The organism is Microcoleus sp. M2_D5, from assembly GCF_036701935.1.
In the GTDB taxonomy this organism is placed as follows: domain Bacteria; phylum Cyanobacteriota; class Cyanobacteriia; order Cyanobacteriales; family Microcoleaceae; genus Microcoleus.
This window is the reverse complement of record NZ_JAUBRP010000011.1, coordinates 57,672-112,620: the sequence shown is the minus strand read 5'-3', so window position 1 is coordinate 112,620 and position 54,949 is coordinate 57,672. Positions and strand designations below refer to the sequence as shown.

55 protein-coding genes and 1 pseudogene (1 of these 56 running past the window's edge) are annotated in these 54,949 nt (G+C 45.3%); 33 read left to right on the top strand and 23 right to left on the bottom strand.

Translation table 11 applies throughout. From position 1 onward, the window contains the following. Positions 1 to 178: 178 nt before the first annotated feature. Entirely contained in the window at positions 179 to 877 is a 699-nt protein-coding gene (locus tag QUA50_RS07370; protein ID WP_333261807.1) for a pirin family protein, read from the bottom strand. 116 nt (positions 878 to 993) lie between these two features. On the opposite strand from QUA50_RS07370, the gene QUA50_RS07365 reads away from it, so the two are divergent. Together QUA50_RS07365 and QUA50_RS07360 are read left to right on the top strand one after the other, a co-directional pair. Further along, positions 994 to 1,332: a helix-turn-helix domain-containing protein gene (locus QUA50_RS07365; protein WP_333261810.1), complete on the top strand. Its 339-nt coding sequence runs from the start codon at positions 994 to 996 to the stop codon at positions 1,330 to 1,332. A 70-nt stretch (positions 1,333 to 1,402) separates the two neighbouring features. Continuing rightward, on the top strand, positions 1,403 to 1,801 hold the full coding sequence (locus tag QUA50_RS07360) for a DUF4112 domain-containing protein (protein ID WP_333261813.1): 399 nt from the start codon (positions 1,403 to 1,405) through the stop codon (positions 1,799 to 1,801). A gap of 432 nt (positions 1,802 to 2,233) precedes the next feature. On the opposite strand, the gene QUA50_RS07355 is transcribed toward QUA50_RS07360, so the two are convergent. Continuing rightward, complete coding sequence (locus QUA50_RS07355) at positions 2,234 to 3,265, bottom strand: low specificity L-threonine aldolase (protein ID WP_333261816.1); 1,032 nt, start codon at positions 3,263 to 3,265, stop codon at positions 2,234 to 2,236. An 82-nt stretch (positions 3,266 to 3,347) separates the two neighbouring features. Between QUA50_RS07355 and QUA50_RS07350 the strand changes: the two genes are divergently transcribed. The 5 genes from QUA50_RS07350 to QUA50_RS07330 all read left to right on the top strand — a co-directional run bounded on the left by QUA50_RS07350 (position 3,348) and on the right by QUA50_RS07330 (position 7,808). Continuing rightward, positions 3,348 to 3,560, top strand: coding sequence for a DUF2997 domain-containing protein (locus QUA50_RS07350; protein WP_333129970.1), 213 nt, complete (start codon positions 3,348 to 3,350; stop codon positions 3,558 to 3,560). An 11-nt stretch (positions 3,561 to 3,571) separates the two neighbouring features. Beyond that, positions 3,572 to 4,354: a helix-turn-helix transcriptional regulator gene (locus tag QUA50_RS07345; RefSeq protein ID WP_333261819.1), complete on the top strand. Its 783-nt coding sequence runs from the start codon at positions 3,572 to 3,574 to the stop codon at positions 4,352 to 4,354. Positions 4,355 to 4,489: 135 nt separating this feature from the next. Further along, positions 4,490 to 6,088, top strand: coding sequence for an Hsp70 family protein (locus tag QUA50_RS07340; RefSeq protein ID WP_333261822.1), 1,599 nt, complete (start codon positions 4,490 to 4,492; stop codon positions 6,086 to 6,088). Positions 6,089 to 6,193: 105 nt separating this feature from the next. Further along, positions 6,194 to 7,051 (top strand): bifunctional class I SAM-dependent methyltransferase/HIT family protein, encoded by an 858-nt coding sequence (locus tag QUA50_RS07335; protein WP_333261825.1) that lies wholly within the window; start codon positions 6,194 to 6,196, stop codon positions 7,049 to 7,051. A 187-nt stretch (positions 7,052 to 7,238) separates the two neighbouring features. Further along, the gene (locus QUA50_RS07330) at positions 7,239 to 7,808 is read left to right on the top strand and encodes a hypothetical protein (RefSeq protein WP_333261827.1); all 570 of its coding nucleotides are present in this window, start codon (positions 7,239 to 7,241) and stop codon (positions 7,806 to 7,808) included. Positions 7,809 to 8,001: 193 nt separating this feature from the next. On the opposite strand, the gene QUA50_RS07325 is transcribed toward QUA50_RS07330, so the two are convergent. Next, on the bottom strand, positions 8,002 to 8,556 hold the full coding sequence (locus tag QUA50_RS07325) for a GNAT family N-acetyltransferase (RefSeq protein WP_333261830.1): 555 nt from the start codon (positions 8,554 to 8,556) through the stop codon (positions 8,002 to 8,004). Positions 8,557 to 8,761: 205 nt separating this feature from the next. On the opposite strand from QUA50_RS07325, the gene ilvA reads away from it, so the two are divergent. Both ilvA and QUA50_RS07315 read left to right on the top strand, forming a co-directional pair. After that, the gene (gene ilvA, locus QUA50_RS07320) at positions 8,762 to 10,294 is read left to right on the top strand and encodes a threonine ammonia-lyase, biosynthetic (protein ID WP_333262069.1); all 1,533 of its coding nucleotides are present in this window, start codon (positions 8,762 to 8,764) and stop codon (positions 10,292 to 10,294) included. 47 nt (positions 10,295 to 10,341) lie between these two features. Further along, positions 10,342 to 10,950: a Uma2 family endonuclease gene (locus tag QUA50_RS07315; protein WP_333261833.1), complete on the top strand. Its 609-nt coding sequence runs from the start codon at positions 10,342 to 10,344 to the stop codon at positions 10,948 to 10,950. 7 nt (positions 10,951 to 10,957) lie between these two features. On the opposite strand, the pseudogene QUA50_RS29225 reads toward QUA50_RS07315, so the two are convergent. After that, positions 10,958 to 11,062 (bottom strand): annotated as a pseudogene (locus tag QUA50_RS29225) (Rpn family recombination-promoting nuclease/putative transposase); the annotation flags it as partial. 109 nt (positions 11,063 to 11,171) lie between these two features. Continuing rightward, positions 11,172 to 11,492 carry a hypothetical protein gene (locus QUA50_RS07305; RefSeq protein WP_333261838.1) on the bottom strand — a complete coding sequence of 107 codons (321 nt, stop codon included), beginning with the start codon at positions 11,490 to 11,492 and terminating at the stop codon, positions 11,172 to 11,174. A gap of 277 nt (positions 11,493 to 11,769) precedes the next feature. On the opposite strand from QUA50_RS07305, the gene QUA50_RS07300 reads away from it, so the two are divergent. Continuing rightward, positions 11,770 to 12,285: a hypothetical protein gene (locus tag QUA50_RS07300; protein ID WP_333261841.1), complete on the top strand. Its 516-nt coding sequence runs from the start codon at positions 11,770 to 11,772 to the stop codon at positions 12,283 to 12,285. A 7-nt stretch (positions 12,286 to 12,292) separates the two neighbouring features. Here QUA50_RS07300 and QUA50_RS07295 read toward each other — a convergent pair whose 3' ends face one another. The 5 genes from QUA50_RS07295 to QUA50_RS07275 all read right to left on the bottom strand — a co-directional run bounded on the left by QUA50_RS07295 (position 12,293) and on the right by QUA50_RS07275 (position 14,366). Then, positions 12,293 to 12,553, bottom strand: coding sequence for a ParE family toxin-like protein (locus tag QUA50_RS07295; protein ID WP_333261843.1), 261 nt, complete (start codon positions 12,551 to 12,553; stop codon positions 12,293 to 12,295). After that, a complete protein-coding gene (locus QUA50_RS07290) occupies positions 12,550 to 12,747 on the bottom strand; it encodes a hypothetical protein (protein ID WP_333261844.1) in 198 nt (65 codons plus the stop codon). The genes QUA50_RS07295 and QUA50_RS07290 overlap by 4 nt, the downstream gene beginning before the upstream one ends. Before the next feature lie 95 nt (positions 12,748 to 12,842). Beyond that, on the bottom strand, positions 12,843 to 13,082 hold the full coding sequence (locus QUA50_RS07285) for a hypothetical protein (protein WP_333261847.1): 240 nt from the start codon (positions 13,080 to 13,082) through the stop codon (positions 12,843 to 12,845). A gap of 120 nt (positions 13,083 to 13,202) precedes the next feature. Next, positions 13,203 to 13,889, bottom strand: a complete 687-nt coding sequence (locus QUA50_RS07280) for a class I SAM-dependent methyltransferase (RefSeq protein WP_333261849.1) — start codon at positions 13,887 to 13,889, stop codon at positions 13,203 to 13,205. A 102-nt stretch (positions 13,890 to 13,991) separates the two neighbouring features. Further along, the gene (locus QUA50_RS07275) at positions 13,992 to 14,366 is read right to left on the bottom strand and encodes a DUF1257 domain-containing protein (protein ID WP_106148246.1); all 375 of its coding nucleotides are present in this window, start codon (positions 14,364 to 14,366) and stop codon (positions 13,992 to 13,994) included. Between the two features lie 258 nt (positions 14,367 to 14,624). Here QUA50_RS07275 and QUA50_RS07270 point away from each other — a divergent pair, with 258 nt between their 5' ends. The 3 genes from QUA50_RS07270 (at position 14,625) to QUA50_RS07260 (ending at position 20,386) form a co-directional block, all read left to right on the top strand. Beyond that, the gene (locus tag QUA50_RS07270; protein WP_333261855.1) at positions 14,625 to 15,815 is read left to right on the top strand and encodes a WD40 repeat domain-containing protein; all 1,191 of its coding nucleotides are present in this window, start codon (positions 14,625 to 14,627) and stop codon (positions 15,813 to 15,815) included. Positions 15,816 to 16,325: 510 nt separating this feature from the next. Continuing rightward, positions 16,326 to 18,701: a PAS domain S-box protein gene (locus tag QUA50_RS07265; RefSeq protein WP_333261858.1), complete on the top strand. Its 2,376-nt coding sequence runs from the start codon at positions 16,326 to 16,328 to the stop codon at positions 18,699 to 18,701. Next, entirely contained in the window at positions 18,701 to 20,386 is a 1,686-nt protein-coding gene (locus QUA50_RS07260) for an EAL domain-containing protein (protein ID WP_333261861.1), read from the top strand. Before QUA50_RS07265 ends, QUA50_RS07260 begins: the two co-directional genes overlap by 1 nt. A 54-nt stretch (positions 20,387 to 20,440) precedes the next feature. Here the strand turns inward: QUA50_RS07260 and QUA50_RS07255 are convergent, their stop codons facing one another. Beyond that, positions 20,441 to 21,763 (bottom strand): J domain-containing protein, encoded by a 1,323-nt coding sequence (locus tag QUA50_RS07255; protein ID WP_333261864.1) that lies wholly within the window; start codon positions 21,761 to 21,763, stop codon positions 20,441 to 20,443. Between the two features lie 344 nt (positions 21,764 to 22,107). On the opposite strand from QUA50_RS07255, the gene polA reads away from it, so the two are divergent. From polA to QUA50_RS07225, 6 genes are all read left to right on the top strand, one after another. After that, a complete protein-coding gene (gene polA / locus QUA50_RS07250) occupies positions 22,108 to 25,314 on the top strand; it encodes a DNA polymerase I (RefSeq protein WP_333261867.1) in 3,207 nt (1,068 codons plus the stop codon). Positions 25,315 to 25,325: 11 nt separating this feature from the next. Then, complete coding sequence (locus tag QUA50_RS07245; RefSeq protein WP_333261869.1) at positions 25,326 to 25,898, top strand: thermonuclease family protein; 573 nt, start codon at positions 25,326 to 25,328, stop codon at positions 25,896 to 25,898. Between the two features lie 661 nt (positions 25,899 to 26,559). Further along, complete coding sequence (locus QUA50_RS07240) at positions 26,560 to 27,081, top strand: hypothetical protein (protein WP_333261872.1); 522 nt, start codon at positions 26,560 to 26,562, stop codon at positions 27,079 to 27,081. A gap of 326 nt (positions 27,082 to 27,407) precedes the next feature. Further along, positions 27,408 to 29,123: an ATP-binding protein gene (locus QUA50_RS07235; RefSeq protein ID WP_333261874.1), complete on the top strand. Its 1,716-nt coding sequence runs from the start codon at positions 27,408 to 27,410 to the stop codon at positions 29,121 to 29,123. 95 nt (positions 29,124 to 29,218) lie between these two features. Further along, a complete protein-coding gene (locus QUA50_RS07230) occupies positions 29,219 to 29,425 on the top strand; it encodes a hypothetical protein (protein ID WP_333261877.1) in 207 nt (68 codons plus the stop codon). Positions 29,426 to 29,428: 3 nt separating this feature from the next. Next, a complete protein-coding gene (locus tag QUA50_RS07225) occupies positions 29,429 to 29,812 on the top strand; it encodes a hypothetical protein (RefSeq protein ID WP_333261880.1) in 384 nt (127 codons plus the stop codon). Between the two features lie 72 nt (positions 29,813 to 29,884). Here QUA50_RS07225 and QUA50_RS07220 read toward each other — a convergent pair whose 3' ends face one another. Continuing rightward, complete coding sequence (locus tag QUA50_RS07220) at positions 29,885 to 30,124, bottom strand: type II toxin-antitoxin system prevent-host-death family antitoxin (protein WP_333261883.1); 240 nt, start codon at positions 30,122 to 30,124, stop codon at positions 29,885 to 29,887. Further along, positions 30,111 to 30,359, bottom strand: a complete 249-nt coding sequence (locus tag QUA50_RS07215; RefSeq protein ID WP_333298705.1) for a type II toxin-antitoxin system RelE/ParE family toxin — start codon at positions 30,357 to 30,359, stop codon at positions 30,111 to 30,113. Before QUA50_RS07215 ends, QUA50_RS07220 begins: the two co-directional genes overlap by 14 nt. 196 nt (positions 30,360 to 30,555) lie before the next feature. Here QUA50_RS07215 and clpB point away from each other — a divergent pair, with 196 nt between their 5' ends. Beyond that, the gene (gene clpB, locus QUA50_RS07210) at positions 30,556 to 33,171 is read left to right on the top strand and encodes an ATP-dependent chaperone ClpB (protein ID WP_333261888.1); all 2,616 of its coding nucleotides are present in this window, start codon (positions 30,556 to 30,558) and stop codon (positions 33,169 to 33,171) included. A 114-nt stretch (positions 33,172 to 33,285) separates the two neighbouring features. Here the strand turns inward: clpB and QUA50_RS07205 are convergent, their stop codons facing one another. After that, positions 33,286 to 33,462: a ribbon-helix-helix domain-containing protein gene (locus QUA50_RS07205; protein WP_333029546.1), complete on the bottom strand. Its 177-nt coding sequence runs from the start codon at positions 33,460 to 33,462 to the stop codon at positions 33,286 to 33,288. A gap of 207 nt (positions 33,463 to 33,669) precedes the next feature. Between QUA50_RS07205 and QUA50_RS07200 the strand changes: the two genes are divergently transcribed. The 3 genes from QUA50_RS07200 to QUA50_RS07190 all read left to right on the top strand — a co-directional run bounded on the left by QUA50_RS07200 (position 33,670) and on the right by QUA50_RS07190 (position 35,467). Then, positions 33,670 to 33,906 carry a hypothetical protein gene (locus tag QUA50_RS07200; RefSeq protein ID WP_333261892.1) on the top strand — a complete coding sequence of 79 codons (237 nt, stop codon included), beginning with the start codon at positions 33,670 to 33,672 and terminating at the stop codon, positions 33,904 to 33,906. Positions 33,907 to 34,128: 222 nt separating this feature from the next. Further along, positions 34,129 to 34,662 carry a DUF262 domain-containing protein gene (locus QUA50_RS07195; protein WP_333261895.1) on the top strand — a complete coding sequence of 178 codons (534 nt, stop codon included), beginning with the start codon at positions 34,129 to 34,131 and terminating at the stop codon, positions 34,660 to 34,662. Between the two features lie 112 nt (positions 34,663 to 34,774). Then, the gene (locus QUA50_RS07190) at positions 34,775 to 35,467 is read left to right on the top strand and encodes an MAE_28990/MAE_18760 family HEPN-like nuclease (protein WP_333261898.1); all 693 of its coding nucleotides are present in this window, start codon (positions 34,775 to 34,777) and stop codon (positions 35,465 to 35,467) included. A gap of 91 nt (positions 35,468 to 35,558) precedes the next feature. On the opposite strand, the gene QUA50_RS07185 is transcribed toward QUA50_RS07190, so the two are convergent. After that, on the bottom strand, positions 35,559 to 36,221 hold the full coding sequence (locus tag QUA50_RS07185) for a hypothetical protein (protein WP_333298707.1): 663 nt from the start codon (positions 36,219 to 36,221) through the stop codon (positions 35,559 to 35,561). 224 nt (positions 36,222 to 36,445) lie between these two features. Continuing rightward, the gene (locus QUA50_RS07180; protein WP_333261902.1) at positions 36,446 to 37,471 is read right to left on the bottom strand and encodes a YihY/virulence factor BrkB family protein; all 1,026 of its coding nucleotides are present in this window, start codon (positions 37,469 to 37,471) and stop codon (positions 36,446 to 36,448) included. Positions 37,472 to 37,614: 143 nt separating this feature from the next. On the opposite strand from QUA50_RS07180, the gene QUA50_RS07175 reads away from it, so the two are divergent. Further along, positions 37,615 to 38,250 (top strand): hypothetical protein, encoded by a 636-nt coding sequence (locus QUA50_RS07175; protein WP_333261905.1) that lies wholly within the window; start codon positions 37,615 to 37,617, stop codon positions 38,248 to 38,250. A gap of 84 nt (positions 38,251 to 38,334) precedes the next feature. Here QUA50_RS07175 and purU read toward each other — a convergent pair whose 3' ends face one another. Next, the gene (gene purU, locus QUA50_RS07170; protein WP_333261907.1) at positions 38,335 to 39,189 is read right to left on the bottom strand and encodes a formyltetrahydrofolate deformylase; all 855 of its coding nucleotides are present in this window, start codon (positions 39,187 to 39,189) and stop codon (positions 38,335 to 38,337) included. A 43-nt stretch (positions 39,190 to 39,232) separates the two neighbouring features. Between purU and QUA50_RS07165 the strand changes: the two genes are divergently transcribed. Further along, the gene (locus tag QUA50_RS07165; RefSeq protein ID WP_333298709.1) at positions 39,233 to 39,466 is read left to right on the top strand and encodes a hypothetical protein; all 234 of its coding nucleotides are present in this window, start codon (positions 39,233 to 39,235) and stop codon (positions 39,464 to 39,466) included. A 216-nt stretch (positions 39,467 to 39,682) separates the two neighbouring features. On the opposite strand, the gene thrC is transcribed toward QUA50_RS07165, so the two are convergent. After that, positions 39,683 to 40,807, bottom strand: a complete 1,125-nt coding sequence (gene thrC / locus QUA50_RS07160) for a threonine synthase (protein WP_445243149.1) — start codon at positions 40,805 to 40,807, stop codon at positions 39,683 to 39,685. Positions 40,808 to 40,939: 132 nt separating this feature from the next. On the opposite strand from thrC, the gene QUA50_RS07155 reads away from it, so the two are divergent. From QUA50_RS07155 to QUA50_RS07135, 5 genes are all read left to right on the top strand, one after another. Beyond that, a complete protein-coding gene (locus QUA50_RS07155) occupies positions 40,940 to 41,221 on the top strand; it encodes a hypothetical protein (protein WP_333298710.1) in 282 nt (93 codons plus the stop codon). A gap of 257 nt (positions 41,222 to 41,478) precedes the next feature. After that, positions 41,479 to 42,531 carry a fatty acid desaturase gene (locus QUA50_RS07150; RefSeq protein ID WP_333261913.1) on the top strand — a complete coding sequence of 351 codons (1,053 nt, stop codon included), beginning with the start codon at positions 41,479 to 41,481 and terminating at the stop codon, positions 42,529 to 42,531. Positions 42,532 to 42,815: 284 nt separating this feature from the next. Further along, entirely contained in the window at positions 42,816 to 44,318 is a 1,503-nt protein-coding gene (locus QUA50_RS07145; RefSeq protein WP_333261915.1) for an AAA family ATPase, read from the top strand. After that, entirely contained in the window at positions 44,318 to 45,247 is a 930-nt protein-coding gene (locus tag QUA50_RS07140) for a ParB N-terminal domain-containing protein (RefSeq protein ID WP_333261918.1), read from the top strand. The genes QUA50_RS07145 and QUA50_RS07140 overlap by 1 nt, the downstream gene beginning before the upstream one ends. 267 nt (positions 45,248 to 45,514) lie before the next feature. After that, entirely contained in the window at positions 45,515 to 46,606 is a 1,092-nt protein-coding gene (locus QUA50_RS07135) for a Rho termination factor (modular protein) (protein ID WP_333261921.1), read from the top strand. Positions 46,607 to 46,804: 198 nt separating this feature from the next. On the opposite strand, the gene QUA50_RS07130 is transcribed toward QUA50_RS07135, so the two are convergent. The 4 genes from QUA50_RS07130 to QUA50_RS07115 all read right to left on the bottom strand — a co-directional run bounded on the left by QUA50_RS07130 (position 46,805) and on the right by QUA50_RS07115 (position 50,511). Next, positions 46,805 to 47,140, bottom strand: a complete 336-nt coding sequence (locus tag QUA50_RS07130; RefSeq protein ID WP_333261924.1) for a XisI protein — start codon at positions 47,138 to 47,140, stop codon at positions 46,805 to 46,807. Further along, a complete protein-coding gene (locus tag QUA50_RS07125) occupies positions 47,128 to 47,544 on the bottom strand; it encodes a XisH family protein (RefSeq protein WP_333261928.1) in 417 nt (138 codons plus the stop codon). Before QUA50_RS07125 ends, QUA50_RS07130 begins: the two co-directional genes overlap by 13 nt. An 85-nt stretch (positions 47,545 to 47,629) precedes the next feature. Continuing rightward, positions 47,630 to 49,180, bottom strand: a complete 1,551-nt coding sequence (locus QUA50_RS07120; protein ID WP_333261931.1) for a phenylacetate--CoA ligase family protein — start codon at positions 49,178 to 49,180, stop codon at positions 47,630 to 47,632. Positions 49,181 to 49,281: 101 nt separating this feature from the next. Further along, the gene (locus QUA50_RS07115; RefSeq protein ID WP_333261934.1) at positions 49,282 to 50,511 is read right to left on the bottom strand and encodes a transposase; all 1,230 of its coding nucleotides are present in this window, start codon (positions 50,509 to 50,511) and stop codon (positions 49,282 to 49,284) included. A 529-nt stretch (positions 50,512 to 51,040) separates the two neighbouring features. On the opposite strand from QUA50_RS07115, the gene QUA50_RS07110 reads away from it, so the two are divergent. Then, positions 51,041 to 52,945, top strand: coding sequence for a serine/threonine-protein kinase (locus QUA50_RS07110; protein WP_333261936.1), 1,905 nt, complete (start codon positions 51,041 to 51,043; stop codon positions 52,943 to 52,945). 222 nt (positions 52,946 to 53,167) lie between these two features. After that, positions 53,168 to 53,431: a hypothetical protein gene (locus tag QUA50_RS07105; RefSeq protein ID WP_333261938.1), complete on the top strand. Its 264-nt coding sequence runs from the start codon at positions 53,168 to 53,170 to the stop codon at positions 53,429 to 53,431. Between the two features lie 380 nt (positions 53,432 to 53,811). Here QUA50_RS07105 and QUA50_RS07100 read toward each other — a convergent pair whose 3' ends face one another. Beyond that, on the bottom strand, positions 53,812 to 54,033 hold the full coding sequence (locus QUA50_RS07100) for a hypothetical protein (RefSeq protein ID WP_333298712.1): 222 nt from the start codon (positions 54,031 to 54,033) through the stop codon (positions 53,812 to 53,814). 107 nt (positions 54,034 to 54,140) lie between these two features. Here QUA50_RS07100 and QUA50_RS07095 point away from each other — a divergent pair, with 107 nt between their 5' ends. After that, on the top strand, positions 54,141 to 54,949 hold the 5' portion of the coding sequence (locus QUA50_RS07095) for an EAL domain-containing response regulator (protein ID WP_333261941.1). 535 nt of this gene lie beyond the right edge of the window; only the first 809 of its 1,344 coding nucleotides appear in the window; the start codon lies at positions 54,141 to 54,143; the stop codon falls past the right edge of the window.

Genomic DNA, 54,949 nt, shown 5'->3' with positions numbered 1-54,949 from the left:
CGTCTTTTAAGGACGGGCGGGACGCCCATCCCACAATAACAATTAAAATTGTAAGTTATTTAATTCGCGATCCTTAGTCTCGCGTTGCGCGGACTTCATTTTTGTAGTAGCGGTTTCAACCGCCGAGTAATTTCAAATCCCCGATTTTTTCAATAAATCGGGGATTTTTTGTGCAATTCTATGCTAAATCAAACAGCAAAAATTCAGCATCTGCAGTAGCTTCAATCGCCAATTCAGACTCGCCACTAACCGCCGCAGCGTCGCCATTTTCCAAAGGCAAACCGTTCAGCAAAACCGAGCCGCGAGCCACTTGCACCCAAGCATGGCGATTCGGCTGCAAATCATGAGAAACCCGCGAGTTTTTATCCAAAACAGCCGCATACAAATCCACATCTTGATGCACTTTCACCGCACCATCTCTGGCATCTCGCGCCGCCACTAAGCGCAGTTTTCCGCGCCTTTCTGCTAGGGGAAACTCCCGCTGTTCGTAACTCGGCTGCAAGCCTTTTGTATCGGGTAACAGCCAGATTTGCAGTAAATGAACCGGGTCTGTTTGCGAGTTATTGAACTCGCTGTGCTGGATACCCGTACCCGCAGTCATCCGCTGCACTTCACCGGGTTTAATCACTGCACCGGTACCCAAACTATCCTTGTGTTCTAATGCTCCTTCTAATACATAAGTAATGATTTCCATGTCGCTGTGTCCGTGAGTGCCGAAACCTCTGCCGGGGCTAACGACATCTTCATTGATTACCCGTAAAGAGCGAAAATTCATATAATTTGGATCGTAATAGCCGGCAAAAGAAAATGTGTGGTAACTGTCCAGCCAACCGTGATTAGCGTGTCCTCTTGCTTCACTTTTTCTAACGGTAATCATTTTCTCAATCCTCAGTGAAATTTATCGGGTATTTCTTTGATGTTTTTATTTTAAACCCAGTCAAGCTATTATGGATAGTACGCACTTAAAAGTGCGGTACTTACTAAAAAGATACTATGCAAGTCCAAGAAGTAAAGGTCGATCGAGCAAATTGCCCTGTAGAACGCACTCTAGAGGTGATTGGCGGGCGCTGGAAAGTCTTAATTCTGCGGGAGTTGTTTCCAGGAGTGAAGCGCTTTAACGAGCTGCAACGAGCTGTCAGCGGCATTACTCAGAAGATGCTGACGCAGCAACTGCGGGAAATGGAATCAGACGCAATTGTCCATCGGGAAATTTACCTGCAAGTGCCGCCGAAAGTTGAATATTCGCTAACGCCTTTGGGCGAAAGTCTCAAACCGATTATTAATGCCATGCACGAATGGGGAATTCAGCATATTAGCGAAGATGGAAAATGAGCGGTTTCTAGATGTTTTTTTCCGTCTTCCGGCAGATTTCAAATTTTCAACCTAGTTCAACAATAATAATATGAACAACATAGAGCGTCTCGCCACCCTCAACCGCATCCGCAAACTCAGCCGCCTGATGGATACCGCCATTGGCATCCCCGGCACTAAATTTCGCATTGGTTTAGACCCCATTATCGGTTTAGTTCCGGGTGCTGGGGATATCGTAGATACCGCGTTTTCCGCCTACCTAATTTATTTAGCAACTCGATTCAACATTCCCCAAAAAACTCTAGGCAAAATGGTTTACAATATCGGTCTAGAAGCCGTGGTTGGTTCAGTACCTTTAGTCGGAGATATCTTCGATGCTTTTTATAAATCAAACATGAGAAATCTGGCGCTTTTAGAAGCACATCTCGCAGAAGTTGAACCCGAACTAGCCGCAGTTGCAGAACCTATTCCTGAACCTATTAAATTGTAGGCGCGGGTTTCACAAACAATAATTGTAAATAACACACATCTTGCACCATTCTCACTTAACAGGCAAGATGCCTGTTCCACAAAGAGTGAATTTTCTTGTGGAACAGGCATCTTGCCTGTTCCTAAACAAATAATTGAGAATAGTGCAACATCTCAGAAATAACCAACAATCTCTCAAACCCGCCCCCATCAAACGATAAATTCCCGCGCCTATTTTTTGCATTTAAACTGTAGGGGCGGGTTTCACCAACAATAATTGTAAATAACCAACAATCTCTCAAACCCGCCCCCACCAAACGATAAATTCCCGCGCCTATTTTTTGCATTTAATATAAATCAAGGTTGATGTAGATTATTTGTTAGGTGGGGGCGGGTTTCTTAGATTGTTCATAGCTGGCAGGTATTATTGGTAAAACCCGCCCCTACGAAATAATTACTGATGTCTTTTAACCGCTTCCACGAAAGCAATAACATCCGCTTCCAGAGTATTAAAAGCCGTTACCAGTCTAACAGTACATCCAGCTTCACTGCCCCACCGATAAAACTGAAAACCCTCAGCTAAAACCGCTGCAATTATCGATTCGGGAATCTGCATGAAAATCTCGTTAGCTTCAAGTGGATGGCAAAACTTTACTCCCTCAACACCTGCCAAACCTTGGGCTAATTTTGCTGCCATATTATTTGCATGAGCCGCATTTTTCAGCCACAAATCATCCGTTATATACGCTTCCAACTGCGCCGACAAAAACCGCATTTTCGAGAAAAGATGGCCGCTGCGCTTGCGGTAAAAAGGAAAAGTCTTTGCCAATTCTGGATTAAAAAAAACCACAGCTTCCGCAGCCATCGCGCCGTTTTTTGTCGCTCCAAAGGAGAGAATATCGACACCGGCGCGCCAGGTAACATCAGCAGGAGAACAGCCAAGACTGGCGACAGCATTGGCAAAGCGAGCTCCATCCATGTGCAGGTGCAAATTGTGGCTGCGAACTACTTCCGAAATATGGGAAATTTCCGCTGGGTTGTAGACTGTGCCGGCTTCCGTTGCTTGAGTGATGCTGACGGCTGCGGGCTGTACGTGGTGGACGACACCTGCACCAGCTTTCTCGATAATTTTTCCTAAATTCTCTGCGTCTATTTTACCGTGATTTCCTGTTAATGTCACTAACTTTGCACCGCCTGTAAAAAACTCCGGCGCGCCGCATTCATCTAGATTAATATGAGAGTCGGCGTGACAGTAAACAGCCCCGTAAGGAGGAGTGACAACCGCAAGGGCTAGCGCATTAGCAGCAGAACCAGTTGCAACAGGAAAAACAGTCACAGATTTCTCGAACAAATCAGAAAATTTAACTTGCAAACGCTGTGTATATTCATCATCTCCGTAAGACATCACAGCACCGCAATTAGCCGCTGCAATCGCCGCCATAATTTCCGGCGAAACCCCGGTTGCATTGTCGCTACAAAAATTCATTAGAATAATTGGTAAATAGAATCTATAATATAACTCAACACTCAACAGTCAACACTCAAGCATTAAACCAAGAGGCAGAATTATGGCAGAATACCGCCAAATAGAATACCGCATCGGCAAAGACGGCAAAATAACCGAAACCGTCCTCAACGCCACTGGTTCGAGTTGCACCGAAACCACCGCCGGAATTGAAAAAGCTCTCGGAAAAGTAGAATCTCAAGACTTGCTGCCAGAATACTACGAAGGCGAAGAAAATTTGGTCGTTGAACAAACGCAGACTTTAAAACAAGTTTAGAAGAGTTAAAGATGTTTGAGATCCTGGGTGCAACAGTTGATGTAACAACAGTGCCTGCCTTCAGCTTCGCGCTGGCTGTCGGGGGCATTTTTCTAATTTTAATCTACCTTTATGCTGCATCTGAGGCGGGAGATGCGATCGAGTTTAAGTACGATAGAATTCTGCGGGAACGCATGAATCAGCTAGACATTCTCGATTGGCAAGATTTAGGCGAAAAAGCAGGCTTAAGTCGCTACGCGGTGCGTTTAGTGCGGCAGGGAGACGTGGGAAATCTCAAGCTAGACCAACTGAGGCGGCTGGCAACAGTGCTGAATTTGAATTTCCAAGAGTTCGATCGCACTTTGAGCGCGCTGCCAATGTCGGCTACAATCACAAATAATCCCAGCGAAATAGAAGAATTGAGGCAGCAGTGTTTCCGGCTGCGAGAAGAATTGCAGCAGCAAAAAACTCAACTAACTGCCGATTTTCGCCGCGCTACCTTTGAACAGTTGCAAACTTTGTTAACAAACTATCCTGCAGCCCGCAAAATGGCAGAAGCCAAGCCGGATATGCCAGCCAAAAATCTCTCAGCTTTGTTTACTCCCTTAGAAAACCTGTTATCAAGCTGGGATTTTGAAACAATCGGTTCTGCGTGGGAACAAACTGCTTACAATCCGCAGTTGCACCAGCCGGATGTTGAGGATATAACAGAAGGAGAATTAGTTTATATTCGGTTTGTCGGCTATCGGGAAGGAGAGCGAATTCTTGCTCCTGCTAAAGTTAGCCGCACCCTGCCAGCGGGAATGAAAAATTAAGTAAGGGGCGCAATGCGACCCTACAAATAGAGTAAATTCATAAGTCCTATAAAGTAAAGTTAGCTGCACCACTCAGGGCCGCAGGAAAAATAAAATCTAAAATCTAAAATCTAAAATCTAAAATCTAAAATCACCATGACTACAGTTGCCATTGACTTCGGCACCAGCAACACGGTTGTCTGCATTCTCAACCCGGATACGCAAACACCAGAAACTTTGAGATTGGGGGAGATATCCCGCATTTTCAAAACGCATAAATCGAGTGAAGATGTCCGAGAAATACCTGTAGTACCGACTTTGGTATTTGTGAAAAGTGCGGGGGAGTTAGTGTTGGGAGAAAAAGTGCGATCGCAGCGTTTGGGACAGTCACAGCCAGACCGTTTTTTCAAAGCTTTCAAACGCGATTTAGCAGCCGACTTTCAGCCGCCGCCCCGCAATATCGACGGCGGCACCTACACAGCCGAATTAGTAGCAGAACAGTTTATCAAAACTATTTGGAAACAATTATATTTACAAAATATACAGCCAGAAAAAGTAATTTTCACAGTACCCGTCGGAGCATTTGAGCGATATCTAGACTGGTTTCGCGACTTAGGAGAAAATTTGGGAGTTGCGGAAGTTCAGGTAATAGATGAATCCACAGCCGCCGCCCTGGGATATGCAGTAAAACGCCCCGGTTCTCTAGTTTTAGTAGTTGATTTTGGCGGGGGAACTTTAGATTTAAGTTTAGTCCGTACTGCTGTAAGCTCCTCCTTACCCCCCCTTAGCAAGGAGGGGCTGGGGGGGGTGCGTGCCGAAGTATTGGCAAAATCCGATGCTTATGTCGGCGGCGAAGATATTGACATCTGGATTGTCGAAGATTATTTGCGGCAAATTGGTTCGTCGCGTGCAGAAGTCGGCCCAATTGGCTGGCAAAATTTATTAGAAATAGCGGAAAAATTAAAAATTCAACTTTCTCAAGTTAATGAGGCGAAGGAAAGCTGGTTGGACGATGAAAATTTTATGTCTTATGACTTGCAGCTAAACCGAGACAAGCTTGAGGAAATTCTGGAATCTAGGCAGTTGTTAGAACAGTTGCGGGAAGCTTTAGATGAAGTGCTGAGCATTGCACAGGGAAAAGGTATCGGGAAAGCAGATATAGAACAGGTTTTGCTGGTAGGAGGAACTTCTCTAATTCCGGCTGTATCTAATTTAGTAGTTTCGTATTTTGGGCGGCAAAAAGTCAAAGCTGACAAGCCGTTTGAAGCAGTGGCGCACGGTGCTTTAGCGTTGACACAATTAGCGAGTGTTGACGATTATTTGCGGCACAGCTATGCAATTCGCCTCTGGGAACCTTATGCTAAAGCTTATGATTATTCGCCGATATTTAGCAAGGAAATGAAGTATCCCTGTCAAAGTTATGAAGAGTTGACGCTGCAAGTGGCTATTGAAGGACAAAGGGAAATTCGGTTAGATATTGGGGAAGTTGCGGAGGTATCGCAAGCGGAGGTTATTTTTAACGAAAAAGGGCAAATGACGAGCAGTTTGCTCAACAAAAAAACGGATTTTCGGTCTCTGGAAAGCCACCACCAGGAGGTTTGCGTCGCGCATTTGGACCCGCCCGGAGTATTGGGAATTGACAGGGTTTCGGTGCGTTTTGAGGTGGATGAGAGGCGGGTTTTGTTGGCGACGGTGCGGGATTTGGTGACTGGTAAGGTGTTGGTGGACAAAGGGGCGATCGCCAAACTGCAATAATGGTAAAATTTTTAGATAACATTCGGATCTTGAAATCGGTACTACACAAACTCTCGCCCGGATGGTGCGCGGACTGAAGAATATTTAAATCAAATTTATGCCGCCATGAAAAAGCAACAAAATAAATTCAGCCACCTGACGGCAATCGAACGAATTTACCTGTCATTTCCAGCCAGATTTTTATTAGATAAAAATTTGCTGCAAGGCAAAATTTTAGATTTTGGGTGCGGATTGGGCAGCGATGTGAGATTGTTGCAGCAAAAAGGCTTCGATATTGCGGGTTATGACCCTTATTATTTCCCGGAATTCCCCGAAGATAAATTCGACACCATCATTTGCTTTTATGTTTTGAATGTTTTGTTTCCCGAAGAACAAGCTAATGTTTTGATGGAAGTGTCGCACCTCTTGAAACCTGGAGGGAATGCGTATTTTGCGGTGAGAAGGGATATCAAAAAAGAAGGCTTTCGAGAACATTATGTCCACAAAAAACCTACATATCAGTGCATTGTCAAACTTCCATTTAAGCCAGTTCACCTAGATGAGTCTTGCGAAATTTACAAATACGTGCATTACAACCATCAAAGGAATTCTACTAATAACTGCATATTCTGCAATCCGTATAAAAACCTAATTTTGCTAACTGAATCAGCAACAGCTTATGCGATGTTTGACGGTTATCCCGCCAGCAAAGGTCATGTTTTAATTATCCCCAAGCGTCACGTTGCCAATTATTTTGAACTGCCGTTTCGAGAGCAATCGGCTTGCTGGTTTATGGCTAACAAGGTGCAAGAAATGTTAAGTAAAACTTTTCAGCCAGACGGGTTTAATGTGGGTATCAATATTAATAAACAGGCCGGTCAAAGTCGCAGTCACGCGGCTATTCATGTTATCCCCCGTTATAAGGGCGATGCGCCGGGGAATAAAGGCGGAATTAGGTATGTGATTCCCAAGAGTGAAAAATAAAAGTTAGCAAATTGTGAAAGGAATTCTTTTTTACCGCAGAGGCGCAGAGAACACAGAGGAATAGAGTAGAGAGGAATTCATAATTTTTGTAAGGATTGTTATATTTGAGCAAACGGCGAGCAAAATAGAGTAAAATGTGTTTGCAAGGTCTAAAACTACACATTAGCAGCAATTTGGTGTTCTGTTTATGTCTAAGCGCAAAAAGCAAGAATGGCTCAAGGAAACTCTAGAGCTTAAAGAAAACCACAATTGGAAGTCAAAGCCTGGAACTCGGATTTTTGTGGCAGGAAGAGGTGCTGTCCGCTTTGATGTCCCGGAAGATTGGCATTTTGAACCGGATACTAATTCGTTCCGATTTACGGATAAAAAGCCGCCGGATGATGATTGTCGTTTGGAGGTTTCGTTTAATTTGCTACCACCTAATAACTGGGCAAATTTTCCGCTGGTGCCGCTATTACAGAAGGTGGTTGAAGATGATACCAGAAATCCGATCGCTCCTGGGGACATTATCCAACTCAAGCGGCAAACTGCCCGCATTGTTTGGACTGAATTTAAGTTTATCGACCCTCCAGAACAGCGGGAAGCTTATTCGCGAATTTGTATCGGATTGGGTTCTAATGTTCAGTGTTTGATTACTTTTGATTACTGGGTTGATGATGCTGAACGTTTGACTCCTGTCTGGGATACGGTGATGGATTCGTTAGTTCTGGGTTTGTTTATTAGCGACCCTCGAACGGGGTTCGCACGTCCAGACTAGACGGATTTTCTGGGAAACTTTCAACAACTAATTTTGCTAAGTGTTGGATTGGCAAGCTACCTGTCAGTAAATTTAGAACCAACATTAAGCTGTCACGCATTTAAAGTTCATATTCAGGGCGGGCGAGACGCCCACCCCACAAGACACCGAATTGTTTGTTGACATTCTATTTAAATGCTCAACAGCTTAAACTTTACAACCGCTTTGCCATGAAAATATCTGGCTTGCCAATTCCGTTGGCGTCGGGCATCACTCCGACGATCGCAAAACCCATTTTTTGATAAAATTCGTAGGGATGACCGCGCAAATTTTTAATTTTGGCGACGTGTTCCCAAACGTTAGGATAAAGATCGATGCCTGAAAGAGTTGTTTGATTGTCTTCGTCGTCGGTACCCACCCACAGCACGAGCCCTCCCCGGTTTTTAGCTTCTGCTGCCAGATCGGCTACTAGCGATCGACCAATTCCTTGTCCGCGAAATTCGGTTCTCACTACCAGCGGGTGCAGTTCCCAAACATTACCGTCATACTGTCTAATCCCGCCAATCCATCCCAAAACTTGATTGCTGTCGGCGACAGCAATTCGACTGATGCGATCGCCTCCCAAAGATTCTTGCACTTCTTGCAAAGCAGATTTTAGATCGGGCCAAGCATCGGGCCAATGCTCTTTAAAACCTTCAACTATTAATTTAGCTACCTGTTGAATTTTTGGCTGGTCAACCGCACGCAAATCTGTAATTTGTACGTTCATGATTTTACATACTAAATCAAGGATTACGGACTAATACGCTCATAAACCGGATTTTATAACCGGGGAAACGGCAAAAACAAAATATTATTCATAGTCTTCAGGCTCCTTATGTTCCAAAAGCGAAAAGTTATTATTGAAAACTGGCGATCGCCAATTCCCCGCAAAATACTAACACAAGTGCCGTACAATTATCCCACCATCCGGCATCAACCAACCTGCTAACCCCATGCTTTGCGATTACCTAGTACAAATCCTCACCGCCCGCGTCTACGATGTTGCTCAAGAAACAGCCCTAGAATCCGCCCCGAATCTATCAGCACGGCTCAACAATAAACTTTTGCTGAAGCGAGAGGATATGCAGTCGGTGTTTTCCTTCAAACTGCGGGGTGCGTACAACAAAATGGCGCAACTGTCGCCGGATTTGCTAGCACAAGGTGTCATTGCAGCTTCCGCCGGCAACCACGCCCAAGGAGTCGCCCTCGCCGCCCGCCACCTGGGAACTCGCGCGATCATAGTCATGCCCGTAACGACGCCGCAGGTGAAGGTAAATGCGGTGATAGCCCGTGGTGGAGAGGTGGTCTTGCATGGGGATACCTACGACGATGCCTACGCCTTTGCGCGTCAATTAGAGGCCCAAAAAGGTATGACTTTTATTCACCCTTTTGATGATCCCTACGTGATTGCCGGACAGGGTACGATCGGCATGGAAATTCTGCGGCAACATCAAAAACCAATTCACGCGATTTTTGTGGCAATTGGCGGCGGCGGATTGATTTCGGGAATTGCAGCTTATGTCAAGCGGTTGCGGCCGGAAATTAAGATTATTGGCGTCGAACCGGTGGATTCCGATGCCATGAATCAATCGCTGAAAGCGGGTAAACGGGTGCGTTTGTCGCAGGTGGGTTTATTTGCTGACGGCGTTGCTGTGCGAGAAGTTGGGGAGGAAACTTTTCGGCTGTGTCAGGAATATGTGGATGAGATTATTTTGGTGGATACGGATGATGTTTGCGCGGCGATTAAGGATGTTTTTGAAGATACGCGATCGATCTTAGAACCTGCTGGTGCTTTGGCGATCGCAGGTGCGAAAGCTTACGTCGAACGGGAACAAATCGCAGGACAAACATTAATTGCTGTTGCTTGCGGCGCGAACATGAATTTCGACCGGCTGCGTTTTGTAGCAGAAAGAGCCGAGTTTGGCGAACGCCGCGAAGCCATTTTTGCAGTCACAATTCCCGAACAACCGGGAAGTCTCCGCAGGTTTTGCGAATGTCTGGGCAAACGCAATTTAACTGAATTTAGCTATCGAATTGCGGATGAGAAAGTAGCGCATATTTTTATCGGCGTACAAATTCAAAACCGTGCCGATGCGGTAAAGATAGCCGCAAGTTTTGAAGATTGCGGCTTCAAAACTTTGGATTTAACTGATGATGAATTAACGAAATTGCACGTGCGGCATATGGTGGGCGGGCGTTCGATGCTGGCAAATCATGAATTGTTTTATCGCTTTGAATTTCCCGAACGTCCCGGTGCGTTGATGCAGTTTGTCGGTTCGATGAGCCCTAACTGGAATATCAGCGTTTTTCACTATCGAAATAACGGCGCAGATTACGGGCGAATTGTGGTGGGAATTCAGGTGCCGCCAGATGAGATGCAGGAGTGGCAGGCTTTTTTGGATACGCTGGGCTATCAGTATGGGGATGAGAGTCAGAATCCGGCTTATAAGTTGTTTTTGAGGTAGGGTTTTTTGGGAAAGGGCGATCGCTCTACAAACACAGAATAGAGTTAATGATAAAATTATGGCAGAGTGGCAATGACACCGAATTCAAAGCGATGACAGCAGCACTTCCCATTTCTCTCTCTCTCGAAGCTTTCCTCAAACTACCGGAAACTCAACCTGCGTGTGAATTTATTAACGGACGCATTCACCAAAAGATCATGCCTCAAGGCAAACATTCTCGTTTGCAACTCAAGTTTTGCAACGCTGTTAATCTAGTTGCGGAAACAGAACGAATTGCTCTTGCTTTTCCCGAATTGCGCTGTACTTTTGGCGGGCGTTCTATTGTACCTGATGCTACAGTATTTGCTTGGGATAGAATCACTTTTGAAGCGGATGGCGAAGTTCCGAATTCCTTTGAAATTCATCCCGACTGGACAGTAGAAATTTTATCCCCAGACCCGAAAGCAACTAAGGTGATTAGTAATATTTTACACTGTTTGAAATACGGGACTGGGCTCGGATGGTTAATCGATCCAGAGGAACGGTTTATTTTAGCATTTATTCCCGGACGAGAACCAGTTGAGTTAACGGGACAAGATCGGTTGCCCGTGCCAAGTTTTTTAACATTAGATTTGACTGTGGAGCAGGTTTTTGGGTGGCTGAAAGCAGGTGGATAACTTGGCTCTAATTTCGAGCAGATCGCAAATTCCGCACATCCTCAATAGTGAGTCCGGTTGTTTGACTGATAGTTGCATCATCCAGGCGATCGAGCAATTGCCGCGCGATCGCATTTTAGTTGCGATCGCGCGGCCGTATGATATTCCTGACATTGAAACGATTTGGTAGTTGCGGGCGATCGCACTGTGGTTTTCTGGTTAGGGCGATCGCTCTTTGAGAATTATTCACACATTCTACAGCTTGAAGCACTTACAACTACACCATCAATGTACCTCCACACCACCGGAATCATGGTTTTATCATCTACCTCTGAGGAGTGAACGAAAGAAGTGACTAACTGCCGCTCCACTTGAATCATATCCTTTGGTAGCTCTACAAATCCGTTGTTATTTGTGTGCATATGTGGCATACATACCCCAAGATTGTATTTTGCCAGTTGTTTGATAATTTCTTGCACTTCTTCAGTATCAATCGCTTTTTGTGCAAGTTGCAGACTTTCTGGCAGATTGTTTAACGTTCCCTCATCAATTTTGCTGTTCACAGTAGTTCTCCTTTAGTTAGTAATGTTCGGACATTTTGTTTGGTTTTTCCACATATTGCCATATCTTTTAAAGGCAGAAGCTACTAATTTCGCAAAGCTACCGAGCAAATATGTGTGGAGCCAAAACTTACCCCATTTTTGGCTTATAGTAAACTAATCGCCCCCAACTTAAAAGCGGAAAAAGACGGATTTTTATTAAGTTATTGTAAACAACGGAAAAAGACGGAGCGAGACGGATCAAGTCGGCTATAATAACTAATGTCCTCCCACATCCCGGATGATGCGCCTCCAAGAAATACTTCAATTTATAGATGATGCTGTCTACGCCAAGACACGCAAACGTTTAAATGACTTGCAGCGCGGAATTATCGAAGGAACGCTGAAGCGTCAAAAGTATGATGACATTGCAGAAAATTGTGGTTGTTCAGCGGGTCATGCTAAGGATGTGGGTTATGAGCTTTTGCAAATGTTATCTGATATCTTTGATGAAGAAGTTGATAAAAAAAACCTTAAATCAGTCGTAGAACGGCAAGGTAATCTAAATATTTATTTGGGCAATCGAAGTTTTAATAGTAATCATATAATCGGTTGTGTAAACATGGGTTCCGAACAAACCACTCCTACCCCAGATAAAAGTCCGCCGGCAATTCCCGACTTGCAGCAGGAAAGCAAAAATCAAACTAAGATTGAAACAATAGAGAAATTACGGCAGTTTGGCTTGAGCGACGAGCAAATTGCCGAAGCGCTAGATATACCTTTAGAGGCGGTTAAGCAGGTGGACTTGGAGGAGTAAATTTGTGCTATTTGCGATAGAGTATCGCATCATAATTACCATGAGAACCTATCCAAAACCATAAAACCCCTTCTGGCTTGTCAAAACCTAACGCCCTGTAGTTTTTTCCTACTCTCACAGACCATAAACTTCCAATTTGCTTGAAGTGCAGCGATGGATGCTTCGGATCTGCCTTCAGCAACTCATAGTTTTTGTCTGCCAATTCTTGAATTTCTCTTGCCAGTTGACGGTAATGTTCCCAAAATTCAGGGGTTGTAAAATGCTTCAAATTTCCCTACACTTTCCTTCGCGGAATGCTTGCTCTGCTTGTCGAATCAATGGGTCGAATTTGCCTGCTTTTAGATCCTCTTCTATTTGCCTATCCCAAAGAGCTTCTTGGAATTCTTCAAACCATTGGACAAACTCTGCGAGTTCATTCTGTGGAAGTTGCTTTACTGCTGTCTTGAGTTCTGTAATGTTCATGGGTAAGTAAATTTTTTTCCTAATATTCGTTTGCCTGTTTGCTCTAATTATATCGCGTCGATCGATCTTTGAAACGGGCGTTCAAAATATGTCTTTCATTGTTGAGTCTCGCGCGCTTGCTGGAAACGATCGCAAATCCCTGCAATAAAGGTTTCGCCATCAATCGGTGGAGTATGTTCGGACATGGCAACAGCAGCATCTATCTTAACTCGTACAGTATCGATCCACTGGCGATCGGCGAGAGTGGCTTGGAACTCATTAAGCCATTCAATAAACTCTGCGAGTTCATTTCCTGGAAGTTCCCTTACTGCTGTCTTTAGCTCTGTAATGTTCATAGTAATTAACTTTTTTTGCTAATATTCGTTTACTTGTTTGTTATAATTATATCGCGTCGATCGCATCATACAAAATTCCCTCTTCAGTCCCCCTGTGATCGGAGTCCGTTTGACAAGATTTCAATCGCCGATTGACTGACAAATCAGCAGCATGGAAAGAGGAATCTTCGTCTGTGGATGTATCGATTCCTCGAATTCACATACCCTCCAACCCGCTTCCGAAACTTGTTGAAACCACGAACTAACTGTGCGAAAATACCACGGCATCGGCTCTCGAAAAGCTCCGCCGAAGTTGTCGAAAGTCTCGGTTTTCCATCCATCAACATAGGGCTGTTCCTGACAGGCTGTGAATGGATGAACTGTCTGGATTAACAGATGTCCGTCTGAGACTGTTGCTTTGCGTAACGATCGCAATAAATCTCCAATTTCCTCACCCAGTAGCGAAAAATTACAGACAATTCCATCGTATGGTTGACCGAGTATCGCTCGATCGGCAACAATCTCATCGTAGCCGATCGCCTGAAAACAACCGCCTCCTTTCTCACAAGCTCGATCGACCAAAGCAGCGCAACCATCAACTCCAACAACCTCAACACCGCGCTTTGCTAGGGCGCGCGTCAGCCAACCTTCACCGCATCCAACATCCAAAACACGCCGAGGCTTATAGCGCAGCACTGCTTGCAGAATAGCCTCATCCGTTGCTGCGCGGCGACTTTCAATCTGATTTTGGTCGATCGCCTGTATCCATGCGCCAGCATTAGCCTCCCAACTTTGTTGAATTTGTTGTTCAGGGCGATCGAATTTCATGGTGATTCTCCTATTGGTACTAGGACTTACGAAAAAATCTGATTTTAACCCGATTCTGCGTAAGTCCTGACTACATAAAAACGAGTTCACAAAGCCCGATTCTTAAACCCATCTACCCACTACAACTCTCACCGTTCCATCTGCCAAAGTTTCTTCTTCTTCAACATGAAAACCCTCTGACTGCACCGCCGCCATCAAACTTTTGCGCGCGTATTTTTGACTGATTGAATTGACAAATTCCTGCTGATTAATTCGAGCGCCCCAAAAATCCGCCACCAATTCGTAATCCTCTCCGCTGCGGCGAAAACCCAAATCGTAACCATTGGATTGCCGAATCACGTACTCCGCATTAGTTTTGTCACCCCGATAACCCCGTACCTGCACATTGCACTCTACTTGATAACCCAATTCTTCCAACACTTGATGGAGCAGTTCGCCGTTCTTGATCTGAACCTTGATAGTTGTGAAGTGTGACATATCACTTTCGGATTTTTGTGTGAAACGCTAATTTGATTATAATACTATAAACAGCAAGAGTCAACAAGTTTGAAGTTGCGAGCTTAAACGAGGTTTGAGCGTCAGCAAAAGCAGCCAGGGTAAAAGCCCCCGGATTCATCTGTGCAGAAATGAACAACACAGTATCCGATAACAATTCCCCCGATTTATCCGTGAGTTCGCTTGATTCAATCCTCCAATTCTTCAATCTAAAATCTAAAATCTAAAATCTAAAATCGTATGATATCCGACAATTCTAACCAACCCAGAGAATATGATGCCGTCCTCGGCGGTCAAAGTCAAATCCCGATCGCCGCCGCTGTTTTGGGAGGCATCGCCGGGGTCAAGCAGCGCTTCAACAGTCCTAGTATCGAGGCTCGGATTGCCGCTGTTAAAGATGCTCCTAAATACGGAGGCGCTGGTTTAAATTTAGCAATTGAGGCGCTGCTTGACCCCGCAGCAGAAGTGCAGCGAATTGCTTATTTAATTTTGCGACAGAGGACAGAACCTGTAGTGCGCCAAGCTTTAAAAGAATTCGTGCCTTACAAGCTTTTTGACTGCATTCGCAGTGTAAAAACTGGGACAAATGTTGCGATTAGTCCCGGAGGCGATCGCACGGCGAGTTTGCACGGGAAAATAATTAGAATTTGCGATGTAGAGACAGGAGAAATACTCTATACTGTTGACAAGTATCCCCGCGCTCAAGAAACTTTTGTCCTTTGCCAAGAAAGCGAAGTTTTTGTGAGGAGCAGAAATACTCCGAAACACCGCGCGATCGAAATTTGGCAGGGTGGAGAATTGCGGCATACTTCCCTCGGACATGAAGGGGAAATTAGCGCAATTGTTATCAGTCCCGACAGTCAAGTTATCGCCACAGGTTCGGCAGATACTACTATCAAAATTTGGAATTTAGAGACGGGAAAGTTAATCTGTACTTTTGGCAGTCTTTTAACTTGGGGAGCTCATAAAGCAGGAATTGTTAGTCTTGCTTTTAGCCCGATCGCACAAACTCTCGCTAGCAGCAGTTCTGACGGTACAATTAAACTGTGGAACCTCCGCAGCAGAGAATGCTTCCAAACAATTAAAGGTTATGCGAATTGTCTGGCTTTCAGTCCAGACGGGCAGACGTTGGCTACCGGCGGCTGGGACAGAAATATTCAACTGCGGCAGCTATCGAATCCAGATAGTTCAATCACTTTGGCAGGGCATTTTAACTCGATAAATGCGATCGCCTTTAGTCCCGACGGACGCACTGTTGTCAGTGCTAGTGCGGATGGTAATATCAAATTTTGGAAGGCCAGTACCGGCGAACTTATTCACACTCTCAACGGACATCAAAACTCTGTTACTTGTCTTACTTTTAGCAGCGATGGCGAAAATATTATTAGCGGCAGTACAGACAAAAATATCAAAATTTGGGGAATTAATTGAAGGAATAAGGAAGTTCGGCAACGGATTATGTAACGGATGTAGCGGATGGAAGAAAGAGGGAAGAGGGAAGAGGGAAAAAGGAAGAAGGAAGAAGGCAGAGGCGATACGCATGGGAAAAGTGCAATTAAGCGCGTCCTAACCGTCCGGCACGCTGCCTATATTTCCAAATTCCCGATTCCCGATTCCTCGGTGCGTGAATATACGCAAAAAATATAATAAATTTACAATTCTAGTTTTTGTGCAAGCCGAATAATTGCGGGAGTTATTTTTGTAAAACTACACATACTTACAGTAGAAGTACCGATTGGCAGGCATTATTCACTTAATTGTCAATTTCTGAACAGTCGCCAGAAACCCTGAGCGAGCTAGAATTCCTGAATCCTTGAAACTAGCTTTAAACTATCGCATATTGCTCGGATGAGTATCGCAGCTAACTGTAATATTTGACTGAAAAAGTTTATGCTTAAAAGATAGGCTGGGGTTAAATATACAGTGCATCCCAGAGTAACCATGTCACACTGCAACCAATCCATCTGTCGTTCTCCCAATATCGCAGAAATGTGCGACACTGCTGCTACTTGGCAGCAAAAAGCCGATCGACTAACGGTAGAATTAAACAGCACGCGCGATCGGCTTCACGCAGAAATCGATCGGCTAAAACTTGCCAACGAAACCCTTCACGCCGCTGTCAGTTGTGCCCCAATTTTCCTGTGGGCAACAGACAGAGAAGGCAAGTTAACTCTGGCAGCGGGGAAAGGATTAGAAAATTTGGGACTCAAACCAGGTGCAACTGTCGGGCGATCGATTTTTGAAGTTTACAGCAGCCAGCCAGATATCTTAGAAAATATTGCCGAGGTACTAGCAGGAAACGATCGCACTTGGAATGCCCGACAGGGGCATTTTATTCACGAAATTCGATCGGCAGCCCTGCGAGATGGAAACGGCGAAGTTGTCGGCACAGTGGGTGTTTCTACTGAAATTACCGAGCGCGAGCAGTCCATTGCCACTCTGGAAACGGCAAATCAAGAATTAGAAGACAGACTTCAGCAGCAAACGGCAGTCTTCAATGCAGCACTTGCCGAAAGCGAAAAAAAGTACCGCAACCTCGTAGAAACCTCCCAAGAATTGATTTGGTCGATCGATATTGAAGGCCTCTTGACTTTTGTCAATTCCGCCGCCAAACGCATCTACGGTTACGAACCGCCAGAAATGATCGGACGGCGCTTCACCGATTTTTTAGTTCCCGATCGAGAAAATAGACCAAGAGAAATATTTGCCCAACTTTTAGCGAGAACCAAAATTCAGCCACAAATCGCTAATTCTCCTTACGAAACAGTGCACCTTCGCAAAGACGGTACTCCCGTCCACCTGCGCGTCAACAGCATCGTCAACCAAGCTGAAAACGGCGCTATTTTAGGCTTGTGCGGAACGGCGACAGATATTAGCGATCGCAAGCGATCGGAAGAAGCACTCAAAGAAGCTACAGACCAACTTCGCGCCGTTTTGGATGCCGTACCCGGACTGATTTCTTGGATCGGTTCCGATTTGCGGTATATTGGAGTCAACCAGCACTTAGCTACCTCATTCAACCTGTCTCCTGAAAGCTTTGTCGGTCAAGAAATCAACTTTCTCGACAAAGGCTCAACTTTCGGAGAACTGATCCGAATTTTTTTTAACAGTTCATCTCAGCAAACCTGCCAAGAAATAGAAATAGAAATTAACGGTTTTGTCCGCAACTATTTGATAGTAGCTCAGAAATATCATCAGGGAACCGCAGCAGTTTCTGTAGGAATAGACATTACCGATCGCAAGCGTGCGGAAGCTCTCAAGAACCAATTGATCTGCTCGTTGCAAGAATCAGAACACAAATTTCGCAGCCTTTATGAAGCCACCAGCGACGCAGTAATGTTGCTTGACGAAGAACATGAGTTTTTTGACTGCAACCCCGCCACCTTAAAAATATTTGGCTGTAGCAACAAACAAGAATTTTACGGCAAGCATCCGAGGGAATTTTCCCCGCCATTTCAGCCTAACGGACAAGATTCAGCCAGTTTAGCTGCACAGAAAATGAACATAGCAATGCTCATAGGTAGCTGTCGATTTGACTGGGTACACCAACGACTCGACGGTTCAGAATTTTCTGCCGAAGTTCTGTTAAACGCAATGGAAATTAACGGACAAAAATTTCTCCAAGCTGTAGTACGCGACATTACAGATCGCAAACGGGATGAGGATCAAATCAAAGCCTCCCTCGCCGAAAAAGAAGTCCTTCTCCAAGAAATTCACCACCGCGTCAAAAATAACCTCCAAGTTATTTCTAGCCTGCTGAAACTTCAGTCTCGCTACATTCAAGACAGCCGCGTTAGTGAAATGTTAAAAGAAAGTCAAAACCGAGTCAGATCGATGGCCCTGGTTCACGAACAATTGTATCAATCCAAAGACTTGTCAAACATTGACTTTGCTGAATACATCCAAAATCTCGCCCACAATTTATTCCAAGCTTATGAAAATCATGCAGAAGGCGTCAATTTGCAAACAAATATTGCGCCGTGTTCTCTCAATATTGATACGGCAGTTCCTTGCGGGTTAATTATCAACGAGCTTGTGACAAACGCCCTCAAATATGCCTTTAAAGGACAAGTTAAAGGTAAAATTAACATAGATTTCACTTTAGATAATAACAGATTTTGCGTGCTAACCGTGAGTGACAACGGAATTGGTTTTCCTCAAGACTTAGATTATCGCAAAGCCCGAACATTGGGTTTGCGATTGGTCGGGTCTTTAGTCAAGCAAATCCGGGGGGGAATAGAACTGTTAGAAACTGCTGGCACGACTTTTAGAATAACCTTTTATCAGCCCAAATTGCACTCTAAGGAGAAAATTTAGTGTCCAACAAAAAAATTCTGATAGTTGAAGACGAGAGCATCATTGCGGAAGACATTTCCGACAGTTTGATATCTCTAGGATATAGAATAACTGGGATGGTCTATTCGGGAGAAGAAGCGATTGAATCTGCCGCCAAGTTCCGCCCGGATTTAGTTTTAATGGATGTTAATCTCCAAGGAGAAATCGACGGCATTACAGCAGCGGAAGAAATTCGCTTGCGATTTCAAATCCCGGTAGTTTATCTGACAGCCTATGCCGATGAAACTACTTTGCGACGAGTCAATAGTACAAAACCGTTTGGCTATATTGTCAAGCCATTTGAAGAAAAAAACTTGCATACAACTATTCAACTGGCACTCTACCGACATCAGTATGACAGCTTGACGAACCTGCCTAATCGTTCATTTTTGCGAGAAAAGTTAAGTCTAGTATTAGAGGATAAAAAAGAATTGTCAGGAGTCGTTCCAGTTGTCACGCTTAGCTTAGATAAAATCAACCGCATTAACAGTACCTGGGGACACGATATAGGCGACTCAGTGCTTTGCACCATCGCCCAGCGGCTAACTAACTGCATGGAAAACATTAATATTGTTGCTCGTTTGGAAGCGGCAGAATTTGCGCTGATTCTTAAACCAGTTGCAGAAAAACAGGATGTGGCTAAGATTGCTCAAAACATTTTAGATATTGTATCCCAATGTATGATTGTCAAAGATTGCGAAGTCTATGTCACGGCTAGTATGGGGATATGCTTGTATCCCGGAGACGGCACCGACGGAGATGAAATGCTGAAAAATGCTTATATAGCAATGTATCAATCTCAGCAGAAAGGCGGGAATACTTATCATTATTATACGCCAAAAAAAGCTAATTATTTCATCAATACACTTCTTCAAGAAACTTCCCTGCGCCATGCTTTAAAAAGCTCAGAATTTGAAATCTACTATCAGCCGCAAATAGCAATTAAAACAGGTAAAATTATTGGTGCTGAAGCTTTAGTGCGCTGGAATCATCCAGAACGGGGGCGAGTTTCTCCGGGGGAATTTATTCCAATGGCTGAAGAGATGGGCTTGATTGCGCCGTTGGGTGAATGGGTATTAGAGACTGCTTGCAGGCAAACTAAAACATGGCAAAGAGCAGGTTTACCGCCCCTGCGAGTCGCAGTTAACGTGTCAGCCCGTCAATTCGAGCGCAAAAATTTCACGGAAAGAGTCAGGGAGATATTAACAGAAACCGCTCTCGATCCCAAGTGTTTGGAATTAGAACTGACGGAAAGTCTGGTTTTGCAAGACGAAATTGCAGCAGCTAAAGCTTTGATGGTGTGGAGAGATATGGGGATTAGGATAGCAATTGATGATTTTGGGACGGGATATTCTTCTTTGAGTTATCCAAAACGCTTTCCGTTTGATGCGATCAAAATTGACAAGAGTTTTATTCGCAACATTGGAGACGATCGCCAAAATGCAGCGATCACAATAGCGATTATTCAAATGGCACACTGCATGAACATGACGGTGGTGGCTGAGGGGGTAGAAAATAAGCAGGAACTTGATTTTTTGTGCGAGTACGAATGCGACGAAATTCAAGGCCATCTTTTCAGTCAGGCTTTGCCAAGGGCTGAGTTTGAAGCGCTGCTCAAAAGCGATAAGTGCTGGGATTTAGATCAATTCCGGTTGCAATGCTCCTGATTGTTGACTGTTGACTCTTGAGTGTTGACAACTGACAACTGACAACTGACTAATTTAAAAGATCCGATCGCCCAACCAACTTCCCAGCCACAGCCCAAAACCGGAAGCAGCCACCAACAGGATAAACGTATAAAGCGCACTGCCAGTGTCGATCGACCTTTCAGCAGCTACCATCCGCGCCACAACTCCAGCAATAATGCCGATCGCAGCCCAAGCCCCATAAACAGTCTTAGACCCGGCGATAGCCAAGGCTTCGACCATCTCCCCCGAACTAGCCCCAGCCAAAACCCCCGCCCACGCCCCAATCAAGAGCCCGATCGCACCTCGGAACCCGACGGGGCCGCCAGAATTGACGCCTACTTCCGCCGCCAGCCCGCACGTCAAACCGACAATCGCCCAACACGCGGCCGTCACCAACGCCTTAACCCAATTCCCAGAACCCGTTCCAGCCATCAATCCCACCACTGTCACCACTCCCCCTACAGCCAAAACAGCAGCCACAGCCCGAGACTGGGCCTCAGAACTGGCGATCGCCCCCAAACCAGCCCCAACTGCGCCCCAAGCAGCCCCTGTGACCATTCCTCCCGCCTGAAAACCAGCGATCGATCCCCCCACCGCCCCAGCCAAAACTAACGCCGCCAGCCACACTCTAGGCGTTGCCGAACCCTCCGCCAGCAAAATCGCGGCCCACAGCCAATCTGCACCGCAGATTAAAGCCCACATCCACAGCGGGGCGGCTGATTTCGTCAAAATCCAACCGGTCAAAGCGTAACTCACCACGGCGATTGCCAGCGGCCACCAAGGGAAGCTTGAATACTGTTGAGATGGCCGCACTTCCCTCGGCGGGATTCGCGGTTTTGAGTATTGAGTTGAAAATTCTGTTTTCCTTCTAGAAGTAAGCTTTCGATAGTTTTGAGATGGCCCTGCTTTCCTCGCAACGCTTCGCCCTGGTTGCTTTGTGCCCCGCCACCCAGGGCGACTGTGAGTGGTAAATCGTTTCTTTCTTGAAGAGGTTTTTTGAGTTAGAAATTTTTTGGAGGCCGCTTTTGGACGGGTTTGACGGCGCTCTTGACCAGGCCTGGCGGCTGATTTTCCAGAACGCCTTCTCAGCGGTTTTTCCGGCGCAGGGGGCGGTGGCTGCTGAAACTGTTGTTCGATCGACCTCGATTCAGGCTGACTCAGAAACAACACCAACTGCTGGTAAGCTTGATTAATTTCTGTTAATCGTTGTTGAGCTTTTTGTTGCAGGCGATCGTTGTTGGCAAACCGATCGGGATGCCACACAAACGCTAAATCCCTGTAAGCGCGCTTAATTTCTTCTAGGGAACTTCCCGGCTCAATTTCGAGGATTTCGTAGCATCGATTAATGTCAGCCATAGGCTTCGGGCAGGTGTTGGTAAATTCGCGTGAAGCGCAGCTATCCCGTAGGGAATCGTACTTAACATCTTGTACTATTCTCAGCCAAGCTGCACATTAAGCCGAGATCCGATCGAGTGTCAATCGATTGCGCGATTTTAGATTTTAGATTTTAGATTGACTTGCGCGAGATAAATGCGGGGGACGCAAGGATTTTCGATTTTCGATTCTGGATTGATTCCACGGATCAATCACGTGGCGGGTACCACCTTTGAAATTCTTGGTCAAGCGTTCTCAAGTCTGTCGGTCATCCCTAGGGTCGATCGATGCAGACTGACAACTGAGTACAATGAGAAAATCCTTTCGTGCGATCGGTATTTGTGTCTGTGTCGGAAAATCAAGCTCCCACCTTCATCTTAGTTGACGGCCACTCCCTGGCCTTTCGCTCCTACTTCGCCTTTGCCAAAAGTCGAGACGGAGGCTTGCGAACGACGACAGGCATTCCCACCAGCGTCTGTTTTGGCTTTCTCAAGTCGCTGCTGGAAGTAATGGCGGCCCACGACCCCCAGTACATGGCGATCGCCTTTGACCTCGCCACACCCACATTTCGCCACGAAGCAGACGACACCTACAAAGCCGGTCGAGCCGAAACACCCGAAGATTTTAAGCCGGATATCAAAAACCTGCAAGAACTCCTCACCTATTTGAATTTACCTGCAATAACTGCTCCAGGCTACGAGGCAGACGATGTTTTGGGAACTTTGGCAAACAAAGCCAGCGCGGCGGGTTATCAGGTCAAAATCCTCACCGGCGATCGAGATTTGTTTCAATTAGTAGAAACCGACAAACAAATCAGCGTATTGTATTTGAGTACGGATGAACTCAGGCGATCGGGAAAAGGCAAATCCCAAGAATACGGCCCGGAAGAAGTCAAAGCCAAACTCGGTATTTTGCCCGAACAAGTAGTAGATTACAAAGCTCTCTGCGGCGACAAATCCGACAACATTCCCGGAGTCAAAGGCATCGGCGACAAAACCGCCCTGCAATTGCTGGAAGCTTACAATTCCCTCGATGGAATTTATGCAGCCATCGACGAGATTAAAGGAGCAACTAAGAAAAAGCTAGAAGAAGGCAAAGAAGCTGCTTATCATTCTCAACGCATGGCGACAATTGTCCAAGACGTGCCATTAGAAATTAACTTAGAAGATTGCCAGCTTATAGGTTTTGACGAATCAGCCTTGATTCCAATGCTGGAAAAGTTGGAATTTAAGACATTTTTAGGGAAAGTTAAACAAATTCAAAAACGGTTTGGCGGCCCTGAACAGCCATTAGAAAAGGGCGGGCAAGATGCCCACCCCACAATCAATTCTATCGAGAGTGGAACAGGCATCTTGCCTGTTGCCGACAGTGGAACAGGCAAGATGCCTGTTGCCGACAGTGGAACAGGCAAGATGCCTGTTGCCGACAGTGGAACAGGCATCTTGCCTGTTGCAAAGGGCGGGCAAGATGCCCAACCCCTACTCCCCACAATAGATAAGTTAACTGCAACTTCTAAAAGTTCAGAAGACGAAGACGACGACTTGTGGTTTTTTAGTCCTGCAGACACCAAAGCCGCCCAGCAAGAGAAAAAACTGCCAATTAAACCCCGAATAATTCAAACAACCCAACAGTTAAACGAATTACTCGAACTGCTGCAAACCTGCACCGACAAAGCCTCACCCGTGGCGTGGGATACCGAAACTACCGCCATCGAACCGCGAGACGCCGAATTAGTCGGAATTGGCTGCTGTTGGGGAACCGGCGAAGAGGATCTGGCTTACATTCCCACGGGACACAAAACGGGCACAAACTTGGACAAAGCCACAGTTTTAAATGCTTTGCGTCCGATTTTGGAAAGCGAGAATTATCCCAAGGCGCTGCAAAATGCTAAGTTCGATCGATCGATCCTGCGCTGTCAAGGAATCAAACTAGCAGGAGTCGTCTTCGACACCATGCTAGCCAGTTACGTACTCAATCCCGAAAACAGCCACAGTCTCAGCGAACTGTCAAGGGAATACTTAGGCATTGTTGCTAAAACTTACAATGAATTAGTGCCGAAAAACAAAACAATTGCTGACATCAGTATTGTAAAAGTCGCAGACTACTGTGGCATGGATGTGTACACCACATTTCAGTTAGTAGGTAAACTTAAAGCCAAATTGAAGGAAGCTGATGAATCTAGCTTTCCCGATAAGTCTTTGCAGAAGTTGCTGCTGGAAGTAGAACAGCCCCTAGAGCCAGTTTTAGCAGAAATGGAATACTGCGGAATTCGCATTAATTCAGCGTATCTGCAAGAACTATCGCAGCAGCTAGAAAAGAGTTTAAAAGAAATAGAAGAAAAAACTTATCAAGCAGCGGGGAGAAAGTTTAATTTAGGTTCCCCGAAACAACTCAGCGAAATATTGTTAGAAAAAATCCCGGATGAGTTTCAGAAAAAGTCTCGCAAAACTAAGACGGGATACTCTACAGACGCCGCTGTATTGGATAAATTGCAAGGAGACCACCCGATTGTAGACGATTTATTAGAACACCGAACATTATCCAAGTTGAAATCAACTTATGTCGATGCTTTGCCGCAGTTAGTGCGTGCGGATACCGGGCGAGTGCATACAGATTTCAACCAAACAGCAACGGGTACGGGAAGGCTTTCTTCTTCCAATCCCAATTTACAAAATATTCCCATCCGCACTGAGTTTTCGCGGCAAATTCGCAAAGCTTTTTTACCGGAATCAGGTTGGCTGATGGTGTCGGCTGACTATTCTCAAATTGAACTCCGAATTTTGGCTCATTTGAGTCAAGAACCTGTGTTAATTGAAGCTTATCAAAATAATCGAGATGTGCATACCGTGACGGCTCAACTTTTGTTTGAAAAGGAAGAAATAACTCCAGACGAGCGCAGGTTTGGCAAAACGATTAATTTTGGGGTAGTTTACGGTATGGGGGCGATCAAGTTTGGGCGATCGATGGGCAAGACTTCCAAAGATGGCAAGGAGTTTATTGCTAAATTTAACGCTCGCTATAGTAAGGTTTTTGAATATTTGGAGAAAGTAAAAAAAGAGGCGATCGCCCTCGGATACGTTACCACAATTTTAGGCCGCCGCCGTTACTTAAACTTCGAGAGCGAAAGCCTCCGCGACTTAAAAGGCCGCAATCCCCAAGACATTCACTCCGATCGACTTAAATCTCTCAGCAGAGATGATGCCCAATCTTTGCGGGCCGCAGCCAACGCTCCCATTCAAGGTTCCAGTGCTGATATCATTAAACTTGCCATGATTGAGGTACACAAAATTTTGCAAAACTATCAGGCGCGGCTGCTGCTGCAAGTTCACGACGAATTAATCTTTGAAGTACCTCCCGATGAATGGGAAGAATTGCAGCCGAAAATTAGAAGTGCGATGGAAAGTGCTCCGACAATTATAAGTGCGATGGAAAATTCTCTGCCGAAAAATACAAGTGCGATGGAAAATACGCCCGGTATGGTACCGCTGATAGTTGATATCCACGCTGGGCAAAATTGGATGGAAACTAAATAAAAGACAGAAATATGAGCCAACTTAAAATCGCCATTTTCCCCAAAATAAAAACCTTAAGTGCAGTTGCTATGCTATTGCTACTATTTGGTTGTCCGCAAAAGTTAGCACCGAATAACTATGCTGTCAAGCGAGTCAGCGACGGCGATACCCTTGTCGCCAGCGATGCCGCCGGGAAAGATATCAAAGTGCGTTTTGCCTGCATAGATGCACCGGAAGTCGCGCACACAAATGCTGAGAAAAATAGCAAAGCAGCAGCAAAGAAAAATCAATTTAAGTGGGGAAATCTAGCGCACCAAAGAATGCAGCAGCTAGTCAAGCAAGGGGGCGGTCGCGTTGTTTTGACCGTCACCGATACTGACCGCTACGGCCGCAAAGTTAGCGAAGTTCGCTTGCCAAACGGCACATTTGCCCAAGAAGTTTTGATCCGCGAAGGATTAGCAATGGTTTACCGTCCTTACTTGAAAAATTGTCCTAGTGCAAGTGTTCTGGAACAAGCAGAAGCCGAAGCTAAGAAAAATCGCCGCGGCGTTTGGGGAGACTCTAAGTTTGTTCCCGCGTGGAAATTTCGGAACAGTGATAAATGATGGGAAGAAAGCCGATCGACTTCGCGATCGGGTAAAAAGAAGGAAAATGGTAGGATTACGAGCTAACTCTTGCCTTCGGAGTTTTGTTAGTCGAGTAGATCCACAAGTTTCAACCGATTTGTATATTGACAGGGACAGGATTATGTTGTTGGCGTGAAATCTGGGAACCGATATCAGACCTTTACAGTCTTGGACTCACTCCGGTTTTGTTAAACCCCGTCTATACTATAAATCTTAGGTTTATCTGCTCCGCATCGGCCCAGATAGCGGGTTTCTAGATACCGATGCCGATCGTCCTAATTTAGGAATGAGAATTAAATAACTTCCACTCTTGAAAGTGGGATGGGCTCTTATAGCCCGTCATGAGTGGACGGGCGGGACGCCCATCCCACAATAACAATTAAAATTGTAAGTTATTTAATTCGCGATCGTTAGTAGAATACAATCAAGACGAGGTTCTGCTCCTACGGTGTGCAATCTGTGGAGTTTCGGCGATAGCTGACACCAGATTCATCTAAAACTAGACATGAGTTCGATCGCACTTTGATCCGATCTGTTTTTTCGGAAAAGTCAACAAATGTGATAGGCTCCAGATAAACTAATAGACTGCTGACAAAAGCGGTCTATTGCAATCACCCAAAATTAACTTTACCGGACATCAATGAATATCAAACATCTGGTTATTTCCGGCATGGCCCTGCTCCTCGGTACTACAATCGTAGGAAATGCTATTGCTCAAGGACTGACGGACAACCAAAAAACGGTTGTTTGTCGCTTGAAAACAGAATTTGACCAGCGGAAAGGCAACGGTCAAAAATTAGTATTTGTGCCGTTGCTGGGTCAAGTTCGCAAGCAAGTTTCATCTCCTTTTAGAGCAACGCTGCATCCTAATGTGGAGTATGTTTTTGTTGCCACTTGCGACGGAAATTGCCAGGATTTAAACTTATCTCTCAAGGATGCAAGCGGTCAGGAAATCGCTGTGAGTCAAAAAACAGGCGAACTGGCGTCAATCTCTTTTACTCCCCCATCTCAAGGCGAATATCAAATCAGTGCTAAGCCTGGGGAATGCACGACGGCAGAGGGTTGCAGTTACGGCCTGGGAATCTTCGTTCCAGCAAGTGCTAGCGTACCTAATGCTTCAAGAATTCCTGCTGAGATAGCACAATTTCGACTTTGCCAGTAGGGGAACAAGGATAGAGTTGTAGGTTGCGAGTAGAGTAGGGTTTTCAATCAGAAATCTAACTCATAACTCGCAACTTATCTCGCAACCACCCCCGACGGTGAGTAGGTTCTTAATGACTCAAACCCTCCCTTTGACTGTTTCTTCTTGCTTCTGCTAGATTTTCTTACGCATAACTGCTCCAAACTGTCAAGCCGATCGAGCTGTGGAACCCTGCACAGGCCCCATAACTGCCGAAACCTGGTTTGAAGCCAGAACTTTATTTACCCTCCGGCAGGCATCAATTAGAATATAGATGGTGCCTCTCAAAGGTGATGAGTACATTGCCCATGTCTTTAACCTTAGCTTTGAAAAATCAACTGCAGAACCGTCCTCAAATAGGGTTGAAAAGTCTGTTGGGCCGCTTGGGTATCAGGCAGAAAATCGGCTGCGGATACGCCTTGGTCATTGGTATTGCCGTTTTGGGTGCTGTGGCGGGACGGGGAGTAGAATCCTATCACAAACAGCAAGTTAGAGAAAAACTAGCGATCGACCGAGACAAAGCGGAAATCCTGACAAACCTCAACAACACGGTGCAGGAAGTCAGAATTCAGCAGCAAGAGCTCGCGAGTCTGACTGCCAAACCGCAAATTTTCGATCGCGAACGATCGGAATTCCTGACTCGCGTGGCTCAGATGAGCGGCATCCTCGAACAACTGCAAACCCTACCGCCGACGAAGCATCCCGATATTGCCAAAGACTACCAACAACTTCAACAGTTCGCTCAAGTCAACGGCAAAACAGTAGAATCATACTTTCAACAAGTACAAAAATTGTTGGCTGCTGCGAAATTATCTGCTTTGAATCCGCAACAGCAGCAGGCTTTCGGGCGGAACTTGAACAATTTTGTGGCGGGCGAAACTGCTTTGAAACTCAAACAGTTTTCCGAGGATTCAGCCCAACTGGCCGTCAACTTTCGCGAGAAAGCAGACGAGGCATTGAGAACCTACGAAAATGCCGAAAAACTCGGAACTCTAATTCTCGTTGGCTCTCTAGCAGTATCCGCTGGTCTTGCAGCCGTACTTGCAGCATACACCAGCCGGGCGATCGCTCGCTCCTTAGAAGCCACCACCCTCATCGCTCAGCGAGTCACAGAAGAATCTAACTTTGATTTGCAAGTACCCGTCACTACTTCCGACGAAGTGGGAATGCTAGCAACTTCCCTCAACGAACTGATCCAAAGAGTAGCGGAATACACAGAAGAATTGCACGAAGCAAAAGTAGCAGCCGAAGCTGCCAACCGCTCGAAAAGTGCATTTCTCGCCAACATGAGCCACGAACTCCGCACCCCCCTCAACGCCATCATTAACTACAGCGAAATGCTGCAAGAAGATGCTCAAGATTCCGGTTCAGAAGACTTTCTCCCGGACTTAGAAAAAATTCAAACAGCAGGCAAACACCTGCTGGATATGATTAGCGACATCCTCGACATTTCCAAAATAGAAGCCGGTCACGTCACCCTTTATTTGGAAAACTTCGACGTGGCAACGATGATTGAAGAAGTGATGACTACTGCTCAACCGCTAGTAGAAAAAAAAGGCAATTCTTTAGCACTGAAAACCAAAGGCGAACTCGGTACAATGTACGCCGACCAACCGAAAGTGCGGCAAATTCTCCTCAATTTACTCAGCAATGCTGCCAAATTTACCGAAAAAGGCGTCATTACTATCGGCGTCGAAAGAATGAAAATTGAAAAATCAAGACCGGCGAAACACAATAAAAATAATGATATTCAATCGGGTTCAAGCTACACTTCTCAAGTTTTAATGTTTCGAGTCAGCGACACCGGCATCGGCATGACAAACGAGCAATTAGAGCAGATATTTAAACCTTTTACCCAAGCTGATGCTTCGACTACCCGCAAATACGGAGGCACGGGTTTGGGATTGACAATTAGCCAGCGTTTGTGTCAAATTCTCGGCGGCGAAATTAGCGTTGAAAGCGAAGACGGTAAAGGTTCAACTTTTATTGTCAGTCTCCCGGAACGGGTGGTGATGCAGGCATGAAGGATATCAGAGTGAAATTCGCTCCTCTTCGAGGGCGCAGCTTACGGGCGATCGTACAATCATAAATCAGTAAAATAGAAAGTGGAAAATGGAAAATGACTAACGGTCGCTCCGAACCCAATCCAGAAGACAACACCTCTAGGCACGCCGTAACTGAGCGCTGGCGGTGTAGGAAGATGCAGGAGAAGTACGGCTGGAAGTTACTAGGAATAGAAAGAACCGGAGACGACACCCTCAAGTACAATTGCGTATTTGAAGGCGAAACTCAGTTTCCCGACTATATGGACGACAAGGAGGAATAAGCAATGGGCAAGTACATCGTTTTTAGAGCTGATTTGACTGAAGAAGAAGGTGCAGAAAACAGACTGCTAGCGCATACGGGAATGCTCACAGACATTCTGGCCGAACACTTCGACTCTTCTAACCGACCAATTCCTCAACCGGGGTATAGATTTCGAGAATTTCACCGGATAGAAAAGTTTGCCGATCCAAAATTTCCCGCTGCGAACACCCACAGCCGAGTAGGAGACTGGGAAGTCGTCAGAGTTCAGACTTACTCGGAAGATTTACCTAGCAGTGATTTTGAGACAATTGTTGTGTGTTATTGCAGGTTCGCACCTGTAAATACTCCCCTCGAACCCATGTCGCCGATTCAAGTAGCCCCGATGTTGCAGGAAACACAGGTTTAAGAGGCATTTTGTCAAAAGGAATAAGAAAGAAGGAAGAAGTAAAGAACGCAAATTTTGACATTGATACACGGATTAATTATTGAGCAATCCTAACATTCTTTTCACCTCTGCTAAGGGCACAGAAGGCTGATTTGCATCTTCCTCTTTGGCAGCCCTCAAATCCATCAAATCTTCCATGTCAGCAATTAATTCTTGCAGTGCTTCAAATTCTTCGTAAGGTATCACTGCAAATTCTTTTTTGCCGTTTTTGGTAATAAACTCGGGATGTAGCTGAATCATCGATATTTCCTCCAGGCGTTTAAGAGTAAGCATCTTTTCGATGTTTGACGCGGTAGATTATCAAAACATCTTCCTCAATTTCAAATAAAACTCGGTAATCTCCTACCCGCAGCCGATATTCTGGCGTATAGTTTGTTAACCGTTTCACATCCCCCGCCAAATTATTTTGCATCAACTCAATTTTAGTCAAAACTCGGCTTTGTACCTCCGCTGGCAAAGATTGTAAATCTTTGAGCGCTTTCGGCTTAAACTCAACTTGGTAATTCATCAAAGTGCAACTTTTAGGCGCGACATTTTGCCTTTTGACTGCGAGAGACTGCGACAAAGGACGGAAATACCTATCTACAGAGAGGGGAACACCGATCCGATCGCCCGCCATTCACTCCCTACAATGACAATTATACGAGGAATCAAGCAATTGCCTCTACAGCAGCCATCATTTTTAATGCAGGGAATTAAAATTTATGCAACCGAATAATCCGAACCAATTTACTGAAAAAGCCTGGGAAGCCCTCGCGCGCACTCCCGAAATCGTCAAAGCAGGTCAGCAGCAGCAGCTAGAAAGCGAACATTTGATGAAAGCTTTGCTGGAACAAGAATCGGGACTCGCTAGCAGCTTGTTTAACAAAGCGGGAGTTTCTGTACCAAAATTGCGCGATCGCACTGATGAGTTTATCAGCCGCCAGCCGAAAATCTCTGGAAGCGGCGGCAACGTTTATCTAGGTCGTTCTCTCGACACCCTGCTAGACCGCGCCGAAACTTATCGCAAAGACTACGGCGATGAATTTATTTCGATCGAGCATTTGATACTAGGTTACGTTAAGGACGATCGCTTCGGCAAAAATCTACTGCAAGAATTTAAACTAGATGAAGCCAAGCTCAAAGATATCATTACCCAAGTTCGGGGGAAGAACAAAGTGACCGATCAAAATCCAGAAGGCAAATACGAAGCGCTGGAAAAATACGGCAGAGATTTGACAGAAGCAGCGCGTCAAGGCAAACTCGATCCGGTAATCGGAAGGGATGACGAGATTCGCCGCACGATTCAAATATTGAGCCGCCGCACCAAAAACAACCCCGTACTGATTGGGGAACCGGGAGTAGGAAAAACTGCGATCGCCGAAGGACTTGCCCAGCGAATTATCACCGGAGATGTGCCGCAATCTCTCAAAGACCGACAATTAATTAGCTTAGATATGGGCGCTTTAATTGCAGGTGCAAAATTCCGGGGAGAATTTGAAGAACGCTTGAAAGCGGTGCTCAAAGAAGTGATGGACAGCAACGGCAAAGTCATCTTATTTATCGATGAAATTCACACCGTTGTCGGTGCGGGTGCGACGCAAGGATCGATGGATGCCGGCAACTTGCTAAAACCGATGTTAGCGAGGGGAGAATTGCGCTGTATCGGCGCTACAACTCTCGACGAATACCGCAAATACCTCGAAAAAGATGCGGCGCTAGAACGCCGTTTTCAACAAGTTTATGTTGACCAACCGACAGTTGAAGATACTGTCTCGATTTTGCGGGGCTTGAAAGAACGGTACGAAGTTCACCACGGGGTAAAAATTTCCGACAGCGCCCTAGTGGCGGCGGCTACTTTGTCTACTCGATATATTAGCGATCGCTTCCTTCCAGACAAAGCCATTGACTTAGTGGACGAAGCAGCAGCTAAACTCAAAATGGAGATTACCTCCAAGCCGGAAGAACTAGACGAAATCGACCGCAGGATTTTGCAGCTAGAAATGGAAAGACTGTCGCTGCAAAAAGAAAGTAACGCTGCTTCGATCGAACGCTTGGAAAGACTGGAAAAAGACTTAGCCAACCTCAAGGAACAGCAAAGCGGTTTGAACGCCCAGTGGCAATCTGAAAAAAATGTCATCGGCAGCATTCAAAAGATTAAAGAACAGATTGACAAGGTGAATATTGAAATTCAGCAAGCTGAATTAAAATATGACCTCAACCGCGCTGCTGAGTTGAAATATAGCAAGTTAACCGAATTGCAAAAACAACTGCAACAAGCTGAATCTCAACTGTCAGCAACTCAAACCACAGGTAAAACTTTGCTGCGGGAAGAAGTTACAGAAGGTGACATTGCCGAGATTATTTCCAAGTGGACGGGAATTCCGATTAGCAAGTTGGTTGAATCGGAAATGCAGAAACTTCTGCACTTGGAAGATGAACTGCACAAGCGGGTAATCGGACAGGATGAAGCGGTGACGGCGGTTGCAGATGCAATTCAGCGATCGCGCGCAGGTTTGGCCGATCCCAATCGTCCGGTTGCGAGTTTTATCTTCCTCGGCCCCACGGGTGTTGGCAAAACTGAGTTGGCGAAAGCATTAGCCGCTTATCTGTTCGATACTGAAGAAGCGATCGTCCGAATTGATATGTCGGAATACATGGAGAAACACGCGGTTTCGCGGTTAATTGGTGCGCCTCCGGGATACGTTGGCTACGACGAAGGCGGACAATTAACTGAGACTGTGCGCCGCCGTCCATACTCCGTGATTCTATTCGATGAAATCGAGAAAGCGCACCCGGATGTATTCAACATCATGCTGCAAATTCTGGATGACGGCCGCGTTACCGATGCTCAAGGTCACACGGTAGACTTTAAGAATTCTGTGATTATTATGACCTCGAATGTGGGCTCTCAATACATCTTAGATGTGGCGGGAGATAACGAACAAATGCGGAGTCGGGTGATGGAAGCGATGCGGGGAACTTTCCGCCCAGAATTCTTGAACCGGATTGATGAGATGATTATCTTCCACGGTTTGAGCAAGACGGAATTGCGGCAGATTGTGCTGTTGCAAGTTAAGCGTTTGGAAAAACGGTTAGCCGATCGCAAAATGTCTCTGAAATTGTCGGAATCTGCGATCGACTTCTTAGCAGAAATTGGTTACGATCCGGTTTACGGTGCGCGGCCTCTGAAGCGGGGAATTCAACGCGAGTTGGAAACGCAAATGGCGAAGGGTATTTTGCGGGGAGATTTTGCTGACGGCGAGACGATTTTTGTGGATATCGAGAATGAAAGGTTGGCGTTTAAGCGGCTGCCGGCTCAGTTGGTGACTGCTAAATAATTTGAGTAGGGTGGGCTGCGGCCCACCTTATTTTTTTGAGGCGATGGTTCTTTTTTTGACCGCAGATGTAGGCGGATATACGCGGAGGGACGCGGATGGGATGGGGATGATGGCTTAAGGGCGATCGCTTTCTGATTCTTCCTTTTTCTGCTCTTGGCGCTCTCTGACTGCTTTAGCTGCCACATGGGATAGCAGGTTTGCAAGGGTTCTATCTTCTTCTTCGGCCCATTCGGACAAGGCTTGATGAACGTCTTCTGGCAGGGTAACTGTAACTCGCATTCGTGAAGGCATGGGCTGGCATGGTTTTACTTCAATTGTCTTCAATTTTACACTCCAACACCATTTGATATATCTTTGTGTCATTTGATGTCAATGGCATCAAATTATGTTATTAGTGTATATAAGGCTCAGGCCTTAAAACGTCAGAAGCCAGCCCCTCACTGTCCAAGGTTCCGGGCTGGCTCTGGCTCCAAAAATATCAATGGAGTGTATTCAATTATGACTTATAAAGACCGCTTGCACTGTTGGGCGATCGCCCGTTTGTTACCCTCTGAGCAATGGATAATTGTTGCCCGCTTCCGCAGTCGTTCAGATGCAGACGGGCATTTTCAGTTTTTGCGACAAACAATACCTCAAGTTAAGTTTGAGGTATTGTTTGTCGCACTGGGGAAAGTCACCGTTTATCCGCGTTGTGCCGCTCTTCCAATCCCGTCACCAGCGCGTTATAAAGGGTAATTTTTGAGGCGGTTTCAGTTAACTAAAGATGTGCGATTCCCTACGGGATAGCTTCGCACGCGCGTACTTTTTGTTAGTAAGTGCGATCGTCCGTACCCTCTGTGCCAAATCAGAATTTACACTGCGGTAGCCTCAAGACTAAAATTATCCGAACAGGACTTTATCAACCTTGGGCTGTGGTAAAATGATTGTATCCACAACACTTTCTCGTTACTTAAAAATATGCGATCGCAACTAGAACAAATTACGCTTCAAGACAGAAATGCTGCTGAAATGGAAATTCGCGATAATCGGCAGCAAATTAATTACGACACCAAACAGTATCCAGTCGAAATACTCGTTCAAAAATATATGGAAGGAATTGACGATGATACTAATAAGTTGTTTATTCCAGACTACCAACGTGAAATGACTTGGGATGAAGCAAGGCAATCAAAGTTTATCGAATCTGTAATTTTGGGGCTGCCAATACCTTATCTATTCGTTGCCGATCTCGGTGATGATGAAAATGGTGAACCACGTTTAGAGATCGTAGACGGTGCAGAACGCATTCGTACTCTAACCAGATTTGTCAACAACGAATTAACCTTAAGTGGACTGAAAAAATTAGAGCATTTGAATGGATTTAAGTTTAGTGATTTACTCATGCCTCGTCAGAGGCATTTCAATCGAACTACACTTCGGGTAATCCAACTAAGCAAAACGGCAAATGAGGAATTCCGAAGAGATTTATTTGAGCGGCTACAATCATTTTAATAGCAAAGTAAATACATTTGAAATAGAGCCAAAAATCTCTGGGTATTAGTTTGAGAAATCAAAAATTTGTTGTGTGTATTGAATATGTCTGCGATCGACGGCTAGGATAATCATGGAAACTGTACTCTTCGACTTTAATACACGCGCTAAAGATGTGGATGATTACTTCATTTTTCTGGATAGCTTGGAAAAACAGACAACGAAGTTAGCTGTATGCGATCCTGCTGGCACATACAAAATACAAAGTCTCGATCCTGAGTTAGCAAAAACTCTGAGAGCCAATGGTTTTTTGTTACTGTATAACTTAGTTGAATCCACTATGCGAAATGCGATTGAAGCCATATTCCAGGAGTTCAAAAATAAAGGAATCTCCTTTGACCGACTCAAACCCAAAATCAAAGTGATTGTCCTCCAAAATCTGAAAAACCGTTCTCCTCAGAAAATTCATTTAACAATCAATCAAATCTCTACAGATATCATCACAGCTACATTTGAGCGCGAGGAACTGTTTTCAGGAAATGTGGATGCTAGGTTGATTAAAGAAATAGCAGAAAAATATGGTTTTTCATATCAAACAGACTTTACTAAGACAAAGAACGGGCAAAATCTTGTAGTTGTTAAAAGCAACAGGAATGATTTGGCGCATGGGATTAAGTCTTTTGAGGAAGTGGGGCAAGATCAGGCTATTGAGGAACTATTAGAAATGAAGGAAGAAGTCGTAGAGTATTTGACGCAAATACTGGAAAATATCAGAGATTATCTTGACAATCAAGAGTATTTGGAAGTAACTACAGGTAATCCTTAATTTTAGGCTAAGAAACCGGGTTTCTCGGATGATTTAGGTAGGGTGGCGAGATATCTCGGAAGAAACCCGGTTTCTGGGAATGATGTGAAGGCTACTTCCGCACCATCACAGACTTAATTACAGCATTCGGGTGATACTTGTTAGTCTGATAAAATCCCCCTTGACCCGCGCCATAAACTCCCCCAAATTGTTTGCCTTCAGCCTGGGGAACAAACATAATCTTTCTAGTGGGTTGCTTAGCAAATACAACCCCTTCTCTCATTTCATTATCAACATTATAAGATAAAGTAGCTTTGCCGTAAATGGTCTCGGCTTGTTTCAGAGTCATTCCAGGCCCGACGCCCTGAACTGTTTTATAATTAGAATTGTCAGTCATCAAAAGTTCAATGACATCCGTATCTTTCAGCTTTGTACCCGCAGCGTAGATAATGCGATATTGCACTTTTCCCGATCGACTGACAGCCACAGCATCAAAGTCTACCATAAAAGGAGACTCTACCTTAAACTGCGCCGTGGAACCCAGAGCCTTTTTCAATTGTCCGAAAGTCATCCCCACCTTCGCCGCTCCAATTGTGCGATCGTCCATTGTTAAACTTGCAGAAGGTGTTTTTTGAGCAGTTTTTGCCGTTTCGCCCAGCTTATTTGCACCCCCAGGCGCAACAGCGGAACCTGGCTCGGAAATTAAGGTGAGGTAACTGCCGATCGCCAATAAAACAGCTATCATTGATCCAGACAAAACTTTAACATTCAACATGACTAATTCTCCTAGATTTCAAATGCGACTATCTACCCGTATCTTTTTGACTATCCTGGGCCTCACCCTCCTAGTTTGGATTCTCAGAGGTGTTGGCCTCTTGACATTCATTCCCGGTGGTGTAATTTGGATACTGATTTTGTTGTCTTTTGTTGCGGGTATTCTCAGCACTTTACTCCGTCGGTAAGCCAGCATCCGGCAAATAACAAATAACAAATAACAAATTATTTTAATTGGCACTGTTTCATTGCCTTTCCCACTGTTACATTCAACTGAGCGCCTAGCAGCATCACCAAAGAAGAAATATCGAGCCACAGCAGCAACACAATAAAAGTTCCGATCGTGCCGTAAGTCCAAGTGTAATTGCCCAAATGGAAAACATAAAACCGAAATAAAGCTGAAAATATTGCCCAGAAAATAGCTGCAAAAACAGCTCCCGACAAAATAGGAATATCTGGTTGACGGCGGCTAGGCCCGTAGCGGTAAATAAAGGCAAAGGCAAGTGATACAATTCCCAAAGAAATCGGCCACCGCCACAGCCGCCAAACATCTAACAGTTGCGACTCCAAATGGCAAGTGCTGGCGAGGAGCAAGCAATTTTGAACATTTTTTAAATCGCAATTGGCGACGGACTCCAGCAGGCAACTCTGGCGGGCAACAGCTTGCACAATTAAGTCGCTGACAAATACTACTCCCGATGCCAGAATCAATAGTATAATTGTGCCGACACTCAGCGCCAAAGAAATAAGTTTTGCTTTCCAAAATGGTCGAGTTCGAGCGCTGGGGATTTCATGGATGCGATCGAGTGCAGCCATCGCGGCGCTCATTACTCCAGAAAATGCCCAAATCGCCCCAAGAAAGCTCACCGAAAACAGCCCTTTACTGCGAGTTAACAGAATTTCTTTGATTAAGCCGCCAATCAACTTCCGCACGTCATCGGGTATAACTTCGCCCAAAAGACGGGCGATTTGATAAAGTGTTGACTGCAAAGGTTCAAAGAGGGCGATCGCAGATAAAATAGCCAACAGCCCCGGAAACAGCGCCAGCATAGAATTGTAGGCCATTTCCGCAGACAGCCCCGGCAAGCGCTGCTCTCCCGCCTTAGCGCCGACTTCCTTGAGAGTGCCCCAAGTCAAACACCGACAAAACAGCCAAAAACCCCGAAATTTCCGTTTTAGTGCTCTCAGCAGCCTTAAAAGCGCCTTAAACAAAGCTAAAATCAGGTAGCGCAACCAGTAAAAAATGTTCATAGCGCACAGGCAATGGGGCGAAAGATGAGGTACACAAGTCGTTAATTAATTAAGCCATTATCAACTCGCAATTGCCAATTCCCAATTCCCCAATCTAAAATCTAAAATCTAAAATCTAAAATCTAAAATCTAAAATCAATATTATGGCTCAGGATGTCAGACAGTGGTTAGATGAAATCAAGCGGCTGCAACAGCAGTTAACAGAAGTTTCGCGCGATCGCGATGAGGCTGGTGAAAGTGCCGCTCAGTGGCGCCAACTCTACAATACTGAAGCCGAGCAGCGGCGGAATGATGCTAAATTAACTCAGCAAAGCATCGCTTCTCTGGAAGCACAAATACAGCAATTACAAAATTTTTCCCCCATTGCGCCCGAAGGCGACGATGCTGGAGTTGCTCGCCAGCAGGAAGTCGAACAACTGCAAACAGTAGGCGAACTTAAAGCTAAGTTAGCAGAAGTTCTCGAAGAGCGCGATCGGGCGATCGAACAAGTTAAACAACTCACTCAAGCCCTCAAACAAGAAGAAGCCCGTCACGCCGAAACTAGCAAAAATTTAACTAGCGCCCTCGGAGATGCCGTTGACTTGCTCACGAAAGCCCAAAATCCTGCCCCTGCAAAAACCGAGACAGTATATTCTTTAGAAATAGTACCTACTCGCACTGCAAATCCTGGCGAAACTGCTCTGGAAATCCGCCAAACTTCCGCCCAAACAGGCAAAAATCCCGCCCAGCTTCCACCTTCTAAAAATCAGTTACTTGAACTACCGCCTTTTAGCAATTAGTCAAACGATTAGAAAAAATCATGCTATAAATTATCCGATACCCCTAAATCAGCTGATCTGGGGGATGGGGGTGAGGTTTAATTTTCAAGCAAAAACCACAGTCCGATTGCCATAAACTAAAACACGATTTTGCAAATGATATCGCACCGCCCTTGCTAAAACAACTCTTTCTAAATCTTTACCTTTGCGAATCAAATCAGAGACTTCATCGCGGTGACTGACGCGCACAACATCTTGTTCAACAATCGGGCCAGCATCTAAATCGGGTGTAACATAGTGGGCTGTTGCACCGATAATTTTTACCCCTCTTTCATAAGCCCTTTCGTAGGGATTTGCACCCACAAATGCGGGTAAAAATGAATGGTGAATATTAATCAGATTGGGAAATTTTCTGATAAAGTCTTGACTCAAAATTTGCATATATTTAGCCAAAACTACTAAATCAATTTTATATTTTTTAAGAAGTTCTAACTGTTGTGCTTCTTGCATAGCTTTATTGTCTTTAGTAATGGGAATATACTCAAAGTCGATACCGTATTGTGCGGCAATGGGCTTTAAATTTTCATGATTGCTGATTATCAGCGGAATTTCACCTCTGATTTCTTGAGATTTTTGTCGCCAAATCAAGTCTAATAAACAGTGATCTTGACGGCTGACCCAGATTGCGATGCGTCGAATTTTATGAGAGAAATGCAATTGCCAATTGGCTTGTAAGTCCTTGGCTATTTCACTAAAAGCAGGTGTTATTTGTTCGGTGGTTAAGTCAAAATCATCTAATTGCCATTCTAGCCGGCTCAGAAATAATCCCGCGGTAAAATCTGTATGGTGATCCGCGTGGATGATATTGCCGTTATGGGACGCGATAAAATTGGCAAGTAAGGCGACGAGTCCTTTGCGATCGGGACAGGAAATTAACAGGGTTGCAGTAGGGCTAGTCATAATATAATGACAAAATTGTCTCGCTGAGTTTATTGATAAAAAAGTGAGTTCACAGGAGTTTATTGATACTGAGATGTTGCACCATTCTCAATTAGCCTTTTATGAACAGGCTTTCCGGCCTGTGAAGCGAGAAAATTTATATTTTGTGGAACAGGCCGAAAAGCCTGTTTCTTATATTGGTGCAAGATGTGAATTTAAACTGATATCTTACAACAATATCAATCGAGGACTTTCGCGCGGGGTGGGGGCGGGTTTTTTAGTCTTTTGGTATCCTTGAAAGCTATTGAGTAAGCAGTCCCTTGTATCTTAAAAGAGGTAGATTGCGATTTACTGTTGGGTGGGGGCGGGTTTATTCAGATTGTTGGTACTTGTTAGATATTGTTGGTGAACCCGCCCCTACAGGTTGTTGACCGCCGGTGCAATATCTTAGTTTAAATGAACCACAGAGGACACAAAGAACACAACTGACAACTGACAACTGCCAACTAACTTCTTAAAATCCCATCGCCCCAGCTACCGCATCCAAACTCGGAGCAATGCCACTTTTAAATTGATTGTTGCTGTGATTAATTGCGGTATCCGGGTCTTTCAAACCGTTACCAGTCAGCACGCAAACTACCGTCGCCCCAGTCGGAACTTGGTCTTTTACCTTCAGCAAACCGGCCACAGAAGCTGCACTCGCCGGTTCGCAGAAAATTCCTTCCTGTGATGCTAACAAACGGTAAGCGTCGAGAATTTCGGCGTCGGTGACTGCTGCAAAACTGCCGCGGCTGGCTTCGGAAGCGGAGATCGCCTGTTTCCAGCTAGCAGGGTTGCCGATCCGAATTGCCGTCGCCAGGGTTTCTGGGTGCGATACCGGTGAGCCCGTTACCAAAGGCGCAGCCCCGGCGGCTTGAAATCCCATCATCTGCGGCAAGCGCGAAGATTTTTTGGCTTGGTGGTATTGACAAAAACCCATCCAGTATGCTGTGATGTTTCCCGCATTTCCTACGGGAATGCACAGCCAGTCGGGGGCGTCGCCTAAAGCGTCCACCACTTCAAAAGCTCCGGTTTTCTGGCCTTCCAATCGGTAAGGATTCACCGAATTTACCAATGTTACGGGGTAGTTAACGGCCATTTCGCGGACAATTTCTAAGGCCCGATCGAAATTTCCCCCAATCGAAATGACTTCCGCACCATAAAGCAAAGCTTGCGCCAGCTTGCCCAAAGCCACGTAACCTTCGGGAATCAACACGAAAGCTCGCATCCCCCCGCGTCTGGCGTAGGCGGCGGCGGCGGCCGAAGTATTGCCGGTACTGGCGCAAATTACAGCTTCGGCACCAGCTTCCTTCGCCTTGGAAATCGCCATTGTCATCCCCCGGTCTTTGAAGCTACCAGTGGGGTTGAGGCCGTCGTATTTCACCAAGACGCGCACGTCTCTACCGATGAGAGAGGCGATCGCAGGTGCTGGAATCAGGGGAGTATTGCCTTCTTGGAGGGTCACTACCGGTGTGGTTTCCGTCACCGGCAGGTAGGGGCGATAAGCTTCGATCAAGCCGGGCCAGCCGTAGGGTTTCGGCTCGGCTGCGCGGGCAGCGGAGTTAGCAGCAGAGTCAGTAGCAGGTAGAATCAGGGTCACGATGTCAATGGTTTTAGGCAATGGCTAAGGAATTTACACTAAAATTTACACTAATTTTAGCTCGATCGGTTAATTTGATGTTTAATACGATCGGTTCAGGTTAAAGTAACTTAATGGTGTGAATGTGTAGATATGTCTACCCAATTACTAATGTCAAATAATTCATCCACTCTTTCCCGGCCTCAAGTTACCGCGAGCAACCCCGAAATGGCTAGTTCTTCTACCCTATCGACCAGTTTTGCCCGCAAAGTAGATTTGGTGAAGTGCCCCTACCAAGCAGATCAGCAAGTTAAGTTCCTGCACTTGCAAGCAGAAATCGAATCCTTGCTGCTGGAAGTGCAAAGCCTCAAACAGCAACGGTCGCTCGTTGGCTTGCCGGCTCTCGATCCGATTTCTGGCAGCAAGACCAATTAGCAGACAACAGCGCCTAATGCTAATTGTCCTGCCCCTGTGTTATAAAAACGAATGTTTTGCTACCCGCAGTGTTTTTTGCCCAAAGTGCTAGAAATTCCTAACTGCGGATAGCGATCGCTAGCATTTGCTAAAACGCGCTTGCCTACAGCTCAACTCGTCTGCTGCTTGCTGGCAACGAGCTGACCTTTTACTGCGCTTTTTTATGCGCTAATTTTGTTAAGCCATGCTCATGGCATACGGAGAATCGAAATCAGTTTATGACAGCATCGATCGAAAAACCACTAAATTTGACATCCGCAAGTGACACTTCCAACCTGCGCCTGAAAGATATTCTCAAAACCCTGCCGCGGGAAGTATTCGTCAAAAACCCCCGCAAAGCTTGGACAAAAGTAATCGTCAACGTTCTTTTAGTTGCTGTCGGTTACTGGGGCATAGCAGTATCGCCTTGGTATCTACTGCCTCTAATGTGGATTTTCACAGGCACCGGATTAACCGGTTTTTTTGTGATCGGCCACGACTGCGGGCACCGGTCATTTGCTAACCGCCGCTGGGTAAACGATTTAGTCGGACATATTGCTTTTCTGCCGTTAATTTATCCGTTTCACGCATGGCGGCACGGACACAATTACCACCACAAGCACACCAATAAAATTGGCGAAGATAATGCTTGGCAGCCGATGACAGCAGCAGACTACGCTGCCGCGCCCAAGGCTTTACAAATAGCTTATAGTTTAATATTTGGTCGGATGTGGTGGATCGGCTCGATCGCCCACTGGGCAAAAGTACACTTTATGTGGTGGCGGTTCAAAGGTCAACAGAAACAAGAACAAGTCCGGTTTTCTGTGTTAGTGGTTTTAATCGGTGCTGCGATCGGATTTCCGCTTTTAATAGCAACCACAGGCATTTGGGGATTTGTCAAATTTTGGTTGATGCCCTGGCTGGTTTACCATTTCTGGATGAGCACTTTTACGATCGTCCACCACACAGCACCAGACATTTCATTTAAAGAACCCGAAGAATGGAACGAAGCCCAAGCGCAACTATCGGGAACAGTTCACTGCGATTATCCCCGCTGGGTAGAGTTTCTGTGCCACGACATTAACGTCCACGTTCCCCACCACCTTTCAACTGCTATTCCCTGGTACAATTTGCGCCTCGCCCACAGCAGCTTAAAGGAAAATTGGCAAGATAATCTCTACGAAACAGAATTTTCTTGGTCTTTAATGAAGCGGATTGCCGACAACTGTCACTTGTACAATCCCGCTGGCGGCTATCAAACATTGCAGGAATTTAACGCTAAAACCAAATAAGTTTTAAACGCGATAAATGCCAGAAAAACCCGGTTTGTCAAACACAACCGGGTTTTTCGATATTACAACCCGTAGGCTTTGTAAGGTGAGGAATACGTACCCTACTGTCAATAAGCTGTTCTCCATTTAAATTGTGTGTCAAAAATTACTCAAATTATTGTGGGATGGGCACGCGAACCCGTCCCCAATATGCAATTTAAACGCGCAACAGCTTATCACAATCCCTACCATTATTAAATCAGTCATTCCCAATCTAAAATCTAAAATCTAAAATCTAAAATCGAATGACTTTCAATCCCAATAACTGTCGCAACGAAAGCGAAGTAGAAAGCAAACTCATTGTCAGCTATCTGCTACCAAAACTAGGCTATACGCCCGACACTTGGCATCAAGAAATCGCATTTGGGAATATTCGTCTAGACTTCCTCTCATTTGCCACCCAAGTTATCCCCATAGTAGTCGATGCAGACTCACCGATGAGTGTAGTCATGGAGGCTAAACATCCCAAGGAAAATTTAGACCGCCACCTGCGAAAACTCACTCGCTATTTAACAAGCTTGAGCATCCGCTACGGACTCATAACTAACGGTAAAGAAATTAGAATTTATGCAAGAATCGCCGATGATATTCAGCTAGTCTTTAAGTGTGCTGGAAAAGACGTAGAAACTCGAATTGAGGAAATCATAGCTTTAATTGGCAGAAATACTTTAAAACCTATAAAAACTCCCGATCATCTAGAACTGGAAGATAATAAAATTAATTTGGTTAGCCCTGAGTTAATTAGCGAAGTCCCAGTACAGCAAAACAATCCCGGCGCCGCAGAACCTGAGCCAAGTCAAATCTCTGAACCGGAACAAATAGCTGAAAATAATCCAGTTAAGCCTCAAGTTAAATCCGATGTAACCGTTACCCAAAAAACTCAAAATACTATGAAAATCATTGCAGTTTACCATAACAAAGGCGGCGTTGGCAAAACTACAACAGTAGTCAATTTAGCAGCAGCGCTGAGCAAGAAAGGTAAGAGAGTCTTGGTGATAGACTTAGATAGTCAAGCGAATACAACCTTTGCGACAGGTTTAGTTAAATTTGAGGATGAAGAACAAGACGATTTGAAAGATAATAATATTCTTCAAGTTTTGCAATCTGAAGACTTTTTCTCCATCGCAGAAGTAGCTCGCAAGTCTAATTTTTGCCATCCCGAAATTGATGTGATTCCTTCCCATATTGATTTAATGCAATATGAAACGGAACTCAATCAACTAGATTACAGCCGAATGATTTTAATTCAGAAACTAGCAGAAGTACAGGATAAATACGATCTTGTACTGATCGATACGCCGCCATCTTTGAATTTTTATGCGAGAGTTGCTCTAATTGCGGCGGATTATTTAATTATTCCTTCTGACTTAAAACCTTTTGCCAATCAAGGACTGATTAATGTCAAGGACTTTATCAAAAAAGTTAACGGATTCAAAAAACAAATTGGCAAGAAACCACTAGAAGTTTTAGGCGTCCTCCCTTGCAAAATTTCAACTAATGCTAAATTTGTACAGTACAGTTTGCCCAAGCGGAGGGAGGCAATTCCCAAACGCTACGGCTTTGAAATCATGGACAGCGTAATTTACGAGAGAGACGATTTAGCAAAGTGTGCAGAACAATTTCAAATCGTGGGAAATATGGAAATCGCCGATCCGATTTCAGTGCTAGACTTTAAGCCTGATTCTATCGCATCCCAAGAATTTGAAATGCTAGCACTCGAAGTTTTGGAAAAAATAGGTAAAAACTAATGAAAAAATTATCTCCGTCACTGGTTGCAGTTAAAAAAATTACATCCGCAGTGCCCCGTTCCAATTTTGCAGAGCCGGATTTGGAGAAACTGGCGCAACTGATTTTAGAATTAGGAGGATTGATCAACCCCATAATTCTCCGCCGCAACGGTATGGATGCCTACGAGATAGTAGACGGAGACTTTGAATACTACGCTGCTGCGAAAGCCAGGGAAATCAACCCTATGAAAGGCGAGACAATCGGAGCATTTATTCTTGAACCAGAAAATGAAGGACTGCTTTTAGAGCAAGTTCAAGCGCTGAGGAAATCAGCCAAAACTGAAAATTTAGTTGAGAACCCCGAAACCGGGTTTTTTGAGGAAAATACTTCGTCGCCGCCCGCAGATTCCCTAAAAAACCCGGTTTCTTTGGTCGAAGTCCCTCATTTAGGTGAAAATGAAACTACCGAAGATTCATCTAGTTTTGAACAGCGACTAACGAATATTCAAGCCTTGTTTGCAATTCAAATCAATGAATTAAAAGCCGACTACGCCCGCGAACAACAAGTTTTAGCGCAGAGTATACAAGAAATTGAAAACCGAATCTTACAACAAGTACCTCTGTTAGTTGAAGTTGGGTTGGCAAACAGAATTAATGAGTTGAAATCCGAGTCGCCACCAGAAAAACAAGTGGTGGTAGAGAGGATACCAGAACTTGGAAACGTAGCTTCCGAATCAATGTCGCTGTTGGAAGCACTCAATACTTTAGAGAAAAATCAACTGTCGGCTAATTTGAAAGATGCTGGATTGAAGCTTCCAGTAATCCAAATAATACTCAAAGAGCGAGATGCGCGGCCGTTTGTCTCATTTGCAAATGTGGTGGAACGTGTTAAAGGGTTAACCGACAAAACAATGATTAAAATAATTGACAAGTGGCAAAAATACTCATAACTCGCAACTCCTGCGGCTACTGGCAACTTTGACTCCGTGAGTCTCTACGCCAAAAAAAGTAAAGATGAGTAAAGCAGTGGATCATTGTTGTCCCGCAGGCAGTTAAACTCTTCACAGTCGCTTTTTTTAGGAATTGCAGTAACTTTTGCCGTAGCACGGGCGAGGGCCCGACGCCATCGCCAGGGATGTCACCCCACGGGAAGCCGCGTAGATATACATAAATACCTACAAACCAGATTTTAATGACAAAAGGGGACTTGTAACAAGATGGATCGATCGTCCGATCAAAACCGAATAGTTGAATATTTGCGGATTAAGCCCATTAGTCACAGTCAGATTTACACTTCCCAAATAGCAGTACCAGAACCTCATCGGGGCGAAATTCCTCGCGAACGCCGCGAAGCTCTCAGGAGAAGTCTAATCGAGCAAGGCAGCAACTTGATTCCTTTAATTGTACGCCCTACAGAAGCTTACAGCAACGAAGAAGAATATGAAGTGGTCTGCGGCTCAGATTGGTGTATTGTTGCTAAAGAACTCGGCATCGAGCAAATGTGGGCGTGGGTATTTGAAATGACCGACGAGGAGGTAGCTGTTGCTCAAGCTGAAATGGAACATTTAGCTCCGCAACCCACTCATAAAACAGCACAAATTGAGACTATACTCCAACAATTTGAGCAATCATTTCAAAAAAAGGTAGATAGTCTAACAAAAAAAATAGAACTATCTGTAAAAAAAAATGAAGACCTGCTAAAAAAGCACGTAAAAGCTCTAAGTGAGCAGAACTTTGAGCTTAACCAAATAGAACAGATTAAGCATTTGCTCGAACAAGTGGAAAAAGCATTTCATGAAAAGGTAGATAAAATGGCTAAAAAAATTGAACAATCTAGCAGCAACCGTTCGCAAACATCTGCTGTTATTTCTGAAGTGAATCTTGAAGCCGCTTTGAGACAGTTGGATGAACTGGAAAAACTGCTGTCAATCAAATTAGAACGCACAGTCCAAACAATTAATCAGTTTGTTTCCGACGCCATTGAAGACGTAGAAAATGACCTAAAAAATCAAATTGAAACGCTCCGCCGCCAACTGGGAGCCGCAGCGACTCACTCAGAAATACAGCCCGATGCACCGCCGAAGAAGCAGTCAAAAACGCAGCCGAAGAAGCAGTCGAAAGCACAGCAGAAACCTCAGTTGCCGCAGTTGCAGTTGGAGTTGCCGTTTCCGTCCCAGTCCCCAGAGGATGACTACGAAAGTCTTTCGCTGAGAGGGTTGAAGGCGATCGGCAAAGACAGGAAAGTGCGGGGCTACGCGCGCATGAAACGACCGGAAATTCTGGCGGCTCTCAGACAAACTGACGGCTAATAAAACGATAATTGCTAATAGTTAAAGACTAATTAGATCAATTCCGGCTAATTCATCTGCGTTAATCTGTGTTTATCTGCCCTCATCTGCGGTAAAAAAAAAGAGAATTTGTTAACCGCAGATGACAATGGATTGACGCTGATTCACGCAGATGCAGAGAAGAGATATGAAAACCTGTTTCCTGTCTTGTAAGCTGGTTTAGGCGATCGCATATCCCGTATGTTGCCGAACGTGATACGGATGAAACCCTAAAACTATCTTGTCTTTAGGCACTCCTAATTCTACAAGTTCTGAGGTAATTCCCGTTTCTATACCATCGTGTTGAATCCAGATTTTGCCGTCGATAATTTCCACATGAACGATACACCCGTGAATTCTTTGAGGCCCTTGCCAGCCTTCGTGCATCAATAAAAAATTGTTTTGTTCGCTATCAACAATAATGCTGTTCTTAACTTGTCCGTAACTGGTAGGAATCCTGGCATAACTCTCTAAAACAGTGCGAACAATTTGGCGATATTCATCTAGTCTATCCATCTGACAATTATCTCCTTTGATGAATCAAAAACAATTAATTTTAGTCTTTTTTTTCGCAACAAAAGTTGCCCCAGTGGCTCAGAGAAAATATCTAGATAAACTTCTTCCCGAACAGCCAGATATATATTACGTTCTGGTTCCGAAAGCTCTAGGATATCTTCGTAGACAATATACTGTCCCAAAGCTTCTTCTAAGTCATGAACGGGTGAAATACTCAAAAAACTTTTTACTTCTACAGCAATTTTGCGACCTTGCTTTTCGGCAGCAAGTATTTTTTCTGCACCCAAATCGACGTAGAGCGAACGATCGCCAATTTCTAGGGTTAGCGGATCGTTTGTTATCGTCCACCCGTCTTTTTCCAGGGCTGTTCTGACATTATTGTGGTAGATGTCTTTTGCTGGCATATTCTAAGCTGAACCATCAAATGTCACCCTAATTATAGAATAACACAAGACTTTTGAAAACTGAGAGTTCATCAATTCAAACTACTTATTGCCGCGTGTATCGGTGCTTCACCCCAATCGGAAAATACTCCGCATTGCCCATCTCCGTTAATGTCACGACAGGTAACTGATATTCGGGCGGCACGTAATTAGCAAATTCGCTGTTTAGCCGCCGCAATTGCGCGAGAATTGAAGATGCGATCGCCTGTTTCATCTCCTCGTCGCCCTCCACCCCCGCTGCTAATTCCACAACCACCGATAAAAACCGATTTCGATCGGCATTTTCCTTGACTTGCAGTACAAATTTTCCCGTCACCCATTCCCGAATGGTGGGAACTTCTAAACCTACGGTGACATTTTCTGGGTAAATGTTCGCACCAAAGTAGGAAACGGTAAAGTGCGTTAGCGAAGCCCTCGAAGAGGATCGCCCAAATACATAGACAAAGGGCAAGCAGCGAATTCCTCTGGGGAAATCAGAAACTTTCATACCTGCTGCTTGCTGCAAACTTGCCACGGGGTTAAATCCCCATTCAGCCAAAAAATTGAGCATTGCTTCGTAAGAAATTAAACCGCCGTTATCCGAGATGTGATAGCGTATTAGCGGGATGCCGTTGTCGCCAGAAAATAACAGCGTGCCGTCATTATTCACTTCAAAAAAGCGGCTTTTCGGATCGTACTGCACCAGCGTTGGCAACCGCGATTCCCCGAATAAATTGCGGGAAGCTTCGGGATTGTTTGCTAAAAAGCGGCGGATGCAAATACTCAGCGGTGTCTCGTTGCCCAAAACGCCCGCATCTGCCGTACCGTAAAGGCTCGCAGAGTTGTAATATAGATTGTCAGAATTAGTGCGATCGCTCACCAAACTCCGCCATTCTTCGCTAAACACTTCCCCCGCAAACACCATCTTAATTCGATATTTTTCCCACTCCACACCCCCAGCAATTCCGCTATCAATCACATCCTTGATAAATGGCGGATATCCCAACAAAACTACTTGCTCAAAATGGTTCCCAAGTTCCTGAACAACTCGGAATATTTCAGTCTTATTATTCCCAGGCGTCACAACTGTAACGGGATAACCCTTACTCGCCAGATAGCGGCAGCAATTTGCCGTGTACATTCCCCCAACCCAAGTCCCCAACGCAAAGCAAATCACAGCTAAAGTTGAGCGATTGTCGGCGTAAAAACTGTCGTGAAATATTTGTTCAAAACGAGCGGCAATTTGCAACTCGTCGCTGATAAAACGCGGCCAAAATGTCGGCTTTCCTGTCGAACCAGATGAAACAGCAATGAAATCGCAAGTTTCTAATTTGCCCTGGTAGCACAACTGAGGTAGCGGGTGACAGCGTAAATAATTCTCTTTGGTAATTAGCGGCAATTTTTGGAAGTCTTCAAAGGTTTGAATTGAGGCGGGATTGATGTTATGTTCAGCTAGGAAAGTCTGGTAAGCTGGTACTGTGGCAGCGACATTTTGAAAAAGCGCGATCGCCCCGGCTTCGGCAACTCGACTCTGCTGGTGTTGCAATCGTTCCTCAAGCGGCGCCCTCAAAAACTCTTCAAACGCCCCAATTGCTCGCTGACGCTGTTCTGGCTGCATTATTTGCTCCTTAAAATGCGTATTTTGCACCTCGATCGCTCAAGAGTCAATTAGTAGCGCGGCGCGACCGGATGGCACATTGGGCTGGACAGTGACAACTCCTAAACCAACTGAGTACAGTATGGTTTAGGCTTCTCAGCGACTCCTGCTATGGCATAGGACATTAACTGAGCTTTAAGAACGGGTTGCCCCACCGCTCTATTTTTGACAACAATTGCGGCATTATGATCGCGGTCTAGACTACACCCACAATAAGAGCAGTCATGCCAACGAATATGCAGCTTTTTTGGTACTTTCTCACCGCAATTAGAGCAATCTTGTGAAGTATTATTGGCGCTTACTGGGACAACCAACAAACCAGCATTTACGGCTTTGTTTGTTAATATCGACAGAAAGCTTGACCACCCAGCATCCAACACAGACTTAGCTAATCTTGTACGAGCTAGACCTTTAATATTTAAATCCTCGTGCGCGATTACGTCATATTTTGATAGCAGCCACTTAGCTGTCTTGAAGTGAAAATCTTTGCGCTTATCAGCTACTTTTTTGTGACACTTTCCTAACTGCTTCACTGCCTTCTGCCTCCGGCTACTGCCTTTCTTGCGACGTGACACTCGCTTTTGAATAGTTCGTAAGCGTTTTTGTTCTTTACGGTAATATTGGGGAATAGCGACTGTTTCGCCCTCAGAGGTTGTCAAAAACTCCTTCAGCCCTACGTCAATACCTGTTATCGAACGAGGATTGAAATCTGGCTTAATCTCTGGAACTGTTTTGTCTTCGAGGGAGAGCGTAAGGTAATAACCATCAGCTTTCTTGGTGACAGATGCGATTTTGATTTTGAACCCATCAGGGATAGGGCGATGCAAGACAACTTTAACTTTCCCAAACATCGGCAAGTTAATCAAGTTGCCCTGTAAGCATCCCTCTTTCATTTGTGGATACGTAAAGGTGCGATAGCGATTCCGAGCCTTAAAACGAGGTTTACCGCTACGTTTCCCGTTGCTGTCACCTTTCAAGAAACGGTCAAACGTTATCTTAACCCGCTTAACTACATCTTGAAGGACTTGCGAATATATCTCGCTATACCAAGGATGCGTTTTTTTTAGTTGAGGTAACGTTTTCTTTTGCGAGTAATAATCAGGATTGTCTCGCAGTTCAGGTAGGTAGCAGACAAGAGAGCAAGCGTTAACAGGAGAACGATTTTGTTCGTACCACTTAAATCTGTCAGCCAACAGATAATTGTACTGAGCGCATAGCATGGATAGCCATCTGTCTAGCTCAATGACCTGTTGTTTTGTTGGACGTAGTTTGTACTGGTAAGCCGTTCTCATGGTTGCACTCCTTGAATGTCAAATTAGCATTATTGTGTTCGCATCGACAACACGACATGAAAAATAAAAACCTGCATATCCGAATTATCGGAGAAACGACTCAATAAACTGAAAGCACTTGCCGAAGGAAGAGAAAAAACCATAACCCAGATGGTAGAGGCATGGATTGATCGACTGTCCCCTACATTTACTGACTGACTCGCTTTCCCTGGGTCAGTCGCGCATTCATCCCACACTGATTTATTGGGGGTACTCGGCTACGCCTCGATAAATCCCCCTCTAAATTCAGTGTGGGATGAATGCTGTTTAAGCTAAAAATTTGAACACACTTTGAGGTCGATCGAATCGAAAATATGGCGCAGTCGATAAACTTCTATAGCACGAAACTGCTTTTTTAACAATAGCCACAGGGGATAGCCAAGCTGCCGATCGACTAATCAACACTGACACACTGTGGCAAGATTAAATCAGCGATCGCCCAAAATCCTCAGTCTCACTCAAGCGTGAAAATCCGACGCAGCAAGTTCAAATGAACAATCCCATCTACCCCGGCATAACTCTCAACAACCACTACCGCATCGTCCGCGAATTGGGACACGGAGGCTTCGGGCGCACCTACCTCGCTGAAGACGCCCACCGATTTAACGAACCCTGCGTTTTAAAAGAATTTGCGCCCCAAGTACATGGAAGTTACGCTTTACAAAAATCCGAGGAACTGTTCGAGCGGGAAGCGGGAGTGCTCTACAAGCTGCAACACAATCAAATCCCCCGCTTTCGCGAACTCTTCCGCGTCAGTATCAGCGATCGAGGCTACCTATTTCTCGTCCAAGACTACGTGCCCGGCCAAACCTACCGCTTTTTGCTCGACGCCCGCAAGCGTCAGGGTTTGCGGTTTATAGAAGCAGAAATCAATCAATTGCTGCTGCAGATTTTGCCCCTGCTCGAATACATTCACTCTCTAGGAGTGCTTCACCGCGACATCTCCCCGGACAACCTGATTCTGCGGAGTTCTGACGGGATGCCCGTGCTGATCGACTTCGGCGGAGTAAAACAAGTCGCCGCCACCGTAGAGTCTCTGTTCGCTGAGGCTAACGGCACTCTCGCCCCCGCGACTCGCATCGGCAAGCTCGGCTATGCTCCCGTCGAACAGATGCAGATGGGAATCGTCTCTCCCCACAGCGATTTGTACGCTCTGGCGGCCACGGTTTTAGTGTTGCTGACTGGGAAGGAACCGCATCAGTTGCTCGACAGCCATACCCTGAATTGGAATTGGCGATCGGAATGTTCTCTGTCTCCGAATTTGTCCCTGGTGCTGGATAAAATGCTTGCTCAGCAGCCGAGCCAGCGTTACTCCTCGGCTCGCGAGGTAATGCTCGCTCTCTCTGGCAATCCGCCTTTACAGCCGCCTTTGCCAGCAGCCCCGGATTTTGGGATGACGCAGCCGCCGGATTTCTCGCCTATACCCGTGCCCGCACCCGCGCCAAAACTGCCGGGAACTCCGGTGCGAATTGCTGCTATTGGCAATCAGCAAAAAATGCCTGCTTGGAAAATGGTTTTGTTTGTGGTGGCGGTGCTCTTAAGTATGGGGGGAGTTGGCTGGTTTGCGGGCAATTCTTTGTTAAATCTGCAATCAAAAGTACAGAAAGTTCCCCAGTCTCCAAACCCGAAGCAGCAGCAAGAAGATGCTTTGCAAGATCGCTTTGTCAAGCTCAAAATTGACGATCGATTCTATAGCGGTTACGTCAACCTTGTGGACGAGACTTTCTATGCCAAATACCCGGAATTGGGGGGACGATTGTTAAAAGAAGGCGAGGACGATCGCCAGTGGCGCGAAAGGTGGCAGAAAATCGGCGACGAGTTGCTCGATAAGCTGGAAAATCTCAGCAGCGACGCTAGAGCACGGTTGGGCAGTTATGACACCGCCGATATCGATCGCTGGAAAACAGAGGTTAACAAGCTGAATTTGAGCAGTCGGGCTTTGTACGATTTGGCTGATGCTAGGTTCTTTTATTGGTTTCCACAACAGCCGCGCGATCGCAATCTCATCGGTTTGCCGATCGGACAAATTTGGCAAGCAATTACCGCCGACGAACTCGAAGCCTTACAAGCTGGAGCAACTGTCGAAAGCGTTGAATTTGACCGCCTATCGAAGAGCAAAAGCCTCACAGGCAATCTCAAACCCGGAGAAGGAAAAGCTTACATTGCCAGATTGGCTCAAAATCAAACTTTGCGCGTGAATTTGCAAGCACCGCGCAAATCTACCCTACTGTCAATTTATACTCCGGGGCGGACAAAGGGCGCGCGAGCTTTGCTGGAAGATGCAGAGGGACTTAGTTGGTCGGGATTGCTGGATGATGCTGGTTTTTATGAATTTGTGGTAGTTTCTCAAGCATCTGAGCCGATCGCTTACGAGTTGAACCTGACGGCGGAATAACTGCTATTGACGATCGAGCATCCAGGATACAAGCTCCCGGATTCATCCGTCCAGAAATAAAACACCTGTATCCGATCGAGGAGCCCCCGAATTGATCCGTGGGGTCGCCTCTAAAATCTAACATCTAAAATCTAAAATCTAAAATCGATTGACGCTCTCTATCAACCCAGGCAATAATAAGGTAATACCAATCAGATAAGTTGTCGGGTTCAAACAAAGAATATGCTGAGATTCGCGATCGTAGCTTTAGTGACTTTGGGATTAGTATTAGTGACTGCACTAGGTTTACATCCGGCCAATGCGACAGTCAGCAATCCCGAATTTTATGCTTGGAACTTTGCCTCTGTAGGCAGTAGCGAGCTGGTTTGTAAAAAGACCGTGGTAGTTCCGCATGACATGATAATTCCGTCATCATCCATGCACGCTGTCAGTATCACTTCTGCAATTGTAGATTCCAAGTTTTGCGCGAATTCCACTAAGGAATGAGAATTAAATAACTTACACTCTTGATGACTGTTGTGGGATGGGCGTCGGGCCCGTCATGAGTGGACGGGCCCGACGCCCATCCCACAAGAAAAAAGGCAAATTATTTAATCCACGATCCTAAGCCTGTGAATTAAGGCAGCGCATCATAGGATTTCGGGTTAGAGAACCATAATTAAGTTCTCCGTTAGTCGATTTTAGATGTGAGATTTACTTCACAGATGAATCTGGGAGATTGAACCTTAATCTAAAATTTTTCTCTCTCCACGACTGTTGTCTGAAAGCAAGTATCTTTTTTTGGATGAATCAGGATGCTGCATCCTGATTCATGCCTGGAGATAAAAGTCTATTTTTCAGTACAAACACGGACTAATTATGAACAATTAACCGGACATCATATAAGTGATAGCTTGAGTAATTTCCGCCATCCCGGCACTGAAACTGTTGGCTAATTTTTTTTGTGAGAAACACCTGGTGTTTTGTAATAAAACTTCATCAAACGAGTCGGGCGCAGCATTTTTCTGCTCTTGAAAGAACTCGAAATCTTGCCAATTTGGGCAGTTATTTGATTGTGACTTAACAACCGAGGGGAAATATTCAGCCATTTGGCTAATGGTTTATTGGCTAATTAGCTGAATCATTAATTTGCTAGTTTGAGTATGCTAGAGTTAGTCAGGTTCAGATATATAGTGCCATCTGTTATCTAAGTATCATGCTCAAAATTTTGGTGATTGAAGACGACGAATTAATCCGGGAAACTCTTCTGCAACTCCTGGAATCTCACAGCTACCGGGTCATTGCCGCCGAGAACGGTCGAGTTGGGGTGCAGATGGCACTTTCGGAGATACCGGATTTAATTTTGTGCGACGTGCAGATGCCGGAACTCGACGGTTATGACGTGTTGCGGACTCTGCGGCAAAACTCCCTAGCTGCAACAATTCCATTTATTTTCCTCACGGCTCAAAGTGACAAAACCGATTTTCGTCGGGGGATGGATTTGGGCGCAGACGATTACCTGACAAAGCCGTTTACCAAGGCTGAATTGCTGGGGGCCATTGCTTCTCGCATCTTGAAACGGCAAACTATTACTCAACCGCTGACAGTCGCGCTTCACCAAGCAGAAGCCAGACTCAAAGATTTAGTTAACGACTCCACCAAGGTTACGACTCTCTCTCCTGAAAAGTTTGCTCTCGAAGCTTTGCTGCGCCACGCTTTAGCACAAGGTGAGTTTCAGGTATACTATCAGCCACAAGTGAATATAGCTACCGGCCAAGTTATCGGCGCCGAAGCTTTAGTGCGCTGGCAAAATCCCGATCGAGGTATAATTTCTCCATGCGAATTTATTCCCTTAGCAGAAGAAACAGGTTTAATTATTCAGATTGGCGAGTGGGTACTGCTTTCAGCTTGCGCTCAAGCCGCTAGTTGGCTGGCCGCAGGGTTTTCGCCCTTTACAATATCAGTAAACTTGTCGGCCCGACAGTTGTCCGACCCGGAACTCAAGGCGCGAATCGTCCAAATATT

Coding starts and splice junctions, on each gene's coding strand:
- QUA50_RS07370 (WP_333261807.1), bottom strand. CDS start 877: ATGATTACCGTTAGAAAAAGTGAAGCAAGAGGACACGCTAATCACGGT.
- QUA50_RS07365 (WP_333261810.1), top strand. CDS start 994: ATGCAAGTCCAAGAAGTAAAGGTCGATCGAGCAAATTGCCCTGTAGAA.
- QUA50_RS07360 (WP_333261813.1), top strand. CDS start 1,403: ATGAACAACATAGAGCGTCTCGCCACCCTCAACCGCATCCGCAAACTC.
- QUA50_RS07355 (WP_333261816.1), bottom strand. CDS start 3,265: ATGAATTTTTGTAGCGACAATGCAACCGGGGTTTCGCCGGAAATTATG.
- QUA50_RS07350 (WP_333129970.1), top strand. CDS start 3,348: ATGGCAGAATACCGCCAAATAGAATACCGCATCGGCAAAGACGGCAAA.
- QUA50_RS07345 (WP_333261819.1), top strand. CDS start 3,572: ATGTTTGAGATCCTGGGTGCAACAGTTGATGTAACAACAGTGCCTGCC.
- QUA50_RS07340 (WP_333261822.1), top strand. CDS start 4,490: ATGACTACAGTTGCCATTGACTTCGGCACCAGCAACACGGTTGTCTGC.
- QUA50_RS07335 (WP_333261825.1), top strand. CDS start 6,194: ATGAAAAAGCAACAAAATAAATTCAGCCACCTGACGGCAATCGAACGA.
- QUA50_RS07330 (WP_333261827.1), top strand. CDS start 7,239: ATGTCTAAGCGCAAAAAGCAAGAATGGCTCAAGGAAACTCTAGAGCTT.
- QUA50_RS07325 (WP_333261830.1), bottom strand. CDS start 8,556: ATGAACGTACAAATTACAGATTTGCGTGCGGTTGACCAGCCAAAAATT.
- QUA50_RS07315 (WP_333261833.1), top strand. CDS start 10,342: ATGATAAAATTATGGCAGAGTGGCAATGACACCGAATTCAAAGCGATG.
- QUA50_RS07300 (WP_333261841.1), top strand. CDS start 11,770: ATGATGCGCCTCCAAGAAATACTTCAATTTATAGATGATGCTGTCTAC.
- QUA50_RS07290 (WP_333261844.1), bottom strand. CDS start 12,747: ATGAACATTACAGAACTCAAGACAGCAGTAAAGCAACTTCCACAGAAT.
- QUA50_RS07285 (WP_333261847.1), bottom strand. CDS start 13,082: ATGAACATTACAGAGCTAAAGACAGCAGTAAGGGAACTTCCAGGAAAT.
- QUA50_RS07280 (WP_333261849.1), bottom strand. CDS start 13,889: ATGAAATTCGATCGCCCTGAACAACAAATTCAACAAAGTTGGGAGGCT.
- QUA50_RS07275 (WP_106148246.1), bottom strand. CDS start 14,366: ATGTCACACTTCACAACTATCAAGGTTCAGATCAAGAACGGCGAACTG.
- QUA50_RS07270 (WP_333261855.1), top strand. CDS start 14,625: ATGATATCCGACAATTCTAACCAACCCAGAGAATATGATGCCGTCCTC.
- QUA50_RS07265 (WP_333261858.1), top strand. CDS start 16,326: ATGTCACACTGCAACCAATCCATCTGTCGTTCTCCCAATATCGCAGAA.
- QUA50_RS07255 (WP_333261864.1), bottom strand. CDS start 21,763: ATGGCTGACATTAATCGATGCTACGAAATCCTCGAAATTGAGCCGGGA.
- QUA50_RS07245 (WP_333261869.1), top strand. CDS start 25,326: ATGAGCCAACTTAAAATCGCCATTTTCCCCAAAATAAAAACCTTAAGT.
- QUA50_RS07240 (WP_333261872.1), top strand. CDS start 26,560: ATGAATATCAAACATCTGGTTATTTCCGGCATGGCCCTGCTCCTCGGT.
- QUA50_RS07235 (WP_333261874.1), top strand. CDS start 27,408: ATGTCTTTAACCTTAGCTTTGAAAAATCAACTGCAGAACCGTCCTCAA.
- QUA50_RS07230 (WP_333261877.1), top strand. CDS start 29,219: ATGACTAACGGTCGCTCCGAACCCAATCCAGAAGACAACACCTCTAGG.
- QUA50_RS07225 (WP_333261880.1), top strand. CDS start 29,429: ATGGGCAAGTACATCGTTTTTAGAGCTGATTTGACTGAAGAAGAAGGT.
- QUA50_RS07220 (WP_333261883.1), bottom strand. CDS start 30,124: ATGCTTACTCTTAAACGCCTGGAGGAAATATCGATGATTCAGCTACAT.
- QUA50_RS07215 (WP_333298705.1), bottom strand. CDS start 30,359: ATGAATTACCAAGTTGAGTTTAAGCCGAAAGCGCTCAAAGATTTACAA.
- clpB (WP_333261888.1), top strand. CDS start 30,556: ATGCAACCGAATAATCCGAACCAATTTACTGAAAAAGCCTGGGAAGCC.
- QUA50_RS07205 (WP_333029546.1), bottom strand. CDS start 33,462: ATGCCTTCACGAATGCGAGTTACAGTTACCCTGCCAGAAGACGTTCAT.
- QUA50_RS07200 (WP_333261892.1), top strand. CDS start 33,670: ATGACTTATAAAGACCGCTTGCACTGTTGGGCGATCGCCCGTTTGTTA.
- QUA50_RS07195 (WP_333261895.1), top strand. CDS start 34,129: ATGCGATCGCAACTAGAACAAATTACGCTTCAAGACAGAAATGCTGCT.
- QUA50_RS07190 (WP_333261898.1), top strand. CDS start 34,775: ATGGAAACTGTACTCTTCGACTTTAATACACGCGCTAAAGATGTGGAT.
- QUA50_RS07185 (WP_333298707.1), bottom strand. CDS start 36,221: ATGTTGAATGTTAAAGTTTTGTCTGGATCAATGATAGCTGTTTTATTG.
- QUA50_RS07180 (WP_333261902.1), bottom strand. CDS start 37,471: ATGAACATTTTTTACTGGTTGCGCTACCTGATTTTAGCTTTGTTTAAG.
- QUA50_RS07175 (WP_333261905.1), top strand. CDS start 37,615: ATGGCTCAGGATGTCAGACAGTGGTTAGATGAAATCAAGCGGCTGCAA.
- purU (WP_333261907.1), bottom strand. CDS start 39,189: ATGACTAGCCCTACTGCAACCCTGTTAATTTCCTGTCCCGATCGCAAA.
- QUA50_RS07155 (WP_333298710.1), top strand. CDS start 40,940: ATGTCTACCCAATTACTAATGTCAAATAATTCATCCACTCTTTCCCGG.
- QUA50_RS07150 (WP_333261913.1), top strand. CDS start 41,479: ATGACAGCATCGATCGAAAAACCACTAAATTTGACATCCGCAAGTGAC.
- QUA50_RS07145 (WP_333261915.1), top strand. CDS start 42,816: ATGACTTTCAATCCCAATAACTGTCGCAACGAAAGCGAAGTAGAAAGC.
- QUA50_RS07140 (WP_333261918.1), top strand. CDS start 44,318: ATGAAAAAATTATCTCCGTCACTGGTTGCAGTTAAAAAAATTACATCC.
- QUA50_RS07135 (WP_333261921.1), top strand. CDS start 45,515: ATGGATCGATCGTCCGATCAAAACCGAATAGTTGAATATTTGCGGATT.
- QUA50_RS07130 (WP_333261924.1), bottom strand. CDS start 47,140: ATGGATAGACTAGATGAATATCGCCAAATTGTTCGCACTGTTTTAGAG.
- QUA50_RS07125 (WP_333261928.1), bottom strand. CDS start 47,544: ATGCCAGCAAAAGACATCTACCACAATAATGTCAGAACAGCCCTGGAA.
- QUA50_RS07120 (WP_333261931.1), bottom strand. CDS start 49,180: ATGCAGCCAGAACAGCGTCAGCGAGCAATTGGGGCGTTTGAAGAGTTT.
- QUA50_RS07115 (WP_333261934.1), bottom strand. CDS start 50,511: ATGAGAACGGCTTACCAGTACAAACTACGTCCAACAAAACAACAGGTC.
- QUA50_RS07110 (WP_333261936.1), top strand. CDS start 51,041: ATGAACAATCCCATCTACCCCGGCATAACTCTCAACAACCACTACCGC.
- QUA50_RS07105 (WP_333261938.1), top strand. CDS start 53,168: ATGCTGAGATTCGCGATCGTAGCTTTAGTGACTTTGGGATTAGTATTA.
- QUA50_RS07100 (WP_333298712.1), bottom strand. CDS start 54,033: ATGGCTGAATATTTCCCCTCGGTTGTTAAGTCACAATCAAATAACTGC.